Raw genomic sequence first — 42,920 nt, 5'->3', positions numbered from 1 at the left:
GGCCCCGCCCGGACACCGGGCGGGGCCGACGCGTAGTCAGAACCGGGCGCTACAGCGCCTGCGGGAACGTCCGGAACAGGTGCTGCGGGTCGTACGCCTGCTTCACCGTGGCGAGGCGGCCGGCGGCCGCGCCGTAGTACGCCTGCTTCCAGTCCGTCAGGGCCGGGTCGGCGTAGTTCTGGTAGGCGGCGCCGGACGCGTACCGGCGCATCGCGGTGTGCATGCCGGCCAGCCAGCCGCTCTGGGCCTTGCCGGTGCCGCCCGGTGCCCAGGAGGCGAGGTACTGCGCGAGGAAGCGCGAGCGGCGGTGCACGAAGGCGGTGGCGGTCGGCTGCACGCGGTTGATCGCGCCACCCAGGGCGGTGAACGCGACGTTGCCGTTGACGCCGTTGCGGCCCGCGCGCTCGATCTGGTCGAGGACCGTACGGATGCCCGCCGCGCTCAGGGAGCGGTCGAAGAAGTCCGAACGGGCCGCGTAGGTCTCCCGGCCCAGCTGCCCTGAGGTGGTGTGCCCGGGGGCCTTGCCCGGCTGGTGGCACTGGGCGGTGGTCTTCGTCGAGCAGCCCGCGTACGCCTCCATCGCGTCCAGGTACGGCTTGGGCCTCAGCGACACGGAGGAGGCCGGGCCGGGGCCGCCCGCGCGGTCGGCGAGCTTGTCGACGGCGTTCTGGAGGTCGCGGTACGACCCGAGCGAGAACGCGGCGACGGAGACGGTCGGGGTGCCGCCGGGGCGCGCGTCGAGGTGGCAGCTGGACCAGATCTCGTCGGCCTGCACCGGCCCCCACTCCTGCCAGGAGCGCAGTACGGCTGCCGCCTTCGACCACGGCCAGGTCATGTACGCCATCACCGCGCTCGGCGCCTTGTGCGTACGGAAGCGCAGCTCGGTGACCACGCCGAAGTTGCCGTTGCCCGCGCCGCGCAGCGCCCAGAAGAGATCGGCGTGCTCCTTCATGTCGCAGTGCAGGGTCTTGCCGTCGGCCGTGACGAGCGTGGCGCCGACGAGGCTGTCGCAGGTCAGTCCGTACGCGCGGGAGACGACACCGTGGCCGCCGCCGAGGGTCAGGCCGGAGATGCCGACGGTCGGGCAGGAGCCGCCGGGGACGGTCACGCCGTGCTTGCCCAGGCCCTCGTACACGTCGATCAGCTTGGCGCCGGCGCCGATGCGGGTGGTGCCGCCGGACGGCGCGGAGACCTTGGAGAGCGCGGAGACGTCGACGATCAGGCGGTTGTCGCCGCTGGACCAGCCGGCGTAGGAGTGGCCGCCGTTGCGAATGGCGACGGGCGTGCCGTGCTTGCGCGCGAAGCTCAGGCACTCCGCTATGTCCGCGGCGTGCTTCACGTACGCCACGGCCGCCGGCTTCAGCGTGTCGTAACGGGTGTTGTAGAGGCGGCGCGCGGTGGCGTACGCGGCGTCGCCCGGCCGTATCAGCTGCCCGTCCAGGCCCGTGCGGAGCGCGTCCCAGGAGGTCCCCCGGCCCATCCCTGAGCCGTAGGCCGTGCCCCAGGCCGTTCCCCATGCCGCCGTGGTCGCCGCGAGCCCGCCGCCCGCTGCCAGAAGTGTGCGCCGCTTCACGGCCGCCCCCTATGCCGAATCGCGCCCCGAAGGCGCTGTCCCGTTGCCCTTCCCCCAGCCAGATGCGGAAGTGGGGCGGCGGGTTCCGCCGGGAACGGGGAGTGCGGAGTGAAAGAGGGGATTGCGGGGGCGTGGGAGGGCCGAGCCGGTCAGCTGCCGCCCGCGTGCCGCTCCGCGTCCGTGCGGGCCTGGGAGCGGGCGCGGCGGGCCGGGCCCGACCAGCCGCAGCTGCACCGGGCGAGACAGAACGCGCCGCGCTCGGTGGTCGTGGCGCGGTGCGTAGCGGTGGCGCCGGTGCCGGCGCCGTCGGTGGCGGTGGTCTGCTGCGGGTCCTGGGTCGCGTACGGCACACCGCCACGCTACTGCCGGTTGGCCCAGGCGGGCGTGACGGGCCACATGAACGGTCGTTGAACGAAATGGTTGCCCGATGCCGGCCGCGCCGTGCGGCGGCGGGACGGCGGCGCGACAGCGGCAGGGGGCTCGTGCGCGATGGTGGTGCAGGACAGACGGAGCGGCACGGCCGTCGCCGTCGCCACGGCGGCGGGGCTGGCGCTGGGAGCCGGCCTGCTGACATCGGGGTGTACGACGGATGGCGCCGCCGCCGACGACGTGCCCGCGGGCCCCGTCCCCTCGGTGGCGCTCCGGCAGAGCGCCGACGCGCTGGTGCGCGGCGGCACCTCACAGGTCCGTACGGCCCTGGAGACCACGAGCGGCGGCACCCGTGTCGCCATCCGCGGCGGAGGCCACTACGACTACCGCCGCGGCACGGGCCGGCTGCGGCTGGTGCTGCCGGAGCCCGCCGGGCCGGACGGCCGGGTGCGCAAGCCGATCACCGAGATCTTCGCGCCCGGCGCGCTCTACATGAAGAACCGCGGCGCCGGGGTGCCCGCGGACAAGTGGGTGCGGGTGGACACCACGGCGCTGTCCGACGGCAATCTCGTCACCGGTGGCGCGACCGATCCGCTGGCCGCGGCCGAGCTGCTGCGCGGCACCCGGCGCGCGACGTACGAGGGCGAGGAGCGGCTGCGCGGCGTGCGCGTGCGGCACTACCGCGGCACGGCCGACATCGGGGTGGCCGCCGACGCCGCTTCGAAGGGCACCAAGCCCTCGCTGACCGCGGCCGAGCGGGGCTTCACGACCGACGCGGTGCCGTTCGAGGCGTACCTCGACGAGGCCGGGCGGCTGCGCAAGCTGCAGTACCGGTTCTCCTTCGCCAACGGCTCGCCGCGCGGCACGGAGGTGACCTCCACGCTCACCTTCGCCGGCTTCGGGACGAAGGCGCCGGTCGAGCTGCCGCGGCGGGCGGACATCTACACGGGGCGGATCGCGGCGGCCGGCGGCGGATGAGGTGTGCCGGGGCGGCCGGGCGGGGCGTCCCGGGTCTGCGGCTCCGGGCCCGGCACGTGCCCGCAGGGCTTGCCGGGCGGCGTAAATGGTCCATCCGTGCCATGCGCGGGGCGTGCAACCGTCCCTACCCTTGGTGGTAACCGCCAGAAGAGTGGCATGGGCCTCGAAGGAGGAGGTGTTGTACGTGGCGCCGCACCGCAGTCAGATGGCTCAGGACCACGTGGCCCTCGTCGAGATCGACCTGGCTGGTGAGTTGATGATCGCGGCGGCGACCTCCCCGGAGGACCGCCTCAGCCCGGACCGTATCGACGAGGTGCTGGACGTGGACGCGGACCGTGACGCCAGAGAATCCGCAGTGGTGGCGGAGCAGCGCTCCGCGACCGTCGAGCGGCTGTAGGGAGCGGTCATTTTCGGCCGCGGCCCCGGCGTGGGATACGTCACGCCGGATCACTCACCCGCACGGCCAGGAAGAGCAATCGGGGCCCGGACCCTGCCCCGCTTTCCGGCCGACGGGCGGCGTATCTCAGGTACGCAGCATGCGCTCGATGGCCTTGGTGGCTTCCTTGACCTTCTCGTCGATGGCCTCCGGCCCCTTCATGGCCGCGTCGGCGACGCAGTGCCGCAGGTGTTCCTCGAGAAGCTGCAGGCCGAAGGACTGCAGGCCCTTCGTGCTGGCCGAGACCTGGGTGAGTATGTCGATGCAGTAGACGTCCTCCTCCAGCATCCGCTGGAGGCCCCGGATCTGACCCTCGATGCGGCGCAGCCGCTTGATGTGGGCGTCCTTCTGCTTCGCGTACCCGTGGATGCCCAGATCGTGGTTGGTCACGGCATCAGGGTCGCCCTGGGGCACGCCCTGCGGCTCCGCGCCGTGGCAGGCCCCGGCGGCCGCGGTCGTGCCATCGGCGTCGGCGTCCGTGGTCGTCATGGGCTTCTCCCCTGGTACGTAGCCGGTCCGTATACCCCTGGCGGGTATATGGTACAGAATTTCGCGCACGAGGGAGATACCCCGCGCGGCCCGCGGGGCAGGTACCCCGTGCAGAGCATGCTGCCCGATGGGCGACACTGAGGTAATGCCGGTTAGCAGTGGCTGGATGATGCGCCTAGCATCATCTCGACCGAATCCGATGCACCCCGAGGATTTCACGTGCGCTTTCGTCTGACCCCCAGGGAGACGAGCTTCTACGACATGTTCGCCGCCTCTGCGGACAACATCGTCACGGGCTCAAAACTCCTGATGGAACTGCTCGGGGCGGACGCCTCCGCGCGGGCAGAGATCGCCGAGAGGATGCGAGCGGCGGAGCACGCGGGGGACGACGCCACCCACGCGGTGTTCCACCAGTTGAACTCCTCGTTCATCACGCCGTTCGACCGCGAGGACATCTACAACCTCGCCTCGTCGCTCGACGACATCATGGACTTCATGGAGGAGGCCGTCGATCTGGTCGTCCTCTACAACGTCGAGGAGCTGCCCAAGGGCGTCGACCAGCAGATCGAGGTCCTGGCGCGGGCGGCCGAGCTGACCGCCGAGGCCATGCCGAACCTGCGGACGATGTCGAACCTCACCGAGTACTGGATCGAGGTCAACGGTCTGGAGAACCAGGCCGACCAGATCCACCGCAAGCTGCTCGCGCACCTCTTCAACGGCAAGTACGACGCCATCGAGGTGCTCAAGCTCAAGCAGATCGTGGACATCCTCGAAGAGGCGGCCGACGCATTCGAGCACGTGGCCAACACGGTCGAGACGATCGCCGTGAAGGAGTCCTGAGCCCCGGCCATGGACACCTTCGCGCTCATCGTGACCATCGCGGTCGCGCTCGGATTCACGTACACCAACGGCTTTCACGACTCCGCGAACGCGATCGCGACCTCGGTCTCGACGCGTGCGCTGACGCCGCGGGCCGCGCTCGCGATGGCGGCGGTGATGAACCTCGCCGGCGCCTTCCTGGGCAGCGGGGTGGCCAAGACCGTCAGTGAGGGCCTGATCGAGACGCCCAGCGGCAAACAGGGGATGATGATCCTCTTTTCCGCGCTGGTCGGCGCCATCGCGTGGAACATGGTGACCTGGTACTTCGGTCTGCCGTCGTCCTCCTCGCACGCGCTGTTCGGCGGCATGGTGGGCGCGGCGCTCGCCGGGTCCTCGACCGTCTACTGGTCGGGCGTCTGGGAGAAGATCGTTCTCCCGATGTTCCTGTCACCGCTGGTCGGCCTGGTCGTCGGCTACTTCGTCATGGTCGCCATCCTCTGGATGTTCAAGGGTTCCAACCCGCACAAGGCCAAGCGCGGCTTCCGTATCGCGCAGACGGTCTCGGCGGCGGGCATGGCGCTCGGCCACGGTCTGCAGGACGCCCAGAAGACGATGGGCGTCGTGGTGATGGCGCTGGTCATCGGCGGTGCCGAGGGCCACGGCGACCCCATCCCGATCTGGGTGAAGATCGCCTGTGCGGCGATGCTGTCGCTCGGTACGTACGCGGGCGGCTGGCGCATCATGCGCACCCTCGGCCGCAAGATCATCGAGCTGGATCCGCCGCAGGGCTTCGCCGCCGAGGCGACCGGTGCGTCGATCATGTTCAGCACCGCGTTCATGTTCCACGCGCCGATCTCCACCACCCACGTGATCACCTCGGCGATCATGGGTGTGGGCGCCACCAAGCGGGTCAGCGCAGTGCGCTGGGGCGTCGCGAAGAACATCATCCTGGGCTGGTTCATCACCATGCCGGCGGCGGGAGCGGTGGCCGCTCTCGCGTACTGGGTGGTGAACCTGGCGTTCGGCTGAGCCGGTCGCTGGTACGACAAAGAGGGCCCGCCCCCGAAGTGGGGGCGGGCCCTTCGTCTTGCGGTGGCACCGCCATGCAGCACCGCAGGACGCGGAAGGGTCGGTCAGGACGTCTGAGGGGTCGGCCACGCGGCGGAGCCGCACGTCGACTCAGCCGAAGCGGCCGGAGATGTAGTCCTCCGTGTCCTGGACCGACGGGTTGGAGAAGATGCGCTCGGTCTCGTCGATCTCGACGAGCTTGCCGGGCTGGCCGACCGCGGCCAGGTTGAAGAACGCCGTACGGTCCGAGACGCGCGCGGCCTGCTGCATGTTGTGCGTGACGATGACGATCGTGAAGCGCTCCTTGAGCTCCCCGATCAGGTCCTCGATGGCGAGGGTGGAGATCGGGTCGAGCGCGGAGCAGGGCTCGTCCATCAGCAGGACCTGCGGCTCGACCGCGATCGCGCGGGCGATGCACAGCCGCTGCTGCTGGCCGCCGGAGAGGCCGGAGCCGGGCTTGTTCAGCCGGTCCTTGACCTCGTTCCAGAGGTTGGCGCCCTTGAGGGACTTCTCGACGACGTCGTTCAGCTCGGACTTCTTCTTCACCGCGCCGTTCAGGCGCAGGCCCGCCGCCACATTGTCGAAGATCGACATGGTGGGGAAGGGGTTGGGGCGCTGGAAGACCATGCCGACGGTGCGGCGGACGGCGACCGGGTCGACGCCGGAGCCGTAGAGGTCCTCGTCGTCCAGCAGCACCTTGCCCTCGACGCGGCCGCCGGGGGTGACCTCGTGCATCCGGTTCAGGGTGCGCAGGAAGGTGGACTTGCCGCAGCCGGAGGGGCCGATGAAGGCCGTCACCGAGCGGGGCTCGACGGTCATGGAGATGTCGTCGATGGCCTTGTGGCTGCCGTAGTAGGCGGAGAGGCCGCTGACGTCGATTCGCTTGGCCATGGGAATCACAACTTCTTTCCGGGTTCGCGCAGCGCGGCGGCGGCCACGCGGCGGAGCCGCACATCAGTGCTGCGGGGCCTTCCAGCGGGCGATGCCGCGGGCCACCAGGTTGAGGATCATGACGAAGGCGATGAGGACGAGGGCCGCGGCCCAGGCGCGGTCGTAGCTCGCCTCGGAGCCCTGCTGCCACTGCTGGAACACGTACAGCGGCAGGGACTGCTGGGCGCCTTCGAAGGGGTTGTTGTTGATCGTCTTGGCGCCCCACACCAGGAGCAGTACCGGCGCGGTCTCGCCGGTGATGCGGGCGATGGCCAGCATGACGCCGGTGGTGATGCCGCCGAGGGAGGTGGGCAGGACGACCTTGAGGATGGTGCGCCACTTCGGTACGCCGAGGGCGAGGGACGCCTCGCGCAGCTCGTTCGGCACCAGCTTGAGCATCTCCTCCGCGGAGCGCACCACGACCGGCATCATCAGGATGGCCAGTGCCATGGCGCCGGCGAAGCCGGAGGGGCCGAAGCCGAGGATCAGGATCCACGCCGAGTAGACGAAGAGGCCGGCGACGATCGAGGGCACGCCCGTCATGACGTCGACGAAGAAGGTGACGGCCTTGGCGAGCCGGCCGCGCCCGTACTCGACGAGGTAGATCGCGGTCAGCAGGCCGACCGGCGCGGCGATCAGGGTGGCGAGGCCGACCTGCTCCAGGGTGCCGATGATCGCGTGGTAGATGCCGCCGCCGGCCATCTGGTCCGGCAGCGTGCCCATCGAGTGGGAGAGGAAGTACCCGTCCAGGACCTTCCGGCCGCGGGCGACGGTCTCCCAGATGAGCGAGGCGAGCGGGAGGACGGCGAGCAGGAAGGCGATCCAGACCAGGCTGGTGGCCAGCCGGTCCTTGGCCTGCCGCGCGCCCTCGACCTTGGCGGCGATCGCGAACGTGCCGACGATGAAGAGCAGCGCGGCGACCAGGCCCCACTGGATCTTGCTGTCCAGGCCGGCGGCGAGGCCGATGCCGACGCCCGCGGCGAGGGCGGCCAGCGCGAAGACCGGCGGGGACCAGCGCGGCAGCCGGGCCTGCCGGAGGGAGACGGGGGGCAGCGGCGCGCTGTCCGCGACCGGCCGCTCTTCGGTGATGACGTTACTCATGCGTTGGCCCCCGAGTACTCCTTGCGGCGGGCGATGATCAGGCGGGCCGCGCCGTTGACGAGCAGCGTGATGACGAAGAGGACGAGGCCGGAGGCGATCAGCGCGTCCTGGCCGAAGGTGTCCGCCTCGCTGAACTTGCTGGCGATGTTCTGCGCGAACGTGCCGCCGCCCGGGTCCAGCAGGCTGAGCCCGATGAGGAAGCTGGGGGAGAGGACCGTGGCGACGGCCATGGTCTCGCCGAGCGCGCGGCCCAGGCCCAGCATCGAGGCGCTGATGATGCCGGAGCGGCCGAAGGGCAGCACCGACATGCGGATGACCTCCCAGCGCGTGGCGCCGAGGGCGAGCGCGGCCTCCTCGTGCGTCTTGGGGACCTGGAGGAAGACCTCGCGGCTGACGCTGGTGACGATCGGCAGGATCATGATCGCCAGCAGGATCCCGACGGTGAACAGCGAACGCGCGGCGCCCTGGGAGTAGCTGAAGATCCCGGTCCAGCCGAGGTAGCTGTCCAGCCAGCTGTACAGGCCGCTCAGGTGCGGCACGAGGAAGAGCGCGCCCCACAGGCCGTAGATGATGCTGGGGACCGCGGCGAGCAGGTCGATGACGTAGCCGAGCGGGGAGGCCAGCTTGCGCGGCGCGTAGTGCGAGATGAAGAGCGCGATGCCGACCGCGACGGGTACCGCGATGACCATCGCGATGACCGAGCTGACGACCGTGCCGAAGGCGAGGACGGCGATGCCGAACTTGGGCTCGGCGCCGGTCGGATCCCACTCGAAGGTGGTGAAGAAGTTCGCCTTGTCGCCCTGGACGGCGAGGACGGAGCGGTAGGTGAGGAAGGCCGCGATGGCAGCCATGATCACCAGCAGCGCGATGCCGGAGCCGCGCGAGAGACCGAGGAAGACGCGGTCACCGGGGCGGACTGCCTTGCCGCTGACCTCGGAGGGCGCGGCGGGCGCTGCGGGGGGTGGGGACTGGGGTATCGCTGAAGTATCCATGGGGGTTCTCCGGTCTGCGGAGCCGTGGGGCTCCAGGCGGCGGTGCACCGGACGGGCGGCGGCCTGCGCGTCGTGCGCAGGCCGCCGCCCGGTGGGTCAGGAGAGCGACGCGACGGCCTTGCGGACCTTGCCGGCGATCTCGGTGGGCAGCGGGGCGTAGCCCTGCTCCTTGAGGGTGGCCTGGCCGTCCTCGCTGGCGAGGTAGGTCAGGAAGGACTTGGCGGCGGGCAGCGTGTCGGCCTTGTTGCCCTTGTCGCAGGCGATCTCGTACGTCACCAGCGTGATCGGGTACGCGCCCTCGGCCTTGGACTTGTAGTTCAGCTCCAGGGCCAGGTCGTTGCCCTCGCCGACCTGCTTGGCCTCGGAGATGGCCTTGGAGGCGTTGTCGACGTTGGCCTCGACGGGCTTCTGGGCGCCGGTGTTCAGCTTGGCCGTGTCGATCTTGCCGGCCGTCGCGTAGGACAGCTCGAAGTACGAGATCGCGCCGCTGGTCTGCTTGACCTGCGAGGAGACGCCGGCCGAGCCGGAGGCCGCCTGGCCGCCCTTGCCCTCCCAGGTCTTCGCGGGCTCGTGCGGCCACGCCTTGGGCGCGGCGCCCTTGAGGTACTTGGTGAAGTTGTCGGTCGTGCCGGAGTCGTCCGAGCGGTGGAACGCCTGGATCTTCAGGTCCGGCAGCTTGACGCCCGGGTTGAGCTTCTTGATCGCCGGGTCGTTCCAGTTCTTGATCTTCGAGTCGAAGATCTTGCCGAGGGTCTCGGCGTCCAGCACGAGGTTGTCCACGCCCGGGACGTTGTAGCCGACCGCGATCGGGCCGCCGACCATCGGCAGGTTGATCGCCTCGCCGCCCTTGCAGATCTTCTTGGACTTGGCGACCTCTTCGGGCTTGAGCGCCGAGTCGGAGCCGGCGAAGGCGGTCTGGCCCTGCAGGAAGGTGGTGATACCGGCACCGGAGCCCGTGGGCTGGTAGTTGATCTCGGTGTCCTTGCAGGAGCCGGAGTAGTTCTGCACCCAGACGTCCATGGCGTTCTTCTGTGCCGAGGAGCCGGAGGCGAGAAGCTTGCCCTTGCCGTCGCACTTGATGTTCGCGGCCTTGGCGGACGAGGCGCCGGGACCGCCCGTGGTGTCGTCCGAGCCGCACGCCGAGAGGGCCAGGGCTCCGGAGACGGCGAGAGCGCCAACGGCGAGGGCGCGAACCCGGTTCTTGCGCTGAAGCTTCACTGTCGAGAGTTCCTTCCTGGGGCCCGCCGTGGTCAGTGGCGTGCTGGGCCGTGAAATGAATCAGATGAGGTATCCAGCTATGCGGTGCCACGTCGGCCTCCGGGCATGACGCGCACTCGGTAAGGCCGAAATTAGGCAGATCAGGTGAAGGCGCCGAAGGAGCGGAGTGAACGCGGGGTGAACCTCGGCCGTCGGATGCGTGCGTCCGGTACGGCCCGGTTCCGGATCCCGGCCACGGCCTGCGCGCCCCGGCTCCGGGGACCGGTCGCGGCCGGGATGTCCGGAAGAAGTGGTCCGCTGCCCTTCTGTATTACCGACCGGTATGGCAGCATCCGCGGACGACGCGCACGGCGATGTGACCGGAGGTGGCCCGTGAGGAGCCTGGGGGAACGGCGAAACGTGGGGCGCGGCGCGGCGCTGGCCTGCGCGGCCGTGGTGCTGTGCGCGACGGGCGCACTGGTGGGCCCGGTACCGGCGGCGTACGCCGATCCCGCGCCCGCGGGCAAGCGGGACCTGGACGAAGTACGCAAGAAGATCGACGGCCTCTACCGGCGGGCGGAGCGAGCCACCGACGCGTACAACGCCGCCAAGGAACAGGTCGAGCGCCAGCAGAAGGACATCGTGAAGCTGGCGAAGAACATCGTCAGCACCCAGCACAAACGCAAGGAATTGCAGCGGAAGGCCGGCTCGCTGGCCAGCGCGCAGTACCGCGGCGGCGGTCTGCCCGCCGAGGCGAAACTGATGCTGGACAAGGACCCCGAGGGATTCCTCGACCACGCCACGCTCGCCCGCAAGGGACAGCACGCGGTCCGCGGCGTACTGGGACAACTGGCGCGCGCGGAGAACGACTTGCAGGACTACGCCGAGGATGCCACCGAGCGCTGGGAGAAGCTGGAGAAAGAGCGGAAGAAGAAGGCCGCGGCGAAGAAGGACATCGAGCAGAAGATCGACGCGGCGGAGCGGATCGAGTCCCGGCTCCAGGCCGCGGAAAAGGCGCGGCTGAAGAAGCTGGAAGAGGACCGGGCCCGGCAGGCGCAGACGAAATGGCTGGATTCCGGAATTCTGGCGGAGACCGGCGGTACCGCGTCCGCAGCGGGCAAGAAGGCGATTTCCTACGCGACGGAACAGATCGGCAAGGATTACGTGTGGGGCGCGGAAGGCCCGGACACCTTCGACTGTTCCGGGCTGACGATGCGCGCGTGGGAATCGGCGGGTCATCCCATTCCGCGCACGTCACAGGAACAATGGCGGCAACTGCCGCACATCGACATCGAGGACATGCGCCCCGGCGATCTGATCATTTACCACGATGACGCCAGTCACGTGGCGATGTACCTGGGCGACGGCGCGATCGTGCACGCCCCGCGGCCCGGCCGCCAAGTGACCCTCGCCGGGGCCGGATCGATGCGGATCCTGGGTGTCGTACGGCCGGACGCCAAGCGCTGACCCGACGTACCGTATTGCGCTGTGTGCGCGCTGTGTCCGCGCTGTCATTCCGGCATCGGGACGGGAAAAACCCCGTCACCGTCCGGTCGCCGAGCGTGTGCCCGGGGTGATGTTCGTCATTCCGCATTTCTCCCCAGGACGGCCAAATCGCTTCCGTATCCCGGTTTATGGCCGGCCCGGCGTGTCGTCCGCCATTCCGTACGGGACCGCACTGGCGCTAAGGTCGCCTTCCAGTGCCCGGTGGCGCACCGCTCGTAGGACCAATGGCGGCGCGGAACCGGGCACGGTGGTGCGCCGGTCGGTCACCGCCGCCGCACCCTCGGGGGGAGGGAAGGAACCAGAGGACATGCCCGTACCCGGACCGCGTCAGCGCACGGCCGTGCTGCCACCGGCTGCCGGCCCGGCGAACGGCGCGCCCGAGTCCGCGCGCCCGGCGCAGGGGGAACCCGCGCGCCCGCAGGACAGCACGGGCCCGGCCGCCGCCGACGCTCCCGACACGCTCCCGGATCCGGCGCACGCGCCCGTTCCGGCCACGCCGGGTACCGGCAGCCACGGGCTGACCCTGCTGGTGATCGGCGAGGACCCCACCAGCTCCGTACCGGAGATGTCCGACGGGCAGGGCCACAAGGTCAGGGTCCGCACCGCCCGCAACCTCACCGAGGCCCAGCGGCTGCTCACCGACGACGTGCACTGCGTCCTGCTCGACCTGGCGGCCATGCCGGGCCGCGAGTCGCGGAACGGCGAGGACCGGGAGAGCCGCGCGGACGCCGGCCAGGAGCCGGCGCCGGACGAGCTGGAGCCGCTGCGCGCGGTCCTGCGGCTCGCCCCGCGCCACGCCGTGCTCGCCCTGACCGAGGAGGCGGATGCGGAGCGCGGCGCCGAGGCCGTACGCGTCGGGGCGCAGGACTACCTCTCCCGCGAGCAGCTGGACGGCGCGGTGCTCAGTCGCGTCGTGCGCTACGCCGTGGAACGCAAGCGCGCCGACCTCGCGCAGCGCCAGCTCACCGAGTCCCGGCTGCGGGCCCAGGAGAACGCCCGCCTGGAGCGCGGCCTGCTGCCCACTCCGCTGCTGGACGGCTCCGACCTGCGCTTCGCCGCCCGGTACCGGCCGGGGCGCAGCCGGGCCCTGCTCGGCGGCGACTTCTACGACACGGTCCGCACCCCGGACGGCACGGTCCACGCGATGATCGGCGACGTCTGCGGGCACGGCCCCGACGAGGCGGCCCTCGGCGTCGAACTCCGTATCGCCTGGCGCGCGTTGACCTTCGCCGGGCTGTGCGGCGACGAACTGCTCTCCACCCTCCAGCAGGTGCTGGAGAACGAGCGCGACAACGACGAGATCTTCGCGACGCTGTGCACGGTCGACATCGCGCCGGACGGGCGGAGCGCCGGGGTCTGCCTGGCGGGCCACCCGGCGCCGCTGCTGGCCCGGGCCGGCAGGCCGCCGCGGCTGCTCCCGTACGAGAGCGGCGGCCCCGCGCTCGGCCTGCTGCCGCGCGCCCGCTGGCCGCGCCATCAGGTCGAGCTGGGCGGCTCCTGGAGCCTGCTGATGTACACCGACGGCATGATCGAGGGCCGGATCGGGGACGGCAGTCAGCGCCTGGGCCAGGACGGCATGGTCGATCTCGTGGCCGCACGGATGGCGGCGGGGCTGCGTGGTGAGGCGCTGCTCGACGCCGCGGTCACCGAGGTGCGCGACCTCAACGGCGGCGAACTCACCGACGATCTCGCGGTCCTGCTGCTGGACCGCGGGGGTGCGTGAGGCGGGCTTTCCCGCCTCGTACTGCCGTCAGCGGCCGCCGTTCCACGGGCCGTAGGGGCCGTCGGAGCTGGAGCCGCCGCGGCGCGGGCCGCGGCCGCCGCCGGAGACCCGCTTGAGCGCGGGCCGGACGTCGACCATGTACACGATCGTCGCGATCAGGCCGATGACCGGCAGGAACGCCATGACCCCGAAGAGCACGTTGACCAGCGTCGCCAGGCCCAGAATGATCAGCCAGAACGGCTTGGACTGCTTGTCGGCGGCGCGGTAGGCGTCCTCGCGGCGGATGGCGGAGTCGATGAACGCGAACGCGCTGAACACCAGCAAGGCGAGCGAAATCAGCCACAGCAGATTGTTGAATCCCTGGATCAGCACGCCGTTCCACCACCCGTTGACTGTCGGACTGTCCTGGTCACCGTACCGGTAGAACGGGCCGGGCACGTCGCACGTGCCCGGCCCGCTCCCTTGCCCCGCGGCCTACTTCGCCGGCGGCGTGGTCTTCTTGGCGGTCGTCTTGCGGGCGGCCGGAGCCGGCGCCGGCTTCTTCGCCGACGCGGGCTTGGCCTCCGCCTCGGACTTGGTCTCGGTCTTGGTCTCGGCCTTGGCGGCGGCCGGCTTGGCCTCCCCGGCCTTGGCCGAATCGGTCTTGGCCGGCTCGGTCTTGACCGCGCCGGACTTCGGCTCCCGCTCGGTCTCCGGCTCGATCGCGACCGCCAGCTCCTCGACCTCGTCGGCGACCTCGCCGCGCCAGGTCTGCACGGCGCCGCGGCCGCGCTCGGCCAGCTCGTCGTAGGTCTCACGGGCCTTGACGGCGTACTCGGCCGCCCGGCCCACGCCCTGCAGCGCGAGGTCCTGGGCCTGCTCGCGGATCTTCTTCAGGTCGGTGTCCAGGGAGCCCAGCAGCTCGTACAGCTTGTCCTGGGCGTCCTTGGCCTGCTTGGAGACGCGGTCCTGCACGGCCTTGGTGTCGGTGGTGCGTACCTCCTCGAAGCGCTTGGGCGCCTCGGCGCGGAGGCGGTCCACCAGCGCCGGGACCTCCTTGAGCTTCTCGCCGGCGAGGTCGGCCGTGCCGGCCAGCGCGTACAGCGGGGTGGGGTCGGTCAGCGTCTTGCGGAGGTCGTCGGTGATGGCCATGGCGTTCTTCCTCCTGGAATCGGTTGCTCAGGTGGCGTGCGGGTCGCCGTCGGCCTCTTGGGTGCCCTTTTTGCCGTTGCCCGTACTGCCGTGCTCGTCGCTGCCGCCGTGCTCGTCGCCGCCGTGCTCGCCTTCCGGCGCGGTCCGGTCGAGGTCCAGACCCTCGGCGCGCGCGATGTCCGAGCTGTAGCCGTTCTCCTTGCGGAACGACTCGTAGATCTGCAGCAGCACCTGCTTCTGCTTCTCGTTCAGGGCCGGATCGGTCAGGATCGCGCTGTGCACTTCCAGCCCGTCCGGATCCCGCCGCTCATCGAGTATCCCGGCCTGTACATACAGGGTCTCGGCCGAGATCCGCAGGGCCTTCGCCAGCTGCTGCAGGATCTCCGCGCTCGGCTTGCGCAGCCCGCGCTCGATCTGGCTGAGGTACGGGTTGGACACCCCGGCGGCATCGGCGAGCTGCCGGAGGCTGAGCTGCGCATTGCGCCGCTGCTCCCGCAGGAACTCCCCGAGATTGCCGACGTTGAGTGATGCCATACCTCGATCCTGCACGCCATCGCTAACTATTGCAAGCACCCGCTAGCAAAAGTGTTCCACATCATGGGGCAAGGCGGGACGAGCCGCCTCGCGGGAGCCCATGTGAGGTCCGGTACAGCACGCACTGGCGAAGCGGCCCCTCGGGCACGCTCGGGTCCTCGAAGTCGTCGGCCGGGTCCCGGGTCATGCCGATCCGCCGCATCACCGCCTGGGAGCGGAGGTTGTTGACGGTCGTCGACGCGACGACCTCCGCCAGCCCGAGGGCCTCGAAGCCGAAGGCCAGGCAGGCCAGGGCGGCCTCGGTGGCGTAACCGTGACCCCACGCCGAACGCATCAAACGCCACCCGACGTCCACCCCCGCGAACGGCATGTCCTCGCCCACCACGTCCAGCCCGGCGCGGCCGATGAACTCACCGGTCTCCCGCGCCTCGAGCGCCCACCATCCAAACCCTCGCTCGTCGAACTCGCCCTGCATGAGGGCCACAGCGGCATCGCTTTGCTCCCGCGTGAGCAATCCCCCCAGGTGTTCCCGGACTTCGGGATCGGCGTTCATCGCCGCCCACGGTTCGAGGTCGGATTCCCGCCACGGGCGGAGCAGAAGACGATCGGTACGCAGTTCCGGCATGCCGCCCAGCTAACGCCCTCACGATCAGGGTGTCGATCGGTTATGCCGCGCCCACGGTGAGAAGGACAGCCTCGCGGGAGCCCATGCGTCCGGCTACGCGAAGTCGTACGCTGCCCAGTCGGTGACCGGGAGGTATCCGATGCGCTGGTAGAGGGCGTTGCTGGTGGGGTTGGCCGCGTCCGCGAACAGCACGACCTCCGTGGCGCCCGCGGCCAGCGCGGCGCGGCTCACCTCGACCGACACGGCGCCCGCGTAGCCGCGACCGCGCAGGTGGGCCGGGGTGTAGACGGGGTCCACCTGGGCCAGGCCGGCGACCGTCGGGTTCACGCCCGCCATGGAGACCGGCGTGCCGTCCGGGGCTTCCCAGAACGTATAGCGCTTGTCGGCGAAGCGGGTGCCGGCCCAGGAGCCGGCGTCGATGGAGACGGCTTCCCCGACGTCCGCGGCGAACTCACCGCACCAGCGCATGAGTTGCTCACGGTCCTGCTCGCCCTCGCCCACGAGTCGGCCCCGGCCCGCGGGGAGCGGCTCCGGCGGGGTGAGCGTGCCGAGGCGGTACAGGCGGATCCGGTTACGGAGTGCCGGCGTCGCGCCTGTGTGCCGCTGCCAGGCTTCGGCGAAGGCGGTGGCGGTGCTGTGGTCCGCGCTGACGTAGGGGAGGGAGTGCCCGAGGGCGGCCAGGTGGGTGGCGAGGGTGTCGGCCTGATCGGGGGAGAGGGGGGTGAGGCCCAGGCCGCGCGACGGGAGGCGGTGGAAGGTGGCGAGGACCTCGCCCGCTCGCTCCAGTCGGCCGAAGAGGGGGGCCTGGGCGCCGTATGCGGCCGCCCCGCGTGCGCGCAGTCTCGCGGTCACAGTCAGCGGCATGATGTGCGGGACGGGCCGCGAGCGCAGGAACTCTCCGGCTCGGGCGAGAAAGTCGTCGACGTCTTCGGTGAGGTGCCAGTCATCCGGGCGCATGGTTCATGATCTCGGATGCGCTTGCGGCGGGGGATGCGAATGTGGGGAGACGCGATGCGTCGTCGTGTCTGGTGCATCTGCGTTCTGTGCGTTCTGGGTGCCCTGGGTGCTCTCGGCGCATGACCTAGGAACGCCGCCGTCCCGCTATCGCGACGGCCGTCCCGATTGCCGCGAACAGCAGCCCGATCCCGCCGAAGATCAGCGGCAGCAGCCACAGTGAGGCGAACCCGTTGATTCGTGCGTCCTCGGGGGAATCGGCGCGGTACAGCACCTGGACCCGCTCACCCTCCTCGTACGACGGTGGGTTGGAGCCCGTCGAGCTCCGGAACGTTCTCGGCGTGCCGTCCGCCGACGTGAAATCGACCACCGGGTACGCCGCGGGCTTGTTGTTCACCTGCCGCTTGCGGGATGCGCCGCTGTGGTCGTTCCGCCACTCCAGCGCCACCACCGTGCCCCGGGCACGCTCCGCGTCCGTCAGGAACGAGACCGTCACCCCCGCCAGGATCAGCCCGATGATCAGGAACAGCGTCCCGAACGCGATCCCCCCGAACGCGACCCACCGGCCGGCGCCCCGCCCACGTACCTGAACCTGCACGACGTCCCTCTCACTTGTCACTTGTCCGGAGTGGGAGGGACGCTATCCCAGTGCCCCGGTCGCCGGGCTCCCGCGTGCTGGGCAAGGCGGTCGCTGGGCCAGGCGTGGGATGCTGGTCGCGTGACGCTATCGGACCTGGTTTCGCTCCGTCGGGCCCGTGACCTGATGGATCGCGAGTACGCGGAGCCGCTCGACGTCCCCGCGCTGGCCCGCGCGGCGCACATGTCGCCCGGCCACTTCTCCCGCAGCTTCCGCGCCGCTTTCGGGGAGACGCCGTACAGCTACCTGATGACCCGCAGGATCGAGCGGGCCAAGGCTCTGCTGCGGCGCGGCGACCTGTCGGTGACGGAGGTCTGCTTCGCGGTCGGATGTACGTCGCTGGGGTCGTTCAGCTCGCGGTTCACCGAGCTGGTGGGCGAGAGCCCGAGCGCGTACCGGGCACGCCCGCACGAGCAGGGGGCGGCCATCCCGGCCTGCGTCGCCAAGATCTTCACGCGCCCGGTCAGGAACGCGAAACCGGTCACGAATGGAGAAGCCAGGCGCGCGCCCCGCCCGTAGCGTGAGCTCCATGGACATCAACCTTTCGCAGTGCTTCATCGCCGTCGACGACCACGACAAGGCGCTCGCCTTCTACCGGGACGTGCTCGGACTCGAGGTGCGCAACGACGTCGGGTTCGAGGGCATGCGCTGGGTGACGGTCGGCTCGCCGACGCAGCCCGGCGTGGAGATCGTGCTGGAACCGCCCGCCGCCGACCCGAACGCCTCGCCGGCCGACAGACAGGCCATGGCGGAGCTGCTGGCCAAGGGCATGCTGCGCGGCGTGATCTTCTCGACCGACGACTGCGACGCCACCTTCGAGCGCATCCAGGCATCGGGCGCCGAGGTGCTGCAGGAGCCCATGGACCAGCCGTACGGGGTCCGCGACTGCGCCTTCCGCGACCCCGCGGGCAACATGCTGCGCTTCAACCAGCCCCGCACCAAGTAAGAGCCCGTGTTCACACCCGACGCCGGCGGGGCACCGCACCGACCGGCGTCGGTCCGCGATCAGAAGCCGTGCCGGTGCGGAAGCGCCCGACAGCCTGGCAGAGGGAGACACGATGAGTACGGCCAAGAGGGCCGGCGCGCAGGCGCCCGCGCCGCACGTTGCCGACAGCCACGACATGATCCGCGTGCACGGCGCGCGCGAGAACAACCTCAAGGACGTCAGCATCGAGATCCCGAAGCGGCGGCTTACGGTGTTCACCGGCGTCTCCGGCTCGGGCAAGAGCTCGCTGGTGTTCGACACGATCGCCGCGGAGTCGCAGCGGCTGATCAACGAGACGTACAGCGCCTTCGTGCAGGGCTTCATGCCGACGCTCGCGCGGCCCGAGGTCGACGTGCTCGACGGACTGACGACCGTGATCACCGTCGACCAGCAGCGGCTGGGTGCCGACCCGCGCTCCACGGTCGGCACCGCGACCGACGCCAACGCGATGCTGCGCATCCTCTTCAGCCGGCTCGGCAAGCCGCACATCGGCCCGCCCGGCGCGTACTCCTTCAACGTCGCCTCGGTGACGGCGAGCGGTGGCTACAGGGTCGACCGCGGTGCCGACAGGACCAAGACGGAGAAGGTGACCTTCAGCCGCACCGGCGGCATGTGTACGCGCTGCGAGGGCCGCGGCGCGGTCTCCGACATCGACCTCACCCAGCTCTACGACGACTCCAAGTCGCTCACCGAGGGCGCGTTCACCATCCCCGGCTGGAAGTCGGACAGTCAGTGGACCGTGCAGGTCTATGCCCAGTCCGGCTTCGTCGACCCGGACAAGCCGATCCGCGAGTACACCAAGAAGGAGATGCGGGCCTTCCTCTACGGGGAGCCGGTCAAGGTCAAGGTCAACGGTGTCAACCTCACCTACGAGGGCCTGATCCCCAAGATCCAGAAGTCGTTCCTGTCCAAGGACAAGGAGGCGATGCAGCCGCACATCCGGGCGTTCGTGGACCGGGCGGTCACCTTCGCCACCTGCCCCGAGTGCGACGGCACCCGGCTCAGCGAGGCCCCTCGGTCGTCGCGGATCGGCGAGATCAACATCGCCGACGCGTGCGCGATGCAGATCAGCGACCTGGCCGAATGGGTACGCGGTCTCGACGAGCCGTCGGTGGCGCCGCTGCTCACCGCGCTGCAGCAGAGCCTCGACTCGTTCGTGGAGATCGGCCTCGGCTACCTCTCGCTCGACCGGTCGTCGGGCACCCTGTCGGGCGGCGAGGCGCAGCGCGTCAAGATGATCCGCCACCTCGGGTCGTCGCTCACCGACGCCACCTACGTCTTCGACGAGCCCACCATCGGCCTGCACCCCCACGACATCCAGCGGATGAACAACCTGCTGCTGCGGCTGCGGGACAAGGGCAACACGGTACTGGTCGTGGAGCACAAGCCGGAGACGATCGCGATCGCCGACCACGTCGTCGACCTTGGCCCCGGCGCCGGTACCGCGGGCGGCAGCGTCTGCTTCGAGGGCACCGTCGAGGGGCTGCGGGCCGGCGGCACCGTCACCGGCCGCCACTTCGACGACCGGGCCGCCCTCAAGGAGACGGTGCGCAAGCCCACCGGCCGGCTTCCGATCCGCGGCGCGACGACGCACAACCTGCGCGACGTCGACGTCGACATCCCGCTCGGCGTACTGACCGTCATCACCGGCGTCGCGGGCTCCGGCAAGAGCTCGCTCGTACAGGGGTCGCTGGTCAAGGGGCCGGGGGCCGCCGACGAGGGCGTGGTGTCGGTCGACCAGGGCGCGATCCGCGGCTCGCGACGGAGCAACCCGGCGACGTACACCGGGCTGCTCGACCCGATCCGCAAGGCGTTCGCCAAGGCCAACGGCGTGAAGCCCGGGCTGTTCAGCGCCAACTCCGAGGGCGCCTGCCCCACCTGCAATGGCGCCGGCGTCATCTACACCGACCTGGCGATGATGGCGGGCGTCGCCACCACCTGCGAGGAGTGCGAGGGCAAGCGGTTCCAGGCGTCCGTACTGGAGTACCGCCTCGGCGGCCGCGACATCAGCGAGGTGCTCGCGATGTCGGTGACCGAGGCCGAGGAGTTCTTCGGCGCCGGCGAGGCCCGCACACCGGCCGCGCACCGCGTCCTCACCCGGCTCGCCGACGTCGGCCTGGGCTACCTCTCGCTCGGGCAGCCGCTGACCACCCTCTCCGGCGGCGAACGGCAGCGGCTCAAGCTGGCCACCCACATGGGAGACAAGGGCGGCGTCTACATCCTCGACGAGCCGACCACCGGCCTCCACCTCGCCGACGTCGAGCAGCTGCTCGGCCTGCTCGACCGGCTCGTCGACGCCGGCAAGTCGGTCATCGTCATCGAGCACCACCAGGCGGTCATGGCGCACGCCGACTGGATCATCGACCTCGGCCCCGGCGCCGGTCACGACGGCGGCCGCATCGTCTTCGAAGGCACGCCTACCGACCTCGTCGCCGCCGGTTCCACGCTCACTGGCGAGCATCTGGCGGCGTACGTCGGCGGCTCTTCGATGCGCTGAGGCGAGGCTCCCGTAACTCGTTTGCCGCCGGCGAGGGGCGGGGTGAGGATGCCGGTATGGTGCGTGGTTTTGATGAGCTGGTGGACGAGGCCGAATCCGTGTCCGTCGAGGGGTGGGACTTTTCGTGGCTGGACGGGCGGGCCACGGAGGCGCGGCCCTCGTGGGGGTATCAGCGGCTTATGGGGGAGCGGCTGGCGGGGGTGTCGGCCGCGCTGGACGTCCAGACCGGTGGGGGCGAGGTGCTCGCCGGGGCGCCGAAGCTGCCGCCGGTGATGGTGGCGACCGAGTCCTGGCCGCCGAACGTCACCAAGGCGACCCGGCTGCTGCACCCGCGCGGCGCGGTGGTCGTCGCCGATCCGGACGAGCCGCCGCTGCCGTTCGCCGACGACGCGTTCGACCTGGTGACCAGCCGGCACCCGGCGACGGTGTGGTGGGCGGAGATCGCGCGCGTACTGCGGCCAGGTGGCACGTACTTCGCGCAGCACGTGGGGCACGAGAGCGTGTTCGAGCTGGTGGAGTACTTCCTGGGACCGCAGCCCGAGGCCCGGCGGGCCCGGCACCCGGACCACGACCGGGCGGCGGCCGAGGCCGCCGGGCTGGAGATCGCCGACCTGCGGTTCGAGCGGCTGCGGATGGAGTTCTTCGACGTCGGCGCGGTCGTCTACTTCCTGCGGAAGGTGATCTGGATGGTGCCCGGCTTCACCGTCGGGCAGTACCGGGACCGGCTGCGCGAACTGCACGAGAAGATCCAGGAGGAGGGGCCGTTCATCGCCCACTCCACCCGGTTCCTGATCGAGGCGCGCAAGCCGGAGTGAGATGGTGAAGGGGGTGAAGGGGGGCGGCGGTTGACTTCGAGTGCGCTCCAACTCCTACCGTCCCTGACGTGAGCCCGAAACAGTCCTCGCCCACGGGGGACGGGGCACTTCAGGAGGTAATCGCATGACCAGCATTCCCACCCGGCAGCTCGGCGCCCTGACCGTCTCCGCGCAGGGACTGGGCTGCATGGGGATGAGCCACGGGTACGGCGCTTCGGACGACGCGCAGTCGATCGCGACCATCCACCGCGCGCTCGACCTCGGTGTGAGCCTCCTGGACACCTCCGACTTCTATGGGGCCGGGCACAACGAGGAACTGGTCGGACGGGCCGTCGCCGACCGCCGCGACCGCGCCGTGATCGCCACGAAGTTCGGCTTCGCCAACAAGCTCGGCGAGCCGACCGCGATCCGGGGCGACGCCGCGTACGTACACCAGGCGTGCGACGCCTCGCTGCGCCGGCTCGGCGTCGACCACATCGACCTGTACTACCAGCACCGCGTCGACCCCGAGGTGCCGATCGAGGAGACGGTCGGGGCGATGGCGGAGCTGGTCGCGGCCGGCAAGGTGCGGCACCTCGGGCTGTCCGAGGCGGGCGCGGAGACGATCCGGCGGGCGCACGCGGTGCATCCGATCGCCGCGCTGCAGAGCGAGTGGTCGCTGTGGACGCGGGATCTGGAGGAGGAGATCGCGCCGGTCTGCCGGGAGCTGGGCATCGGGGTCGTGCCGTTCTCGCCGCTCGGCCGCGGGTTCCTCACCGGGCAGTACAGGTCCGTGGAAAGCCTGGCGGAGGGCGACGTACGCCGTACGCAGCCGCGCTTCGCCGACGGCAACCTGGAGCGCAACCTCGCCATCGTCGAGCAGCTGCACGAGCTGGCCGCCGAGAAGGGCATCACGGCCGGGCAGCTGGCGCTGGCGTGGGTGCAGCACCGCGGCGCGGACGTCGTGCCGATCCCGGGCACCCGCCGCGAGAAGTACCTGCTGGAGAACGTCGCGGCGGTCGCCATCGGGCTGTCCGCCGACGAGCTGGCCGCCATCGACGCGGTGGCGCCGGCCGAGGCGGTGGCCGGTACCCGGTACGACGAGACGAGCCTGACCTTCGTGAACCGCTGACCCGACGGTGACGGGGTTGTCCACAACCCCGGAGTTGTCCACAGGTCCGCTCGCCCCGCGCCGTACCGCCGTAAAGTCGGAGACATGAGTGAGGACGAGGGGAGCGTGCGGATCGACAGCTGGATCTGGTCCGTGCGGCTCATGAAGACACGGTCGATGGCGGCCACGGCGTGCCGGGGCGGGCACGTACGGGTCAACGGCGAGCGCGTGAAGGCGGCGCACGGCCTGCGGACCGGCGACGAGGTGCGACTGCGGCACGCCGGGCGGGAGCGGGTCGTGGTGGTGAAGCGGCTCGTGAAGAAGCGGGTCGGGGCACCGGTCGCGGTCGAGTGCTACGTCGACAACAGCCCGCCCCCGCCGCCGCGCGAGATCGCCGTGCAGGTCCCGATCCGCGACCGCGGCGCGGGCCGCCCGACCAAGCGCGACCGCCGGGAGATGGAACGACTGTGGTCCCGGCAGGAGGGCCCCGGCGAGCCGCCTCGCGGGTGATCATCGAGCCTCACCCCCCATTCGCCGCCAGCCAAGTGGGGTCCGGGGCGATGAGTTGGAGTACTTCGATCAGGGTGCCTTCCGGGCTGCGGACGTTGAAGCGGCGCTGGCCCCACGGCTCGTCGCGGAGCGGATTGGTGATCGGGACGCCCCGTTCGCGCAGCGTGGCCTCTTCGGCGGCCGCGTCCGCGACGAGGAAGGCGAGGCAGAGTCCCGCGGTGTCCTGGGTGCGGAAGCCCTCCGGCATGGACTCGTGGCCGCGCTGGACGAAGTCCAGTACGTACGCGGGGTGTTCGGGGTGGTGCAGGCTGGCGTACCAGCCCAGGTCGGCGACCTGGGTGAAGCCGAAGTGTTCGGTGTAGAAGCGGCTGCTGGCGGCGGTGTCGTCGGTCAGTACGGCGATGCCCAGCTTCTCGAAGCGCATGGGTTCCCCTCCCTGTTGGCGGCCGTGCGCCGCTAACCACTCTATGTGTAGTACGTTGGGTGTAGTGGTTGCAAGGGAGTAAGGCGAGGAGGCTGTCGGTGGTGCGCAATCCGGAGCGGCGTACGGCGCTGGTGGACGCGGCGATCGAGGTGCTGGCGCGGGACGGTGCGCGCGGGCTGACGTTCCGCGCCGTGGACGCGGAGGCGGCCGTGCCGAAGGGTACGGCGTCCAATTACTTCGCCAGCAGGGACGAGCTGCTGGCGCAGGTCACCGGGCAGATCCACCAGCGCATCGCGCCGGACCCGGACGAGGTCGCCGAGGTCATGACGGCGCCGCGCGGGCGCGAGCTGGTGACCGAGCTGATGGGGTGGATCAACCGCAGGGTGAGTGCGAACCGCACCGGTTACCTGGCGATGCTCGAACTGCGCCTGGAGGCCACCCGGCGGCCCGAGCTGCGGGAAGAGCTGACCGCCACCATGCGCGGCGCGCTGGAGGACGATCTCCGCTTCCACAGTGAGGGCGGGCTGCCGGGCGACCGTACGGCCGTGCTGCTGATGTATCTCACGATGACCGGGCTGATGCTGGAGCAGCTCACGCTGCCGGGCGTGGTGCCGGCCGAGGAGGCGGACGGGCTGATCGCCGCCCTGGTCGACCGGGTGATCCCGGCCGGGCCCTCCTGAGACCGGATCCCCGGATCCCCGGATCCCCGGATCCCCGGATCCCCGGATCCCCGGATCCCCGGAGTCCCGGATCCCCGGAGTCCCGGATCCCCGGAGTCCCGGGTTCCCGGATTCCCGGATCCCCGGATCCCCGGGGTCCTTGGGGTCCCCGGACCCCCGGATTCCCTGGTCAGGCGTACGCCCACTGCCTCACGCGGGAGTTACGACGGGAGCGTACGCCAAGCAGCTCACCGCTCCTCGAACAGCTCCAGCAGTTCCTTCTTTTCGAACATGCGGGCCGTGTCCACCGCGGACGGTGAGCCCGCTGCCGGGTCCGCGCCGTGGCTCAGGAGGAGTCGTACGATCGCGTCCTCGCCCTTGAAGACCGCGCCCGCGATCGGGGTCTGGCCGCGTTCGTTGGCGCGGTCGGCGTCCGCGCCGCGCTGGAGCAGGGCTTCGACGGTCGCGACGTGGCCGTGGTACGCGGCCAGCATGAGGAGCGAATCGCCCTTGTCGTTGGTGAGGTTGGCGGGCACCCCGGCGTCGACGTACGCGGCGACCGTGTCGGTGTCGCCCTGCCGGGCCAGGTCGAAGACCTTGGCCGCCAGCTGCAGCACCTCGGGGTCGTGCGCGTGCTCGATCGACTCGGGCCCCTGTGCGCCTGGTGTCGTCTCGCTCATGCTGTCGGCCTCCTGCTCTCGTGGTGTGCGCCTGCACCCGCCACTTTATGCAGGCCACGGCCGTTGACGACGGTACGCCTCAGAAGGTGTCCGGGCACCACGGCCGGCGCGCCGTCCGCAGCAGCGCGTCCGCGGTGGCGAGCGTGCCCGGCCGGTCCTCCTGGATCCGGCCGAGCGCCGCGAGCCGCGTGGCGGACTCGTCGCCGAGGTAGAGCACGGCCAGCTCCCGGGCGTCCAGGGTGAGGTCGGCGGAGCGGGTGGTGCGCGTGCAGGTGGCGCCTTCGGGCCCGGCGTCGAGGTGGTACCGGCCCGCGGCGTACCCATCCGCGTCCCGCACCTCCAGGACCAGTGACCCGGATCCGCCGTACGTACGCGCCGCCAGCAGCCGCGGTACGTCCAGCGGCCGCAGCCACAGGTAGTCGGCGTGCGCCTCGACGCTCGCGGCGCGCGGGTCGCCGAGCAGCAGCGGCACCAGGTCGTCGGGGGCGCGGTGCCCGGTCTTCACGTGCAGGATCCAGTCGATCGAGCAGAGGAAGTGCCACAGGGCCCGCTCGGCCTCGGGAGTGATGGCGAGCAACTTCTGGACCTGGACGGTCTGTTCGGGCCGCTTGTGTTCCCAGCGGTCGTCGCTGGTGTACGTGACCAGGCCCTCGACCTCGCCGGACGGGGAGCGGTACACCGCGTGGTACGGCTCCTTCCACTCCAGCGCGGGCCACTGGACGTCGCCGGTCGCCTGCCGCCACCAGCGCTCGCCGCGCGTGACCGCGCCGGGCTGCCGGGCGCGGAAGCGGTCGTGCAGGACGGGGCCGAGGGCGCGCACCTCCTCGGGGGTCGCGAAATCCACCCGGGCGCCGTCCTGCGGGCCCGCGTACCGGGAGTCGAGCCGGGCGCGGGCCACGTCGATGCGCCACTCCGTGAACCACGTGGCGGGGCCGAAGCCGTACCGCCCGTAGATCGGGTACTCGGCGGCGATCAGCGAGGCCACCACCTCGCCGCGCTCCCGCGCCGCCGCCATGTCCTCGGCCATCATGCGGCTGAGCAGACCGCGGCGGCGGTGCGTGGGGGAGACGGTCACCTGCGACACGGCGCAGGTGGGCACTCGCGCGCCGCCCACGACGGTCAGCTCCTGCGGGAAGCTGCGGAAGGTCGCGACGCAGCGCCCGCCGTCGAACGCGCCCTGTGTACGGGTGAGATCGGTGCCGCCGCGGCGGAACTCGATCTCTTCCTTGGTCACCCCCGGCGGCTGGAGGAAGCCGGTGGCCATCGCCTCCATCCAGCCGGGGAACTCGTCCTCGCTGACCGTGCGCACCTCAAGACCCATGTCCGTACCGTAGGCGCGTGTCTGACGGGTTGTCGCCCGGATTATCGGCGAGCGCGAGGCTGTGGATCAGCCGCCCGTGAGGCCGTGCCCGAGGTCAGGGCCCGAGCCACGGACGGTCAGAACGCCGCCGCCCGGATTTCCCCCACCCGCTCGGCGCCGCCCAGGAGGGGGACGTCCGCGATGCGGTCGAGTACCGGGGCGTCGACGCCCATCAGGCGCAGCGTGCGGGCCAGGACCGGGCCGAGCGTGCGGGTCGCGCCGTCGTCGATCTTGAAGGCGAGCGCGCGGCCGTCGGGCAGCGCCAGCGCCTGTACGGCCTCCGCGCCCATCTTGGACAGCACGCCGGGGAGCTCGCGCATCAGCCAGGTGTCGGGGCGGCGGGTGCCGGCGACGTACTCCGGGTGGGCGCGCATGGCGTCCGCGACCCGGCGCTCGGGCGTGCCGGGCTCCGCCACGACGAAGTGCCGGTAGGAGCGGGCCAGGCCGGTCAGCGAGAGCGCCATCAGGGGCGCGCCGCAGCCGTCCGTGCCGATGTGGTCGACGGCCTCGCCGCTCGCGTCCCGTACGGCCTGCAGGACCAGCTGCTGGAGCGGGTGGTGCTGGTCGAGGTAGCTCTCCAGCGGCCAGCCGTTCGCGGCGCAGACGGCGAGCATCGCGGTGTGCTTGCCGGAGCAGTTCATGGTCAGCCGGTCGCGGACCTTGCCGGCCGCCAGGTAGTTCTCCGCCTCGGTGGGGTCCAGCGGCAGGTCGGGCGGGGTCTGCAGCTGCTCGGGGGAGAGGCCGTGCTCGGCGAGCATCTTCTGGACGAGATCGAGGTGAAAGCTTTCTCCGGAGTGGCTCGCGGCGGCCAGGGCCAGCCGCTCGCCGGAGAGGTCCAGGCCGGCCCGGAGGATCGCGGCGGCCTGCATCGGCTTGTTCGTCGAGCGCGGGAAGACCGGTGAGGAGATGTCGCCGAGGGCCAGGTCCACGCTGCCGTCGGCGGCCAGGACGACCAGCGAGCCGCGGTGCACGCCCTCGACGAAGCCGGACCGGACGACCTCGGCGAGCACGGGGGAGACGGGCGCCTGGGCGGGCCCGCCCGCTCCCGGCCCGTCCGGCGTGGCGCCGGATACGGGTCCCTTCGGCGTGGCGCCGGACATCGGCCCCTCGGGCGAGGTGTCGGATATCGGCGCGTCCGCGCCGGATATCGGTCCGGTGGACGCGGGCGTGGGCTCGGCGGCGGAGGAGGAGGTCATCGCGGGCCTTCCGGGGACGGGTCACGGACCGCCTCCTCCGCGGGCCGGTGGCCTCCGCGTCAGGAGAGCAGGTCGTCTACTTGCGCTTCCCCTTCACGGTACCTGCGGGCGATCTCCGCGCTGCAATCGTCCGCCGTGCGCTGCAGCGACTGGCGGCGCAGCGAGACCTGCCGCTCGTACTGCACGAGCCGGGCCATCGCCTCCCGCAGCTCGGCGTCCGTCCGTGCGCCCAGGTCGGACAGCTCGACCTCGCCGAGCATGTCCTCGGCCAGCCGGCGGTACTCCTCGCTGTGCGGCGTCCCGACCGTCACGTGCCGGGCCGAGGAGCGGTGCCGCGACGGCTCGTCCGTGAGGATCTCCGGCAGCCGGTCCAGGACCGTGGTCTGGGGCGCGGCCCGCCGGGCCGCCTCGGCGCGCAGGATGTCGATCCGGCCCTGGAGCAGCCGTCGTACGTAGCTGAGGTCGGCCTCCTCCTGCTGCGCGTCCCGGCGCAGCTTGCGGATCTCGGGCAGGCCGAGCCCCGAGAGGTCGGGCCGGGGGGCCGGACGGAAGCGGTCGCGCTGCAGCGGAGGGCGGGGCTGTGCCGGGCCTGCGGGGAGCATGGGGCCATCCTCTGTGCGGTCACCGGCCCCGGCCGGGCGCCCGGGCGAGGGCGCCGGCTCGGGCCGGGACGTGGACGTCGTCGTCGGCGGAGGCAGGGGCCCGCTCGCGGACGCTGCCGCGGCCCCTTGGGTGGATGTACGGGCAAATGGTACGGAACCGGAGGGTGTCTGCCCGGCGCCGGCGGTGCTCATGCGTATGTCCGTCCCCTCGTGCGGTGCGGTCCCGGAGCCGTGTGGTCCCGCGCACCTCGTGCAGGCATCGTGCCACTGAGGGTGGTGCGCGCGCAGGGTCATCGGCCCGCGAACGGTCCGTGTGGGGGTACGTCGTGCGGCCTCGTTGGGCTGTCCGGGTGGTACGGGGCGCCGCACCCCGTGGGGTGGCCTGGGGTGGCGCCCGGCATCATGGCGGTATGCGAGCAGTGGTGCAGAGGGTGAACGGCGCACGCGTCGACGTGGCGGGCGAGACGGTCGGCGAGGTCGTGGGGGAGGGGCTGTGCGTCCTGGTCGGCGTGACGCACGACGACACCCCGGAGAAGGCCGCGCAGCTGGCACGCAAGCTGTGGTCGGTGCGCATCCTCGACGGCGAGAAGTCGTGCTCGGACACGGGCGCGGGGCTGCTGGTGATCAGCCAGTTCACGCTGTACGGGGACGCCCGGAAGGGGCGCCGCCCCACCTGGAACGCGGCTGCCCCGGGGGCCGTTGCCGAGCCGCTCGTCGACGAGGTCGTCGCGCAGCTTCGGGCGCTCGGCGCGCACGTGGAAACGGGCCGCTTCGGCGCGGACATGAAGGTGTCCTTGACGAACGACGGCCCGTTCACGGTGCTGGTCGAGGTCTGAAAGCCCGTTGTCCTCAATCGCCGGACGGGCTGGTTTTTACGGCTCGACCACGATCTCCTGGGCCGCCGCCGTGCCGTCCGCCATCAGCTCCGCGTCCACCGGGACGTTGCGCTTCACCAGGGCCAGCGCGATCGGCCCGAGCTCGTAATGCCGGGCGGAGGTCGTGACGAAGCCGAGCTGACGCCCGTCCGGACCGTCCGACGCCAGTCGGACAGCCGCGCCGTGCCCCGGCAGCTTCACCTCGCTGCCGTCCAGGTGCAGGAAGACCAGCCGGCGCGGCGGCTTCCCCAGGTTGTGGACCCGGGCGACGGTCTCCTGGCCGCGGTAGCAGCCCTTCTGCAGGTGCACGGCCGTGCCGAGCCAGCCCAGCTCGTGCGGGATGGTGCGGTGGTCGGTCTCCAGGCCGAGCCGCGGCCGGTGCGCCTCGACGCGCAGCGCCTCCAGGGCCAGTACGCCGATCGCGGGGCCGTGCGCGGCGGCGAAGCCCTCCAGGGAGGCGCGCGGCAGGAAGAGGTCGCGGCCGTGCGGCGTCTCGCGGACGGCGGCGGCGTCCCCGGGCGTCTTGGCGATGGAGCCGGCCGGCAGGTGCACGACGGCGATCTCGTCCGTGCGGTCGGCGGCCTCGACCCGGTAGAAGAACTTCATGCTCTCGAGGTAACCGAGCAGCGCTTCCTGGGTGCCCGGCTCGGTGTGCAGCCAGGTCGTCTCGCCGTCGTCGACGAGGTAGACGGCGTGCTCGATGTGGCCGTTGGCGGAGAGGATCAGCGCCTCGGTGGCGTGGCCGGGCGCCAGCTCGCTGACGTGCTGGGTGAGCAGCAGGTGCAGCCAGGTCAGCCGTTCGGGGCCGGAGACGGTCAGTACGCCGCGGTGCGAGAGGTCCACGAAGCCGGCGCCGTCGGCGAGGGCGCGTTGCTCGCGGAAGAGGTCGCCGTAGTGCGCGGCGACGCCTTCGTCGGGGGCCTCGGCGGGGACGGCACCGGGCAGCGACAGCAGGGGGCTGGCTTCTGAGGGACGTGGCATGAGTACCAGCCTACGACCCGGTACTACCGGAGGGTCGGCCCGCTCGCCCCGGACGTCAGCCCGCGTCCGTACCGTCCGACTCGGCGGCCCGCGCCGCGGCGTCCGCCGCCTTCGCCGTGCACTTCCTGCACCGGCCGAAGATCGCGAAGTGCTTGAGGTCGGTGTCGAAGCCGAACTGCTCGCGCAGCGTCTCCGTGAAGGGCGCCGCCACCGAGAGATCGGCCTCGATCACGTCCGTGCAGTCCCGGCACACCAGGTGGATGTGGTGGTGCCGGTCGGCGAGGTGGTACGTGGGCGCGCCGTGCCCGAGGTGGGCGTGGCTGACCAGCCCCAGCTCCTCCAGCAGCTCCAGGGTGCGGTAGACCGTGGAGATGTTGACGCCGCCCGCCGTCCTGCGCACCTCGGTGAGGATCTCGTCGGGCGTGGCGTGCTCCAGCCGGTCCACCGCCTCCAGCACGAGCTGCCGCTGGGGGGTCAGACGGTATCCGCGCTTGCGGAGGTCGCTCTGCCAGTCGGTGGTCACCACGCCCCCAGTGTAGGTGCGCCCGCTGTGCAGGCTGCCGGGCTTTACGCCTCGCCCTGCGGCTTGTAGGGGGTGCCGTCCGGGTTGAAGAAGGAGACGCCGTCCGGCATGTCGTCGGGCAGGCTCTCCGCCCACTCCTGGAGGCTCGCGTCGGCGACCTTCTTCAGGTGGGCCGACATGTACGGGCGCAGCGGGACGTCCGGCGTGGCCTTCTCGCCGACCCACATCAGGTCGCTGTTGACGTAGCCGTACAGCCGCTTGCCGCCGCTGTACGGGCCGGCGGCCGCGGTGCGGGCCACGGCGTCCGTCGCCAGGTCGATCTGCGGCTTCTGGTCGGCCAGCTCGCCGTACCAGACCTCCACGATGCCCTGGTCGCGGATCATGACGATCTCGACCTTGCGGTCGGCGTCGATGCGCCAGTAGCCGCTCTCGGTCTCCAGCGGGCGGACCTTCTTGCCCTCCCCGTCCAGCACCCAGCTGTGCGAGGTGTACTCCAGGAAGTCACGGCCGTCGTGGGAGAAGGTGACCTCCTGCCCGAAGTTGCACTTCTCGGTGCCGGGGAAGTCGGCGACGCCGGCACCCTCCCAGCGGCCCAGGAGGAAGGCCAGCGGTACGAGGGCCGGGTTCAGGTCGGACGGGATCTCGATCATGAGAGCTCAGGCGATCTATAGGAGAGGGGAAGGATTCGGTCCGCGGCTCAGCGCTGGCCCTGGTACAGCTTCTTCCAGGTCAGACCGGCGAAGGCGATGACGCCGATGCCGACCAGCACGAGCAGGGTGGTGAAGAATGCCTCAAGCACGAGCGCGCTCCTCGGACGGAGTGAGGGTTTACGGACCGTGGGTGAGTCTAGTCGCCGTGCGAAGCGGCGGCGCTGTGAGGTCCGCCCCAGCGGGCCGTCGGTGTCCTGGAAGCGCTCTTCACCGGCGGCCTTTGTCGTCCAGCTCGCGCCACCAGCGGTCCGATTCCGGGTCGCCGGACTCGTCCCACCAGCGTTCGCCCGGGTCCCTGCGGTTGGCCACGATCGCCGCGAAGGGCGGGATGACCATGGCGACGACGCACATCGCCACCGCCGCCGGGACGGACCAGAGCCGCACCACGCCCCAGGCCAGGACGAAGAGCGCGATGCAGACGGCCATCATGGCGTAGTACCGGCGATGGCGGCGCTGGACGGACATACCTCCACGGTAAGACCGCGCGGCGGCGGGGGGAAACCGTATGCACGCACGGAGGGCCGCACCCCCAGCCAAGGCGTCCAAACCCCTGGGGTGCGGCCCTCCGGCCGTAGAAGTACCGCTGTGCGGCGCCTCAGACGGCGATGGCGACCTCCGCCAGGCCGCCCTGCTGGGCGACCACGGTGCGGTCGGCGGTGCCACCCGGGACGAGCGCGCGCAGCGTCCAGGTGCCCTCGGCCGCGTAGAAACGGAACTGTCCGGTCGCCGAGGTGGGGACCTCGGCGGTGAACTCGCCGGTGCTGTCCAGCAGGCGCACGTAACCGGTGACGGGCTCGCCGTCCTTGGTCACGCTGCCCTGGATCGTGGTCTCACCGGGCTTGATGGTCGACGCGTCGGGGCCGCCGGCCTGTGCTCCACACATGGGAATTCCTTGAGGGGTAGAGAGAAGGGTCGGGGCTTACTTCGCGGCGCCGAGCTCGATCGGCACGCCGACCAGCGAGCCGTACTCGGTCCAGGAACCGTCGTAGTTCTTGACGTTCTCCTGGCCCAGCAGCTCGTGCAGCACGAACCAGGTGAGCGCGGAGCGCTCACCGATGCGGCAGTAGGCGATGGTGTCCTTGGCCAGGTCGACCTGCTCGTCCTCGTACAGCGCCTTGAGCTCGTCGTCGGACTTGAAGGTGCCGTCGTCGTTGGCGTTCTTCGACCACGGGATGTTGCGGGCGCCGGTCACGTGGCCGGGGCGCTGCGACTGCTCCTGCGGGAGGTGCGCCGGGGCGAGCAGCTTGCCGCTGAACTCGTCGGGGGAGCGGACGTCCACCAGGTTCTGGTTGCCGATCGCGTTCACGACGTCGTCGCGGAAGGCGCGGATGGCGGTGTCCTGCGGCTTGGCCTTGTACTGGGTCGCCGGGCGGTTGGGCACCTGCGAGCCGTCGACCAGGTCGCGGGAGTCCAGCTCCCACTTCTTGCGGCCGCCGTCGAGAAGCTTCACGTCCTGGTGGCCGTAGAGCTTGAAGTACCAGTAGGCGTAGGACGCGAACCAGTTGTTGTTGCCGCCGTAGAGGATGACGGTGTCGTCGTTGGCGATGCCCTTCTCGGACAGCAGCTTCTCGAAGCCCGCCTGGTCGACGAAGTCACGGCGTACCGGGTCCTGCAGGTCCTTCTGCCAGTCGATGCGGACCGCGTTCTTGATGTGGTTCTTGTCGTAGGCCGAGGTGTCCTCGTCCACCTCGACGATGACCACCTTGGGGTCGTCGATGTGGGCCTCGACCCAGTCGGCGTCGACGAGGACGTCGCTACGGCTCATGGTTTTCTCCTCCGGGGCAGTTGCGGATGCGCGGGGGTACGCCGGTGCGCGCGGCGGCATCAGAAGCGCGCGGCGCTGCGCGGGAAAGAAGCGGAATGGCCTCGCGGCCGGGAGAACGGGTGGCAGAAACCCGTCAGACAGAGCGACAGAGCATGGCGGCGACGCGGCACAGGTCGACTGCCCGCCGCTTCGTGAGATCCGCCTGTCCCCGCGTACGGGAACGGCTCATCAGGCTCTGCATGGCACCGATCGTAAAGAGGGACGGCGGGGCGTGTCACCGGTGTGTCGGATGCTGAGACGTGTTCGTCCGCGATGTGGAACCGGAGTCGGTGCGGGGTAGCCCGGAGGCCGCCGGACAGCAGGTCCGGCGGCCTCTAGCGGTCGCGGTACGGACGGCGGCGTCTCAGGAGGTGGACGCCGAGCTCCGTACGGAGGGTGTGGCGGGGGCGTCGATCAGCCCGGCAGCCTGACGTCGGTGCCCTTCGCGGCGACCACTATGCCGTCGCGGGTGGTCGTCACACGGTCCAGCTTCAGCCCGGCCGGCAGCTCCCCCAGCTTCCAGTCGTGGTCCGTGCGGGCCCGCACCTTGTCCTCGCAGCCGGGGACCGCGGTGCACAGCCCGGGGAGCTCGTCCGCGCGCAGCCGTATCGTGTCGCCGCCCGCCGTGGAGATCGTGCCGAGCACGTCGAGATTGCTGAGCACGGGGACATCCGGCGAGATCTTGACCTGGCTCTTGCCGCCGCCGGCGCCGCCACCTGCGCCGCCGTAGGCGACGCGGACGCCGTCGCCCGCCGCCTTGGTCAGGTCGGCGTAGCTGATCCGCGCCTCGCCGGTCGCCGAGGCCGCGCCCTCGATGGAGGAGTAGTCGCTGCTCAGCTTCACGTCGTGGAACTGGGCCGACAGCTCCGTCACGCGCAGCCGGTGTCCCTCGGCCGTGGCCTCGATGCCGCCGAGCGTGGCGTCGACCTCGGTGAGCTCGCCGCTCGCGACCTGGGTGAGGAAGGGGAAGCCCTTGACCGAGACCTGTGGCGTCTCGCTCAGGCCCAGGCTGCCGCGGATCTTGTCGGCCGCCTTGTCCTCGGCGAAGTTCACCGCCAGCCGGTCGGCGACCACGAACAGCACGCCGACGACGACCAGTAGCACCACGAGCCTTCTCAGAGCACGCATCGAACCCCTTCCCCCCACGCTTCTGTGACGCGCCGAGCCTAACCGGGCCACTCGCGCGGCGGTACGAATCGGCCGGTCACCCTCCGTACATAAGGAGCGTGACCGGCCGCGTGAGGTTGCCCCGGCGGGGGAGATCGTCAGCCGAGGGCGCGGCCCAGGACATAGACGGCGGGCGCCGCGAGCGCCAGCGGCAGCGCCACGCCGGCCGTCAGGTGCACGAACCGCGAGGGGTAGTCGTAGCTGGCCACCCGCAGGCCGATCAGCGCGCAGCCGCCGGCCGCGAGTCCGAGGAGGGCGCCGGCCGTGCCGTAGTCGCCCAGCTGCCCGGCCGCGATGCCCGCGCCCGTGGCGGCGAGCAGCGCCAGTACGACGGAGACGGGCCCGGGCAGCGGCAGCGCGCGGGCGAGCACCGCGACGGCCACCGCGACCGCGCCGATCACCGTGGCGTGCGGCGCCGCGGCGAGGTGGCCGGCGGCCAGTACCGCCAGCGCGGAGGAGGTGAGGCCCGCCGTCAGCGCGTACATCCGCTCGTCCGCGCTGCTGCGGTTGCGCAGCTGCAGGACGAGGACGAGCAGGCACCACACGCCGAGCGTGCCGATGCCCACCACGGGCGCGTCGTCCCGGTCGGTGGCCAGCAGCGCGACATCGGTGACCAGGCCGCCGAGGAACGCCAGCGCGATGCCCTGGCGGGCCGGCCACATGCCGTTCAGCCGGAACCAGCCGGCCGCCGTGACCGCCTGCAGGACCGCGACCACTACGGCGGGGAACACCTGCGGCAGCGGCGCCGCCAGCGCGAGCAGCACGGCGAGCCCCGCCGTGAGCGCGGCCGACTGGAAGCCGGGCGGGATGATCGGCGAGTGGCCCAGGGCGCGGGCGCGCTGGTTGGGCGCGAGGCGGGAGAGGTCCTCGGGCGGCGCGGCGGCGGCCTGCTGCGCGGGCTCGTGGACCGCCGCGGCCTGCGCCGCCGCCTGCTCGACGTGCTGCTGGCCGGGCAGGTGGGTGGTCTCGGCGGCGGCGGACGCGTGCGCGGGCTGCCGCGCGTCGGTCTCCCAGGTGTCGCCCTCCCAGGTCTGCGTCCGCGGCTGCGCCTGCGGGTGGGCATAGGCGTCCTGGGGGTGGCCGCCGTGGCCGCCGCCCTGGGCGTACGGGTAACCGCCGTACGCCCCGTCGCCGTGACCGGCGCTTCCGTACGCCCCGTTGCCGTACGCCCCGTCGCCGTACGGCGCGTTGTCGTACGGCGCGCTGTTGTACGGCGCGTTGTCGTACGTCCCGTACTGCTGCTCGTAAGGCCCGTACTGCTGCCCGTAAGGGTTGTGCTGCTGGTCGCTCATCTCGGCGCTCATCCTCCCGCGAACGGCGGGAGGACCTCGACGGTGCCGCCCTGGGCGAGTTCGACCGTGGCATGGTCCCGGGTGCCGACGGCGGTGCCGTCCACCAGGAACGAGCAGCGCTGCAGTACCCGCGCGAACTCCGGGTTCGCCGCGTGTGCCGCACGCGCCGCGTCCAGCGCCTCGGCGAGCGTGCTCGCGGCGTACGGCTCCTCGGCGGTACCGGCAGCGGCCTTCGCCGCCGCCCAGTAGCGCACGGTGCCTGTTGTTGTCACGACGCCCCTTCTCCTTCGTTGCCGCCTCCATGATGGCCTACGCGGAGACAGGGAAAAGTCGGTTGCTGCGGGCAAACGTTCGCATAAGCTCGACCGAGTGCTGGTCCGACTCGCCAGGGCACACCTTGGCCCCCACAGACGCTCGATATCGCTGATCGTGCTCCTCCAGCTGATCCAGACGCTGGCCACCCTCTATCTGCCCACCCTCAACGCCGACATCATTGACAACGGTGTCGTGCAGGGGGACACGGGCTACATCTTCCGTACCGGCGGCCTCATGATCGCCGTGACGCTGCTGCAGATCGTCTGCGCGATCGGCGCCGTCTACTTCGGCGCCCGTACGGCCATGGCGCTCGGCCGCGACATCCGCGCCGCCGTCTTCGACCGCGTGCAGTCCTTCTCCGCGCGTGAGCTGGGCGGCTTCGGCGCGCCCTCGCTGATCACGCGCACCACCAACGACGTCCAGCAGGTCCAGATGCTGGTCCTGATGACGTTCACGATGATGGTCGCGGCGCCCATCATGATGATCGGCGGCGTCGTCATGGCGCTCAACCAGGACGTGCCGCTCTCCGGCCTGCTGCTGGTCATCGTCCCCGTGCTCGGCCTGCTGGTGGCGCTGATCGTGCGGCGGATGCGGCCGCTCTTCCGCGGCGTGCAGGAGCGCATCGACACCGTCAACCGCGTGCTGCGCGAGCAGATCACCGGCATCCGCGTCATCCGCGCCTTCGTCCGGGACCAGCACGAGCGGACCCGCTTCGGACACGCCAACACCGACCTCTACGACGTCTCGCTGCGCGCGGGCCGGCTGATGTCGATGATGTTCCCGCTGGTCATGCTGATCGTGAACGCCTCCAGTGTGGCCGTGGTCTGGTTCGGCGGGCACCGCATCGACAGCGGCGGCATGGAGATCGGCGCGCTCACCGCCTTCCTCAGCTACCTCATGTACATCCTGATGTCGATCATGATGGCGACGTTCATGGTCATGATGCTGCCGCGCGCCGAGGTCTGCGCCGAGCGCATCCAGGAGGTGCTGGCCACCGACACCAGCGTCACCCCGCCCGCGGCCGGCGTCACCGAACTGCGCCGCCACGGCGAGCTGGAGCTGCGCGACGTCGAATTCCGCTTCCCCGGTGCCGAGGAGCCGGTACTGAAGGACATCACCCTCCACGCCCGCCCCGGCGAGACCACCGCCGTCATCGGCTCCACCGGCAGCGGCAAGTCCACCCTCCTCGGCCTGGTGCCCCGGCTCTTCGACGCGACCGGCGGCACGGTGCTCGTGGACGGCGAGGACGTGCGCAACCTCGATCCGCGCACCCTCTCCGACGCCATCGGCCTGGTACCGCAGAAGCCGTACCTCTTCTCCGGGACCGTCGCGAGCAACCTGCGCTACGGCAGGCCGGACGCCACCGACGAGGAACTGTGGCACGCGCTGGAGACCGCGCAGGCCCGCGACTTCGTCGAGCGGACGGAGGGCGGCCTGGAGGCGCCGGTCGCACAGGGCGGCGGCAACTTCTCCGGCGGCCAGCGGCAGCGCCTGGCCATCGCCCGCGCGCTGGTCCGCAGGCCCGAGATCTACCTCTTCGACGACTCCTTCTCCGCGCTGGACTACGCCACCGACGCCGCCCTGCGGGCCGCGCTGGCCCGCGAGACCGGCCGGGCGACCGTGGTGATCGTCGCGCAGCGGGTGTCCACCATCCGCGGCGCCGACCGGATCGTCGTCCTGGACGAGGGCCGGGTCGTCGGCACCGGTACGCACACCGAGCTGATGGCGGACAACGAGACGTACCGGGAGATCGTCCTCTCCCAGCTCACCGAGCAGGAGGCGGCGTGACCACCCCGGACAAGGGCAGTGCCCAGGACAAGGGCAGCACCCCGGACAAGGGCGCCGCCGCGCAGAAGCCGGCCCCGCAGGCAGGACCCAGACCCGGTGCGGGCCCGGCCCGCTTCATGGGCGGCCAGCCCACCGAGAAGTCGATGGACTTCAAGGGCTCGGGCAAGCGGCTGCTGCGCCAGATGCGGCCCGAGCGCGCCATCGTCACCGTCGCGCTGCTGCTCGGCACGGTCAGCGTCGCGCTGACGGTCGCCGGGCCGAAGGTGCTCGGCCACGCCACCGACCTGATCATGGGCGGCATCGTCGGGCGGCAGCTGCCCGCGGGGCTGACCAAGGCACAGGCCGTCGAGGCCCTGCACCACCAGGGCAAGGACGGGCTCGCCGACCTGCTCGGCGCGATGCCGGTCACGCCGGGGCAGGGCATCGACTTCGGCGCGGTGGGCACCGTACTGCTGTGGGTGCTGGCGATCTACGTGGCCTCCTCGCTCTTCGGCTTCGTGCAGGCCCGCATCGTCACCAAGGCCGTGCAGCGGACCGTCTTCCGGCTGCGCGAGCAGGTCGAGGAGAAGCTGGCCCGGCTGCCGCTGCGCTACTTCGACAAGCAGTCCCGCGGCGAGGTGCTCTCCCGCGCGACCAACGACATCGACAACATCCAGCAGACCTTCCAGCAGACGTTCAGCCAGATCGTCGCCTCGCTGCTGACGATCGTGGGCGTGCTCGCGATGATGTTCTGGATCTCGCCGCTGCTGGCGCTGGTCGCGCTGGTGACCGTGCCGGTGTCGGTGGTGGTCGCCACGAAGATCGGCAAGCGCGCGCAGCCGCAGTTCGTCCAGCAGTGGAAGACCACCGGCAAGCTCAACGCGCACATCGAGGAGATGTACACCGGCCACTCCCTGGTCAAGGTCTTCGGCCGCCAGCAGGAGTCCGCCGAGCTCTTCCGCGAGCAGAACGACGCGCTCTACGAGGCGGGCTTCAGGGCGCAGTTCATCTCGGGCATCATCCAGCCCGCGATGATGTTCATCGGCAACCTCAACTACGTCCTGGTCGCGGTGGTCGGCGGCCTGCGCGTCGCCTCCGGCGCCCTCTCGATCGGTGACGTCCAGGCGTTCATCCAGTACTCCCGGCAGTTCAGCCAGCCGCTCACCCAGGTCGCCTCGATGGCCAACCTGGTGCAGTCCGGCGTCGCCTCGGCCGAGCGGGTCTTCGAGCTGCTGGACGCCGAGGAGCAGGAGCCGGACGGGCAGCGCCCGGCACGCCCCGACCACGTGCGGGGCAAGGTCGCCTTCGAGGACGTCTCCTTCCGCTACGAGGAGGACAAGCCGCTCATCGAGGGCCTGTCGCTGCAGGCGGACCCCGGCCAGACGGTCGCCATCGTCGGCCCCACCGGCGCCGGCAAGACCACCCTCGTCAACCTCCTCATGCGGTTCTACGAGGTACGCGGCGGACGGATCACGCTGGACGGCGTGGACATCGCCGCCATGGCCCGCGAGGAGCTGCGCGGCAACATCGGCATGGTGCTCCAGGACACCTGGCTGTTCGGCGGCACCATCGCGGAGAACATCGCGTACGGCGCGCCCGAGGGCATCTCGCTGGACAAGATCGTCGAGGCGGCGAAGGCCACCCACGTGGACCGCTTCGTGCGCACCCTTCCCGACGGCTACGACACCGTCCTCGACGAGGAGGGCGCGAACGTCTCGGTCGGCGAGAAGCAGCTGATCACCATCGCCCGGGCGTTCCTCGCCGAGCCCGCGATCCTGGTCCTGGACGAGGCGACCAGCTCGGTGGACACCCGTACCGAGGTCCTCATCCAGCAGGCCATGGCGCAGCTGCGGTCGGGCCGGACGAGCTTCGTGATCGCGCACCGGCTCTCCACGATCCGCGACGCCGACCTGATCCTGGTCATGGAGTCCGGCGCGATCGTCGAACAGGGCACGCACGACGACCTACTGGCCGCCGACGGCGCGTACGCGCGCCTGTACGCGGCCCAGTTCGCGGAGGCGGTGGCGGAGACGGACTGAGCGCTCGTCAGCGCCGGGCTCGGCCGGGCGCTGCCGGCGCGTCCGCCTCGGCCGGGCCTTGCCGGCCCCGCCGCCGTCCGCCCTGCCGGGTGCCGGCGGCCCCGCCGTTGTCAGACCCTCCCCGTACTGTGTTGAGCAGGGGCCCAAAAATCCCCCCATGGGGGAGAGGTGGGGGGAAACGGTCCGTCACGCGTGAGGGAGCGGCGGGGGACGCAGCACCTCACGCGTGGGCCGTCAGCCATTGGCCGATGCGTTTCAGCAGTTCCGGGGGCGCCGCGTTCTCCGCGTGGCCGTAGGCGTGCTCGATCCACAGGTCGGTGGAGGCGGGCGCGGCCGCGGCGGCCAGGGCGCGGGGGTGGTCGAGGGGGAAGTACGGGTCGCGGTCGCCGTGCACGATCAGGAGCGGGGTCGGGGCGATCAGCGGAGCGGCCTCGGTGGGGGAGAGGGGGACCGGGTCCCAGGCGATGCCGTGGATACGGGTGCGCAGCCCCAGCCGCCCCACCAGACGGCCCAATGGCCGTTCCACCACCCAGTGCAGCCGCCGCATCGCCGCGGTACCCCGGTAGTACCAGCGAGCAGGGGCGCTCACCGCCACCACCATGTCGGTGTGCGCTCCTGTGCGCCCCTCGTGTTCGGGGCGGTACTGCGCGGCGTGCCGGACGACCACCGAGCCGCCCATGGAGAAGCCGACCGTGGCCACGCGGGTGTGGCCCAGGGTGCGCGCCCAGCGCACCGCGGCCGCCAGGTCCAGTACCTCCCGGTCGCCCACCGTGGAGCGTCCGCCGGACCGGCCGTGCCCCCGGAAGGAGAAGGTGACCACGGGGGTGAACTGCGCGAAGGCGGCGGCCGCGCGGCGCAGCGCGGGGCGGTCCAGGGAGCCGGTGAAGCCGTGCGCGAGGACCACCACGAGGCCGTTCGGCGCGGCGTGCGGAGCGCCCGCCGCGGGGGAATAATTGGCCTCGATACGTACCCCGTCCTCGGTCAACAGCGACACGCGCCGACCACTCGAAGTGATCGAAGGAACACAAGATCGCGCAAAGTCGGCCGCCGCTCGGGAAGTCATGTGGGCTATTCTGTCGGGCAAGAAGGATCCGGGCAGCGTAGCCCCCGGGTCCTTTTGTGCTTTCAGACGCGCGGTGCGCGGATGAGCGCGGGTGTGCTCCAGGGCGCGGAGCGTACTGCGGTGCTCACGTTCCGGAGGCACGCGAGCCTCGCAAGGGCGCGGGGCCCGCGACCATACGAAGCAGTGCCGCAAAAGTCCTCGCAGGCAGGGACCGAGGAGGAACCGATGGGCGAGCGAAGCGTGCAGGAACACCGAACGGACAGGGAACGACGGACGACCCGGGGCGGTGATCAGCGATGAGCTCGCTGCTGCTCCTGACGAACGCCCTCCAGCCCTCGACGGAAGTGCTGCCCGCGCTCGGCCTCCTGCTGCACAGCGTGCGCGTCGCGCCGGCCGAAGGTCCGGCCCTGGTGGACACCCCCGGGGCGGACATCATCCTCATCGACGGCCGCCGTGACCTCCCCCAGGTGCGGTCGCTGTGCCAGCTGCTGCGCTCCACCGGCCCGGGCTGTCCCCTCGTCCTGGTCGTGACCGAGGGCGGCCTCGCCGCCGTCACCGCCGACTGGGGCATCGACGACGTGCTGCTCGACACCGCGGGCCCGGCCGAGGTCGAGGCGCGGCTGCGGCTCGCCATGGGCCGCCAGCAGATCTCCACGGACGACAGCCCGATGGAGATCCGCAGCGGCGACCTGTCGGTGGACGAGGCGACCTACAGCGCCAAGCTCAAGGGCCGGGTCCTGGACCTGACCTTCAAGGAGTTCGAGCTGCTCAAGTACCTCGCGCAGCACCCGGGCCGGGTTTTCACCCGCGCCCAGCTGCTCCAGGAGGTCTGGGGCTACGACTACTTCGGCGGTACGCGGACGGTGGACGTCCACGTACGGCGGCTGCGCGCCAAGCTCGGCCCCGAGCACGAGTCGCTCATCGGCACGGTGCGCAACGTCGGCTACCGCTTCGTCGTACCGGACAAGGTCGAGCGGGCCGCCGAGGAGGCCAAGGAGAAGGCCGCCAAGGAGGCCGAGCGCAAGGCGGCGCGGGCCGCCGCCGAGGCCCGCGAGCACACCGCGGACCGGGGCGCGGCGACCAGCGGCGTACGCCCTGCCGAGCGGTAGGACGACCCGCGTAGACTGCCGCGCGTGGCCAAGGTGACGCGGGATGATGTGGCGAGGCTGGCGGGGACGTCCACCGCCGTGGTGAGTTACGTCATCAACAACGGACCGAGGCCGGTCGCCCCGGCCACGCGCGAGCGGGTGCTCGCCGCGATCAAGGAGCTGGGGTACCGGCCGGACCGGGTGGCGCAGGCCATGGCCTCGCGGCGGACCGACCTCATAGGGCTGATCGTCCCCGACACCCGCCAGCCGTTCTTCGCGGAGATGGCGCACGCCGTGGAGCGTGCCGCTTCCGAGCGCGGAAAGATGGTGCTGGTCGGCAACGCCAACTACGAGGACGAGCGCGAGGTGCACTACCTCCGCGCCTTCCTCGGCATGCGGGTCGCCGGGCTCATCCTGATCAGCCAGGGCCCCAGCGAGCACGCCGCCGCCGAGATCGACACCTGGGACGCGCGCGTGGTGCTGCTGCACCGCCGCCCGGACGCCATCGACGACGTCGCCGTCATGGCGGACGACATCGGCGGCGCCCAGCTCGCCACCCGCCATCTCCTGGAGCACGGCCACCCCTACGTCGCGTTCTTCGGCGGCCTGGAGGAGACCCCGAAGTCCGGCGACCCGGTCACCGACCACGTCAAGGGCTGGCAGCGGGCCATGCAGGAGGCCGGCCGGACTACGGAGGGCCGGTACTTCCAGGCCCCGTACAACCGCTACGAGGCGTACCCCCTCGCGCTGAAGCTCCTGGCGAGCCCGGACCGGCCGCCGGCCGTCATGTGCGCCACCGACGACCAGGCCATCGCCATGCTGCGCGCGGCCCGCGAGCTGCGCATCGACGTGCCCGGCGAGCTGGCGGTGGCGGGTTTCGACGACGTGAAGGAAGCGGCGCTGACCGACCCGCCGCTCACCACGATCGGTTCGGACCGGGAGGCGATGGCCCGTACGGCCGTTGACCTCGTACTGGACGACGGGCTGCGGGTGGCGGGTTCGCGCCGGGAGCGGCTGCGGCAGTACCCGTCGCGGCTGGTGATCCGCGGCTCCTGCGGCTGCGGGGGCTGAGCGGGGCCCTCGGGGCGATTCGAACGCCCCTGGCCCCCCAGCTGGGGGTTACCCAGGAGGGGGTGGCGGTAGTCCGGCCAGGCTCGGCCAGGTCGTCTTTATACCGGGCATACCCACTTCTGCCGGACCTCTCAGGGCGTTCTCAGGTGGTTCTCATGCACGGCTCGCAGAGTCGTAGACATGACCGAGAGCTACCGCCGCAGCGGCGATGAGACCCCGCAGTACGACGCACAGCAGACCACTCCGTACGCGTCCTTCGGCGCCTACGGGCCCGCGGGCGCCTACCCGCCGCCGCCCCCGTACGCGCCGCCGGCGCAGCCCGCCGACGGCGGCGAGCCGCAGCCC

At 71.3% G+C, this 42,920-nt stretch carries 47 protein-coding genes; 18 read left to right on the top strand and 29 right to left on the bottom strand.

The window, feature by feature from the left end; translation table 11 throughout:
- Nucleotides 1–49 precede the first annotated feature (49 nt).
- Both ABT381_RS17095 and ABT381_RS17090 read right to left on the bottom strand, forming a co-directional pair.
- Nucleotides 50–1,573, bottom strand: coding sequence for an FAD-binding oxidoreductase (locus ABT381_RS17095; protein ID WP_351594253.1), 1,524 nt, complete (start codon nt 1,571–1,573; stop codon nt 50–52).
- A 149-nt stretch (nt 1,574–1,722) separates the two neighbouring features.
- On the bottom strand, nt 1,723–1,923 hold the full coding sequence (locus ABT381_RS17090) for a hypothetical protein (RefSeq protein WP_351594250.1): 201 nt from the start codon (nt 1,921–1,923) through the stop codon (nt 1,723–1,725).
- A gap of 139 nt (nt 1,924–2,062) precedes the next feature.
- Here ABT381_RS17090 and ABT381_RS17085 point away from each other — a divergent pair, with 139 nt between their 5' ends.
- Nucleotides 2,063–2,920: an SCO4651 family lipoprotein gene (locus ABT381_RS17085; RefSeq protein ID WP_351594247.1), complete on the top strand. Its 858-nt coding sequence runs from the start codon at nt 2,063–2,065 to the stop codon at nt 2,918–2,920.
- 205 nt (nt 2,921–3,125) lie between these two features.
- Nucleotides 3,126–3,317, top strand: coding sequence for a hypothetical protein (locus ABT381_RS17080; protein ID WP_351594244.1), 192 nt, complete (start codon nt 3,126–3,128; stop codon nt 3,315–3,317).
- A 126-nt stretch (nt 3,318–3,443) separates the two neighbouring features.
- Here ABT381_RS17080 and ABT381_RS17075 read toward each other — a convergent pair whose 3' ends face one another.
- Nucleotides 3,444–3,845, bottom strand: coding sequence for a metal-sensitive transcriptional regulator (locus ABT381_RS17075; protein ID WP_351594242.1), 402 nt, complete (start codon nt 3,843–3,845; stop codon nt 3,444–3,446).
- A gap of 219 nt (nt 3,846–4,064) precedes the next feature.
- Here ABT381_RS17075 and ABT381_RS17070 point away from each other — a divergent pair, with 219 nt between their 5' ends.
- Both ABT381_RS17070 and ABT381_RS17065 read left to right on the top strand, forming a co-directional pair.
- Nucleotides 4,065–4,685 (top strand): DUF47 domain-containing protein, encoded by a 621-nt coding sequence (locus tag ABT381_RS17070; protein ID WP_351594239.1) that lies wholly within the window; start codon nt 4,065–4,067, stop codon nt 4,683–4,685.
- 9 nt (nt 4,686–4,694) lie between these two features.
- Nucleotides 4,695–5,693 (top strand): inorganic phosphate transporter, encoded by a 999-nt coding sequence (locus tag ABT381_RS17065; RefSeq protein WP_351594237.1) that lies wholly within the window; start codon nt 4,695–4,697, stop codon nt 5,691–5,693.
- Nucleotides 5,694–5,843: 150 nt separating this feature from the next.
- Here the strand turns inward: ABT381_RS17065 and pstB are convergent, their stop codons facing one another.
- From pstB to pstS, 4 genes are all read right to left on the bottom strand, one after another.
- The gene (gene pstB / locus ABT381_RS17060; protein WP_351594234.1) at nt 5,844–6,623 is read right to left on the bottom strand and encodes a phosphate ABC transporter ATP-binding protein PstB; all 780 of its coding nucleotides are present in this window, start codon (nt 6,621–6,623) and stop codon (nt 5,844–5,846) included.
- 63 nt (nt 6,624–6,686) lie between these two features.
- Nucleotides 6,687–7,763 (bottom strand): phosphate ABC transporter permease PstA, encoded by a 1,077-nt coding sequence (gene pstA, locus ABT381_RS17055; protein WP_351594232.1) that lies wholly within the window; start codon nt 7,761–7,763, stop codon nt 6,687–6,689.
- On the bottom strand, nt 7,760–8,755 hold the full coding sequence (gene pstC / locus ABT381_RS17050; RefSeq protein ID WP_351594229.1) for a phosphate ABC transporter permease subunit PstC: 996 nt from the start codon (nt 8,753–8,755) through the stop codon (nt 7,760–7,762). Before pstC ends, pstA begins: the two co-directional genes overlap by 4 nt.
- A 96-nt stretch (nt 8,756–8,851) precedes the next feature.
- Complete coding sequence (gene pstS / locus ABT381_RS17045; RefSeq protein WP_351594227.1) at nt 8,852–9,973, bottom strand: phosphate ABC transporter substrate-binding protein PstS; 1,122 nt, start codon at nt 9,971–9,973, stop codon at nt 8,852–8,854.
- 399 nt (nt 9,974–10,372) lie between these two features.
- On the opposite strand from pstS, the gene ABT381_RS17040 reads away from it, so the two are divergent.
- Both ABT381_RS17040 and ABT381_RS17035 read left to right on the top strand, forming a co-directional pair.
- A complete protein-coding gene (locus tag ABT381_RS17040) occupies nt 10,373–11,419 on the top strand; it encodes a C40 family peptidase (protein WP_502965709.1) in 1,047 nt (348 codons plus the stop codon).
- A gap of 346 nt (nt 11,420–11,765) precedes the next feature.
- The gene (locus ABT381_RS17035) at nt 11,766–13,181 is read left to right on the top strand and encodes a PP2C family protein-serine/threonine phosphatase (protein ID WP_351594225.1); all 1,416 of its coding nucleotides are present in this window, start codon (nt 11,766–11,768) and stop codon (nt 13,179–13,181) included.
- 27 nt (nt 13,182–13,208) lie between these two features.
- On the opposite strand, the gene ABT381_RS17030 is transcribed toward ABT381_RS17035, so the two are convergent.
- The 6 genes from ABT381_RS17030 to ABT381_RS17005 form a co-directional block, all read right to left on the bottom strand.
- Nucleotides 13,209–13,553 (bottom strand): DUF2516 family protein, encoded by a 345-nt coding sequence (locus tag ABT381_RS17030; RefSeq protein ID WP_351594222.1) that lies wholly within the window; start codon nt 13,551–13,553, stop codon nt 13,209–13,211.
- Nucleotides 13,554–13,655: 102 nt separating this feature from the next.
- On the bottom strand, nt 13,656–14,312 hold the full coding sequence (locus ABT381_RS17025; protein WP_351594219.1) for a hypothetical protein: 657 nt from the start codon (nt 14,310–14,312) through the stop codon (nt 13,656–13,658).
- A 27-nt stretch (nt 14,313–14,339) separates the two neighbouring features.
- Complete coding sequence (locus tag ABT381_RS17020; RefSeq protein ID WP_351594216.1) at nt 14,340–14,846, bottom strand: helix-turn-helix domain-containing protein; 507 nt, start codon at nt 14,844–14,846, stop codon at nt 14,340–14,342.
- Between the two features lie 61 nt (nt 14,847–14,907).
- On the bottom strand, nt 14,908–15,471 hold the full coding sequence (locus ABT381_RS17015; RefSeq protein WP_351594213.1) for a GNAT family N-acetyltransferase: 564 nt from the start codon (nt 15,469–15,471) through the stop codon (nt 14,908–14,910).
- Between the two features lie 93 nt (nt 15,472–15,564).
- Complete coding sequence (locus ABT381_RS17010) at nt 15,565–16,428, bottom strand: GNAT family N-acetyltransferase (RefSeq protein ID WP_351594210.1); 864 nt, start codon at nt 16,426–16,428, stop codon at nt 15,565–15,567.
- A 124-nt stretch (nt 16,429–16,552) separates the two neighbouring features.
- Entirely contained in the window at nt 16,553–17,023 is a 471-nt protein-coding gene (locus ABT381_RS17005; RefSeq protein ID WP_351594207.1) for a DUF3592 domain-containing protein, read from the bottom strand.
- A 120-nt stretch (nt 17,024–17,143) separates the two neighbouring features.
- Here ABT381_RS17005 and ABT381_RS17000 point away from each other — a divergent pair, with 120 nt between their 5' ends.
- The 6 genes from ABT381_RS17000 (at nt 17,144) to ABT381_RS16975 (ending at nt 22,959) form a co-directional block, all read left to right on the top strand.
- Complete coding sequence (locus tag ABT381_RS17000; RefSeq protein WP_351594204.1) at nt 17,144–17,581, top strand: helix-turn-helix domain-containing protein; 438 nt, start codon at nt 17,144–17,146, stop codon at nt 17,579–17,581.
- A gap of 10 nt (nt 17,582–17,591) precedes the next feature.
- Nucleotides 17,592–18,008 carry a VOC family protein gene (locus ABT381_RS16995; protein ID WP_351594201.1) on the top strand — a complete coding sequence of 139 codons (417 nt, stop codon included), beginning with the start codon at nt 17,592–17,594 and terminating at the stop codon, nt 18,006–18,008.
- 112 nt (nt 18,009–18,120) lie between these two features.
- Nucleotides 18,121–20,544, top strand: a complete 2,424-nt coding sequence (locus tag ABT381_RS16990; protein WP_351594198.1) for an ATP-binding cassette domain-containing protein — start codon at nt 18,121–18,123, stop codon at nt 20,542–20,544.
- A gap of 56 nt (nt 20,545–20,600) precedes the next feature.
- Nucleotides 20,601–21,359: a class I SAM-dependent methyltransferase gene (locus ABT381_RS16985; RefSeq protein WP_351594195.1), complete on the top strand. Its 759-nt coding sequence runs from the start codon at nt 20,601–20,603 to the stop codon at nt 21,357–21,359.
- A 124-nt stretch (nt 21,360–21,483) separates the two neighbouring features.
- Nucleotides 21,484–22,470 (top strand): aldo/keto reductase, encoded by a 987-nt coding sequence (locus ABT381_RS16980; RefSeq protein ID WP_351594192.1) that lies wholly within the window; start codon nt 21,484–21,486, stop codon nt 22,468–22,470.
- An 84-nt stretch (nt 22,471–22,554) separates the two neighbouring features.
- On the top strand, nt 22,555–22,959 hold the full coding sequence (locus tag ABT381_RS16975; protein WP_351594189.1) for an RNA-binding S4 domain-containing protein: 405 nt from the start codon (nt 22,555–22,557) through the stop codon (nt 22,957–22,959).
- Between the two features lie 10 nt (nt 22,960–22,969).
- On the opposite strand, the gene ABT381_RS16970 is transcribed toward ABT381_RS16975, so the two are convergent.
- Complete coding sequence (locus ABT381_RS16970) at nt 22,970–23,383, bottom strand: VOC family protein (protein WP_351594186.1); 414 nt, start codon at nt 23,381–23,383, stop codon at nt 22,970–22,972.
- A 98-nt stretch (nt 23,384–23,481) separates the two neighbouring features.
- On the opposite strand from ABT381_RS16970, the gene ABT381_RS16965 reads away from it, so the two are divergent.
- Entirely contained in the window at nt 23,482–24,063 is a 582-nt protein-coding gene (locus ABT381_RS16965) for a TetR/AcrR family transcriptional regulator (protein ID WP_351594184.1), read from the top strand.
- Between the two features lie 227 nt (nt 24,064–24,290).
- Here ABT381_RS16965 and ABT381_RS16960 read toward each other — a convergent pair whose 3' ends face one another.
- From ABT381_RS16960 to ABT381_RS16945, 4 genes are all read right to left on the bottom strand, one after another.
- The gene (locus tag ABT381_RS16960) at nt 24,291–24,722 is read right to left on the bottom strand and encodes an ankyrin repeat domain-containing protein (RefSeq protein WP_351594182.1); all 432 of its coding nucleotides are present in this window, start codon (nt 24,720–24,722) and stop codon (nt 24,291–24,293) included.
- Nucleotides 24,723–24,801: 79 nt separating this feature from the next.
- Nucleotides 24,802–26,043 carry a GNAT family N-acetyltransferase gene (locus tag ABT381_RS16955; protein ID WP_351594180.1) on the bottom strand — a complete coding sequence of 414 codons (1,242 nt, stop codon included), beginning with the start codon at nt 26,041–26,043 and terminating at the stop codon, nt 24,802–24,804.
- A gap of 116 nt (nt 26,044–26,159) precedes the next feature.
- On the bottom strand, nt 26,160–27,182 hold the full coding sequence (locus ABT381_RS16950) for an asparaginase (RefSeq protein WP_467754476.1): 1,023 nt from the start codon (nt 27,180–27,182) through the stop codon (nt 26,160–26,162).
- Nucleotides 27,183–27,337: 155 nt separating this feature from the next.
- On the bottom strand, nt 27,338–27,880 hold the full coding sequence (locus ABT381_RS16945; RefSeq protein WP_351594174.1) for an RsiG family protein: 543 nt from the start codon (nt 27,878–27,880) through the stop codon (nt 27,338–27,340).
- A 410-nt stretch (nt 27,881–28,290) separates the two neighbouring features.
- Here ABT381_RS16945 and dtd point away from each other — a divergent pair, with 410 nt between their 5' ends.
- Entirely contained in the window at nt 28,291–28,716 is a 426-nt protein-coding gene (gene dtd / locus ABT381_RS16940) for a D-aminoacyl-tRNA deacylase (protein ID WP_351594171.1), read from the top strand.
- A gap of 36 nt (nt 28,717–28,752) precedes the next feature.
- Here dtd and ygfZ read toward each other — a convergent pair whose 3' ends face one another.
- The 10 genes from ygfZ to ABT381_RS16890 form a co-directional block, all read right to left on the bottom strand.
- Nucleotides 28,753–29,736, bottom strand: coding sequence for a CAF17-like 4Fe-4S cluster assembly/insertion protein YgfZ (gene ygfZ, locus ABT381_RS16935; protein ID WP_351594168.1), 984 nt, complete (start codon nt 29,734–29,736; stop codon nt 28,753–28,755).
- Between the two features lie 55 nt (nt 29,737–29,791).
- Nucleotides 29,792–30,262, bottom strand: a complete 471-nt coding sequence (locus ABT381_RS16930) for a Fur family transcriptional regulator (RefSeq protein ID WP_351594165.1) — start codon at nt 30,260–30,262, stop codon at nt 29,792–29,794.
- Nucleotides 30,263–30,303: 41 nt separating this feature from the next.
- A complete protein-coding gene (locus ABT381_RS16925) occupies nt 30,304–30,909 on the bottom strand; it encodes a heme-binding beta-barrel domain-containing protein (RefSeq protein WP_351594162.1) in 606 nt (201 codons plus the stop codon).
- Nucleotides 30,910–31,176: 267 nt separating this feature from the next.
- The gene (locus tag ABT381_RS16920; protein WP_351594159.1) at nt 31,177–31,434 is read right to left on the bottom strand and encodes a DUF3099 domain-containing protein; all 258 of its coding nucleotides are present in this window, start codon (nt 31,432–31,434) and stop codon (nt 31,177–31,179) included.
- A 130-nt stretch (nt 31,435–31,564) separates the two neighbouring features.
- Nucleotides 31,565–31,852: a DUF1416 domain-containing protein gene (locus ABT381_RS16915; protein ID WP_030254814.1), complete on the bottom strand. Its 288-nt coding sequence runs from the start codon at nt 31,850–31,852 to the stop codon at nt 31,565–31,567.
- 36 nt (nt 31,853–31,888) lie between these two features.
- Nucleotides 31,889–32,734 (bottom strand): sulfurtransferase, encoded by an 846-nt coding sequence (locus ABT381_RS16910; RefSeq protein ID WP_351594155.1) that lies wholly within the window; start codon nt 32,732–32,734, stop codon nt 31,889–31,891.
- Between the two features lie 133 nt (nt 32,735–32,867).
- The gene (locus tag ABT381_RS16905) at nt 32,868–32,963 is read right to left on the bottom strand and encodes a putative leader peptide (RefSeq protein ID WP_351594259.1); all 96 of its coding nucleotides are present in this window, start codon (nt 32,961–32,963) and stop codon (nt 32,868–32,870) included.
- A gap of 224 nt (nt 32,964–33,187) precedes the next feature.
- Nucleotides 33,188–33,901, bottom strand: coding sequence for an LmeA family phospholipid-binding protein (locus ABT381_RS16900; RefSeq protein ID WP_351594152.1), 714 nt, complete (start codon nt 33,899–33,901; stop codon nt 33,188–33,190).
- 137 nt (nt 33,902–34,038) lie between these two features.
- Entirely contained in the window at nt 34,039–35,232 is a 1,194-nt protein-coding gene (locus tag ABT381_RS16895; protein WP_351594149.1) for a hypothetical protein, read from the bottom strand.
- 8 nt (nt 35,233–35,240) lie between these two features.
- The gene (locus ABT381_RS16890; protein ID WP_351594146.1) at nt 35,241–35,504 is read right to left on the bottom strand and encodes a MoaD/ThiS family protein; all 264 of its coding nucleotides are present in this window, start codon (nt 35,502–35,504) and stop codon (nt 35,241–35,243) included.
- A gap of 97 nt (nt 35,505–35,601) precedes the next feature.
- On the opposite strand from ABT381_RS16890, the gene ABT381_RS16885 reads away from it, so the two are divergent.
- Together ABT381_RS16885 and ABT381_RS16880 are read left to right on the top strand one after the other, a co-directional pair.
- Nucleotides 35,602–37,335, top strand: a complete 1,734-nt coding sequence (locus ABT381_RS16885; RefSeq protein ID WP_351594144.1) for an ABC transporter ATP-binding protein — start codon at nt 35,602–35,604, stop codon at nt 37,333–37,335.
- Nucleotides 37,332–39,353 (top strand): ABC transporter ATP-binding protein, encoded by a 2,022-nt coding sequence (locus ABT381_RS16880; RefSeq protein WP_467754471.1) that lies wholly within the window; start codon nt 37,332–37,334, stop codon nt 39,351–39,353. The genes ABT381_RS16885 and ABT381_RS16880 overlap by 4 nt, the downstream gene beginning before the upstream one ends.
- A 220-nt stretch (nt 39,354–39,573) precedes the next feature.
- On the opposite strand, the gene ABT381_RS16875 is transcribed toward ABT381_RS16880, so the two are convergent.
- Entirely contained in the window at nt 39,574–40,416 is an 843-nt protein-coding gene (locus tag ABT381_RS16875) for an alpha/beta hydrolase (RefSeq protein WP_351594141.1), read from the bottom strand.
- Between the two features lie 296 nt (nt 40,417–40,712).
- Between ABT381_RS16875 and ABT381_RS16870 the strand changes: the two genes are divergently transcribed.
- A complete protein-coding gene (locus tag ABT381_RS16870; RefSeq protein WP_351594138.1) occupies nt 40,713–41,525 on the top strand; it encodes a response regulator transcription factor in 813 nt (270 codons plus the stop codon).
- A 24-nt stretch (nt 41,526–41,549) separates the two neighbouring features.
- Nucleotides 41,550–42,575 carry a LacI family DNA-binding transcriptional regulator gene (locus tag ABT381_RS16865; RefSeq protein WP_351594135.1) on the top strand — a complete coding sequence of 342 codons (1,026 nt, stop codon included), beginning with the start codon at nt 41,550–41,552 and terminating at the stop codon, nt 42,573–42,575.
- The last annotated feature ends 345 nt before the right edge of the window (nt 42,576–42,920 follow it).

The organism is Streptomyces sp. NPDC000151 (assembly GCF_040301705.1).
Taxonomy (GTDB): domain Bacteria; phylum Actinomycetota; class Actinomycetes; order Streptomycetales; family Streptomycetaceae; genus Streptomyces.
Note: the sequence above shows the minus strand (reverse complement) of the source record. Positions and strands in the feature narration are given on the sequence as shown.

Excerpts from the sequence above, each read along its gene's own strand:
- ABT381_RS17025 (WP_351594219.1), bottom strand. The coding sequence starts at position 14,312 with ATGGCCATCACCGACGACCTCCGCAAGACGCTGACCGACCCCACCCCG.
- ABT381_RS16980 (WP_351594192.1), top strand. The coding sequence starts at position 21,484 with ATGACCAGCATTCCCACCCGGCAGCTCGGCGCCCTGACCGTCTCCGCG.
- ABT381_RS16960 (WP_351594182.1), bottom strand. The coding sequence starts at position 24,722 with ATGAGCGAGACGACACCAGGCGCACAGGGGCCCGAGTCGATCGAGCAC.
- pstB (WP_351594234.1), bottom strand. The coding sequence starts at position 6,623 with ATGGCCAAGCGAATCGACGTCAGCGGCCTCTCCGCCTACTACGGCAGC.
- dtd (WP_351594171.1), top strand. The coding sequence starts at position 28,291 with ATGCGAGCAGTGGTGCAGAGGGTGAACGGCGCACGCGTCGACGTGGCG.
- ABT381_RS17080 (WP_351594244.1), top strand. The coding sequence starts at position 3,126 with ATGGCTCAGGACCACGTGGCCCTCGTCGAGATCGACCTGGCTGGTGAG.
- ABT381_RS16995 (WP_351594201.1), top strand. The coding sequence starts at position 17,592 with ATGGACATCAACCTTTCGCAGTGCTTCATCGCCGTCGACGACCACGAC.
- ABT381_RS17020 (WP_351594216.1), bottom strand. The coding sequence starts at position 14,846 with ATGGCATCACTCAACGTCGGCAATCTCGGGGAGTTCCTGCGGGAGCAG.
- ABT381_RS16925 (WP_351594162.1), bottom strand. The coding sequence starts at position 30,909 with ATGATCGAGATCCCGTCCGACCTGAACCCGGCCCTCGTACCGCTGGCC.
- ABT381_RS16990 (WP_351594198.1), top strand. The coding sequence starts at position 18,121 with ATGAGTACGGCCAAGAGGGCCGGCGCGCAGGCGCCCGCGCCGCACGTT.
- ABT381_RS17035 (WP_351594225.1), top strand. The coding sequence starts at position 11,766 with ATGCCCGTACCCGGACCGCGTCAGCGCACGGCCGTGCTGCCACCGGCT.
- ABT381_RS16905 (WP_351594259.1), bottom strand. The coding sequence starts at position 32,963 with ATGAGCCGTTCCCGTACGCGGGGACAGGCGGATCTCACGAAGCGGCGG.
- ABT381_RS16915 (WP_030254814.1), bottom strand. The coding sequence starts at position 31,852 with ATGTGTGGAGCACAGGCCGGCGGCCCCGACGCGTCGACCATCAAGCCC.
- ABT381_RS16920 (WP_351594159.1), bottom strand. The coding sequence starts at position 31,434 with ATGTCCGTCCAGCGCCGCCATCGCCGGTACTACGCCATGATGGCCGTC.
- ABT381_RS16895 (WP_351594149.1), bottom strand. The coding sequence starts at position 35,232 with ATGAGCGACCAGCAGCACAACCCTTACGGGCAGCAGTACGGGCCTTAC.
- ABT381_RS16955 (WP_351594180.1), bottom strand. The coding sequence starts at position 26,043 with ATGGGTCTTGAGGTGCGCACGGTCAGCGAGGACGAGTTCCCCGGCTGG.
- pstC (WP_351594229.1), bottom strand. The coding sequence starts at position 8,755 with ATGGATACTTCAGCGATACCCCAGTCCCCACCCCCCGCAGCGCCCGCC.
- ABT381_RS16975 (WP_351594189.1), top strand. The coding sequence starts at position 22,555 with ATGAGTGAGGACGAGGGGAGCGTGCGGATCGACAGCTGGATCTGGTCC.
- ABT381_RS17010 (WP_351594210.1), bottom strand. The coding sequence starts at position 16,428 with ATGCGCCCGGATGACTGGCACCTCACCGAAGACGTCGACGACTTTCTC.
- ABT381_RS16970 (WP_351594186.1), bottom strand. The coding sequence starts at position 23,383 with ATGCGCTTCGAGAAGCTGGGCATCGCCGTACTGACCGACGACACCGCC.
- ABT381_RS17015 (WP_351594213.1), bottom strand. The coding sequence starts at position 15,471 with ATGCCGGAACTGCGTACCGATCGTCTTCTGCTCCGCCCGTGGCGGGAA.
- ABT381_RS16900 (WP_351594152.1), bottom strand. The coding sequence starts at position 33,901 with ATGCGTGCTCTGAGAAGGCTCGTGGTGCTACTGGTCGTCGTCGGCGTG.
- ABT381_RS16985 (WP_351594195.1), top strand. The coding sequence starts at position 20,601 with ATGGTGCGTGGTTTTGATGAGCTGGTGGACGAGGCCGAATCCGTGTCC.
- ABT381_RS16910 (WP_351594155.1), bottom strand. The coding sequence starts at position 32,734 with ATGAGCCGTAGCGACGTCCTCGTCGACGCCGACTGGGTCGAGGCCCAC.
- ABT381_RS17085 (WP_351594247.1), top strand. The coding sequence starts at position 2,063 with ATGGTGGTGCAGGACAGACGGAGCGGCACGGCCGTCGCCGTCGCCACG.
- ABT381_RS17075 (WP_351594242.1), bottom strand. The coding sequence starts at position 3,845 with ATGACGACCACGGACGCCGACGCCGATGGCACGACCGCGGCCGCCGGG.
- ygfZ (WP_351594168.1), bottom strand. The coding sequence starts at position 29,736 with ATGCCACGTCCCTCAGAAGCCAGCCCCCTGCTGTCGCTGCCCGGTGCC.
- pstA (WP_351594232.1), bottom strand. The coding sequence starts at position 7,763 with ATGAGTAACGTCATCACCGAAGAGCGGCCGGTCGCGGACAGCGCGCCG.
- ABT381_RS17065 (WP_351594237.1), top strand. The coding sequence starts at position 4,695 with ATGGACACCTTCGCGCTCATCGTGACCATCGCGGTCGCGCTCGGATTC.
- ABT381_RS16950 (WP_467754476.1), bottom strand. The coding sequence starts at position 27,182 with ATGTCCGGCGCCACGCCGAAGGGACCCGTATCCGGCGCCACGCCGGAC.
- ABT381_RS16870 (WP_351594138.1), top strand. The coding sequence starts at position 40,713 with ATGAGCTCGCTGCTGCTCCTGACGAACGCCCTCCAGCCCTCGACGGAA.
- ABT381_RS16875 (WP_351594141.1), bottom strand. The coding sequence starts at position 40,416 with ATGACTTCCCGAGCGGCGGCCGACTTTGCGCGATCTTGTGTTCCTTCG.
- ABT381_RS16945 (WP_351594174.1), bottom strand. The coding sequence starts at position 27,880 with ATGCTCCCCGCAGGCCCGGCACAGCCCCGCCCTCCGCTGCAGCGCGAC.